Annotated in this window: 36 protein-coding genes and 1 tRNA gene (2 of these 37 running past the window's edge); 29 read left to right on the top strand and 8 right to left on the bottom strand. The window is 34.2% G+C overall.

All coding sequences use genetic code 11. The features are described 5' to 3' along the window. The 3 genes from nusB to P856_RS02410 all read left to right on the top strand — a co-directional run. Positions 1–172: the end of a transcription antitermination factor NusB gene (gene nusB / locus P856_RS02400; RefSeq protein WP_025300581.1), read on the top strand. It extends 320 nt beyond the left edge of the window; 172 of the gene's 492 nt are visible here — the last part of the coding sequence; its start codon lies off the left edge, out of view; its stop codon occupies positions 170–172. Between the two features lie 32 nt (positions 173–204). After that, the gene (gene thiL, locus P856_RS02405) at positions 205–1,206 is read left to right on the top strand and encodes a thiamine-phosphate kinase (protein ID WP_227028655.1); all 1,002 of its coding nucleotides are present in this window, start codon (positions 205–207) and stop codon (positions 1,204–1,206) included. Between the two features lie 538 nt (positions 1,207–1,744). Then, positions 1,745–2,923, top strand: a complete 1,179-nt coding sequence (locus P856_RS02410; protein WP_025300583.1) for an MFS transporter — start codon at positions 1,745–1,747, stop codon at positions 2,921–2,923. A 1,102-nt stretch (positions 2,924–4,025) separates the two neighbouring features. Here the strand turns inward: P856_RS02410 and P856_RS02415 are convergent. Beyond that, positions 4,026–4,457 carry an outer membrane protein assembly factor BamE gene (locus tag P856_RS02415; RefSeq protein WP_158380573.1) on the bottom strand — a complete coding sequence of 144 codons (432 nt, stop codon included), beginning with the start codon at positions 4,455–4,457 and terminating at the stop codon, positions 4,026–4,028. 684 nt (positions 4,458–5,141) lie between these two features. Between P856_RS02415 and P856_RS02420 the strand changes: the two genes are divergently transcribed. The 5 genes from P856_RS02420 (at position 5,142) to P856_RS02440 (ending at position 9,002) form a co-directional block, all read left to right on the top strand. Continuing rightward, positions 5,142–5,405: a hypothetical protein gene (locus tag P856_RS02420; protein ID WP_025300585.1), complete on the top strand. Its 264-nt coding sequence runs from the start codon at positions 5,142–5,144 to the stop codon at positions 5,403–5,405. A gap of 537 nt (positions 5,406–5,942) precedes the next feature. Further along, positions 5,943–7,004, top strand: coding sequence for a phosphate acyltransferase PlsX (plsX, locus tag P856_RS02425; RefSeq protein ID WP_025300586.1), 1,062 nt, complete (start codon positions 5,943–5,945; stop codon positions 7,002–7,004). Further along, positions 7,001–8,005: a beta-ketoacyl-ACP synthase III gene (locus P856_RS02430; protein WP_025300587.1), complete on the top strand. Its 1,005-nt coding sequence runs from the start codon at positions 7,001–7,003 to the stop codon at positions 8,003–8,005. The genes plsX and P856_RS02430 overlap by 4 nt, the downstream gene beginning before the upstream one ends. Positions 8,006–8,104: 99 nt before the next feature. Continuing rightward, on the top strand, positions 8,105–8,407 hold the full coding sequence (locus tag P856_RS02435) for an integration host factor subunit alpha (protein ID WP_025300588.1): 303 nt from the start codon (positions 8,105–8,107) through the stop codon (positions 8,405–8,407). A 521-nt stretch (positions 8,408–8,928) separates the two neighbouring features. Beyond that, positions 8,929–9,002 (top strand) — tRNA-Pro (locus P856_RS02440). A gap of 1,761 nt (positions 9,003–10,763) precedes the next feature. Here P856_RS02440 and P856_RS02445 read toward each other — a convergent pair. Continuing rightward, complete coding sequence (locus tag P856_RS02445) at positions 10,764–12,632, bottom strand: peptidyl-prolyl cis-trans isomerase (protein ID WP_025300589.1); 1,869 nt, start codon at positions 12,630–12,632, stop codon at positions 10,764–10,766. A gap of 3,127 nt (positions 12,633–15,759) precedes the next feature. Between P856_RS02445 and rfbB the strand changes: the two genes are divergently transcribed. The 5 genes from rfbB (at position 15,760) to P856_RS02470 (ending at position 22,231) form a co-directional block, all read left to right on the top strand. After that, positions 15,760–16,830, top strand: coding sequence for a dTDP-glucose 4,6-dehydratase (gene rfbB / locus P856_RS02450; protein ID WP_025300590.1), 1,071 nt, complete (start codon positions 15,760–15,762; stop codon positions 16,828–16,830). 35 nt (positions 16,831–16,865) lie between these two features. Beyond that, on the top strand, positions 16,866–17,768 hold the full coding sequence (rfbD, locus tag P856_RS02455) for a dTDP-4-dehydrorhamnose reductase (protein ID WP_025300591.1): 903 nt from the start codon (positions 16,866–16,868) through the stop codon (positions 17,766–17,768). After that, complete coding sequence (gene rfbA / locus P856_RS02460) at positions 17,769–18,659, top strand: glucose-1-phosphate thymidylyltransferase RfbA (RefSeq protein ID WP_025300592.1); 891 nt, start codon at positions 17,769–17,771, stop codon at positions 18,657–18,659. 683 nt (positions 18,660–19,342) lie between these two features. Then, on the top strand, positions 19,343–20,347 hold the full coding sequence (locus P856_RS02465) for an AAA family ATPase (RefSeq protein ID WP_025300593.1): 1,005 nt from the start codon (positions 19,343–19,345) through the stop codon (positions 20,345–20,347). Positions 20,348–20,359: 12 nt separating this feature from the next. Continuing rightward, positions 20,360–22,231: a cobaltochelatase CobT-related protein gene (locus tag P856_RS02470; protein ID WP_025300594.1), complete on the top strand. Its 1,872-nt coding sequence runs from the start codon at positions 20,360–20,362 to the stop codon at positions 22,229–22,231. A 1,286-nt stretch (positions 22,232–23,517) separates the two neighbouring features. Here P856_RS02470 and P856_RS02475 read toward each other — a convergent pair. Continuing rightward, positions 23,518–23,793, bottom strand: coding sequence for a BolA family protein (locus P856_RS02475; RefSeq protein ID WP_025300595.1), 276 nt, complete (start codon positions 23,791–23,793; stop codon positions 23,518–23,520). Positions 23,794–25,576: 1,783 nt separating this feature from the next. Here P856_RS02475 and P856_RS02480 point away from each other — a divergent pair. Beyond that, on the top strand, positions 25,577–26,257 hold the full coding sequence (locus P856_RS02480; RefSeq protein WP_025300596.1) for an SDR family oxidoreductase: 681 nt from the start codon (positions 25,577–25,579) through the stop codon (positions 26,255–26,257). 1,948 nt (positions 26,258–28,205) lie between these two features. Here P856_RS02480 and P856_RS02490 read toward each other — a convergent pair. Both P856_RS02490 and P856_RS02495 read right to left on the bottom strand, forming a co-directional pair. Next, positions 28,206–29,417, bottom strand: a complete 1,212-nt coding sequence (locus P856_RS02490) for an NADP-dependent isocitrate dehydrogenase (protein WP_025300598.1) — start codon at positions 29,415–29,417, stop codon at positions 28,206–28,208. A gap of 100 nt (positions 29,418–29,517) precedes the next feature. Then, positions 29,518–30,084 (bottom strand): LOG family protein, encoded by a 567-nt coding sequence (locus P856_RS02495; RefSeq protein WP_025300599.1) that lies wholly within the window; start codon positions 30,082–30,084, stop codon positions 29,518–29,520. A gap of 990 nt (positions 30,085–31,074) precedes the next feature. Here P856_RS02495 and P856_RS02500 point away from each other — a divergent pair. From P856_RS02500 to P856_RS02530, 7 genes are all read left to right on the top strand, one after another. Continuing rightward, positions 31,075–31,761, top strand: coding sequence for a phosphatidylserine decarboxylase (locus P856_RS02500; protein ID WP_025300600.1), 687 nt, complete (start codon positions 31,075–31,077; stop codon positions 31,759–31,761). After that, on the top strand, positions 31,758–32,603 hold the full coding sequence (locus P856_RS02505) for a CDP-alcohol phosphatidyltransferase family protein (RefSeq protein ID WP_025300601.1): 846 nt from the start codon (positions 31,758–31,760) through the stop codon (positions 32,601–32,603). The genes P856_RS02500 and P856_RS02505 overlap by 4 nt, the downstream gene beginning before the upstream one ends. A gap of 953 nt (positions 32,604–33,556) precedes the next feature. Continuing rightward, positions 33,557–34,852, top strand: a complete 1,296-nt coding sequence (locus tag P856_RS02510) for an ABC transporter substrate-binding protein (protein WP_144079725.1) — start codon at positions 33,557–33,559, stop codon at positions 34,850–34,852. 26 nt (positions 34,853–34,878) lie between these two features. Then, positions 34,879–35,823: a carbohydrate ABC transporter permease gene (locus P856_RS02515; protein ID WP_025300603.1), complete on the top strand. Its 945-nt coding sequence runs from the start codon at positions 34,879–34,881 to the stop codon at positions 35,821–35,823. Continuing rightward, complete coding sequence (locus tag P856_RS02520; protein WP_025300604.1) at positions 35,824–36,663, top strand: carbohydrate ABC transporter permease; 840 nt, start codon at positions 35,824–35,826, stop codon at positions 36,661–36,663. A 9-nt stretch (positions 36,664–36,672) separates the two neighbouring features. Beyond that, positions 36,673–37,734, top strand: coding sequence for an ABC transporter ATP-binding protein (locus P856_RS02525; protein WP_025300605.1), 1,062 nt, complete (start codon positions 36,673–36,675; stop codon positions 37,732–37,734). Between the two features lie 824 nt (positions 37,735–38,558). Beyond that, positions 38,559–39,179, top strand: coding sequence for a 4'-phosphopantetheinyl transferase family protein (locus P856_RS02530; protein ID WP_158380574.1), 621 nt, complete (start codon positions 38,559–38,561; stop codon positions 39,177–39,179). A 1,554-nt stretch (positions 39,180–40,733) separates the two neighbouring features. Here the strand turns inward: P856_RS02530 and P856_RS02535 are convergent. Then, the gene (locus P856_RS02535; RefSeq protein WP_025300607.1) at positions 40,734–41,108 is read right to left on the bottom strand and encodes an accessory factor UbiK family protein; all 375 of its coding nucleotides are present in this window, start codon (positions 41,106–41,108) and stop codon (positions 40,734–40,736) included. 913 nt (positions 41,109–42,021) lie between these two features. Between P856_RS02535 and P856_RS02540 the strand changes: the two genes are divergently transcribed. Further along, positions 42,022–42,846, top strand: a complete 825-nt coding sequence (locus tag P856_RS02540) for a metallophosphoesterase family protein (RefSeq protein ID WP_025300608.1) — start codon at positions 42,022–42,024, stop codon at positions 42,844–42,846. Between the two features lie 440 nt (positions 42,847–43,286). Here the strand turns inward: P856_RS02540 and P856_RS02545 are convergent, their stop codons facing one another. Further along, positions 43,287–44,780, bottom strand: a complete 1,494-nt coding sequence (locus P856_RS02545; protein ID WP_025300609.1) for a leucyl aminopeptidase — start codon at positions 44,778–44,780, stop codon at positions 43,287–43,289. 130 nt (positions 44,781–44,910) lie between these two features. On the opposite strand from P856_RS02545, the gene P856_RS02550 reads away from it, so the two are divergent. The 6 genes from P856_RS02550 (at position 44,911) to rsmA (ending at position 52,526) form a co-directional block, all read left to right on the top strand. After that, positions 44,911–46,026: an LptF/LptG family permease gene (locus P856_RS02550; protein ID WP_025300610.1), complete on the top strand. Its 1,116-nt coding sequence runs from the start codon at positions 44,911–44,913 to the stop codon at positions 46,024–46,026. A 3-nt stretch (positions 46,027–46,029) separates the two neighbouring features. Beyond that, complete coding sequence (gene lptG, locus P856_RS02555; RefSeq protein ID WP_025300611.1) at positions 46,030–47,127, top strand: LPS export ABC transporter permease LptG; 1,098 nt, start codon at positions 46,030–46,032, stop codon at positions 47,125–47,127. Further along, complete coding sequence (locus P856_RS02560) at positions 47,124–49,274, top strand: LPS-assembly protein LptD (RefSeq protein WP_025300612.1); 2,151 nt, start codon at positions 47,124–47,126, stop codon at positions 49,272–49,274. Before lptG ends, P856_RS02560 begins: the two co-directional genes overlap by 4 nt. Before the next feature lie 94 nt (positions 49,275–49,368). Next, positions 49,369–50,667, top strand: coding sequence for a peptidylprolyl isomerase (locus P856_RS02565; protein WP_081713431.1), 1,299 nt, complete (start codon positions 49,369–49,371; stop codon positions 50,665–50,667). Next, positions 50,660–51,679: a 4-hydroxythreonine-4-phosphate dehydrogenase PdxA gene (gene pdxA, locus P856_RS02570; RefSeq protein WP_025300614.1), complete on the top strand. Its 1,020-nt coding sequence runs from the start codon at positions 50,660–50,662 to the stop codon at positions 51,677–51,679. The genes P856_RS02565 and pdxA overlap by 8 nt, the downstream gene beginning before the upstream one ends. After that, the gene (rsmA, locus tag P856_RS02575; RefSeq protein WP_025300615.1) at positions 51,669–52,526 is read left to right on the top strand and encodes a 16S rRNA (adenine(1518)-N(6)/adenine(1519)-N(6))-dimethyltransferase RsmA; all 858 of its coding nucleotides are present in this window, start codon (positions 51,669–51,671) and stop codon (positions 52,524–52,526) included. Before pdxA ends, rsmA begins: the two co-directional genes overlap by 11 nt. Positions 52,527–54,777: 2,251 nt before the next feature. Here the strand turns inward: rsmA and msrA are convergent. Next, positions 54,778–55,248, bottom strand: a complete 471-nt coding sequence (msrA, locus tag P856_RS02580) for a peptide-methionine (S)-S-oxide reductase MsrA (protein ID WP_025300616.1) — start codon at positions 55,246–55,248, stop codon at positions 54,778–54,780. A 2,359-nt stretch (positions 55,249–57,607) separates the two neighbouring features. On the opposite strand from msrA, the gene P856_RS02585 reads away from it, so the two are divergent. Further along, on the top strand, positions 57,608–57,671 hold the beginning of the coding sequence (locus tag P856_RS02585) for a TldD/PmbA family protein (protein WP_025300617.1). Its footprint extends 1,286 nt past the window's final position; only the first 64 of its 1,350 coding nucleotides appear in the window; it begins with the start codon at positions 57,608–57,610; the stop codon falls past the right edge of the window.

The following is a 57,671-nucleotide window of genomic DNA, read 5'->3' on the forward strand; positions in this document are numbered from 1 at the left end:
TATTCTACGACTAGGTACTTGTGAACTGCTCTCATTTAGCGACATTCCAGCAAAGGTTATAATCACCCAATATGTAGAAATTGGTCGTGATTTTTTCTTTGCTCGCGAACCAGCGTTAGTGAATGCTGTACTAGACCAAATTGCACGATTAGTGCGTAAGAGCGAAATATAAAATATATCAAATAATAAAGTCGGAGGTCTGAATTGAACACTTTGAGTAAAAAAAATGATTTAATAGATGAATTCGATATAATCGCTAAATTCTTTACGCCCCTTGCCAAAGATGCGCCAGGTACATTCGGATTACTCGAAGATGCTGCTATCCTTCCTACGATTGACTCGCACCAAGAATGGGTGGTTACCGTTGAATCTATAGTATGCAACGTGCATTTTTTGCCAAATGATCCATTTGAACTGATTGCTCGTAAAGCATTACGAGTAACTTTATCAGATTTAGCTGCTATGGGAGCTAAACCATATGGGTACACACTTACCATAGCATTGAACAGGGATTTATCAGATTCGTGTTACTTACTAGAAAAAGTATCTCACGGACTAACGATTGATCAAGCAGAATTCGGGATACACCTTATTGGCGGAGATAGTGTATCTACGGATGGACCTATAACTTTGGCAATCACTGCTTTTGGAATCACAAATAAAGCTAAGGCGTTACGTCGCTCTGCAGCTATGCCAGGGCAAGATCTTTGGATCAGTGGCACTATCGGTGACGGTGCGCTTGGCCTACAAGTAGCCAAGGGAATACTATCTAAACAATACTCTGACCTTGCAGGTCGTTATCGTCTACCTCAACCGCGTATATCGCTTGGTTGCCGATTATCAGAAATTGCAGCTGCCGCTATTGACGTTTCAGACGGGTTAATACTAGATGCTAGCCATATAGCGAATCAGTCCAAGTGCCGGTTAGTTATTGATGGAGGCGCATTACCAATTTCAGAATCGGTTTCTCGCATAATAGCAGATCATTCAGAAATGTTTGAGTTAATTCTAACGGGTGGTGATGATTACGAATTGTTATTCACCGCCGAACCTGAAGCTATACAAAAAATAAAGCAGGCAGGATACGAATTAGATATACCGATCACTCGTATAGGCCGGGTAGATTCAGGCGAGGGTGTTGATGTTTTGGACCATAATGGTATTAAACTTAACTTGTTGATAGAACCAGGATGGACTCATTTTTGATTAATATTTAATAACTAGAAAATTATAACTATATTAAAGCAATCTCGATTTTCTGTCTGAGAAATTAATATTTTACTTTAAAAAAGTAATACTTAATTGTCTTTACCATTACAATTTTTTTTGAGTAAAAGCAAAATACTTACTCTATTTTCATCAAGCTAATCTTCAAGTTAAACCTAAGCACACAATACTATCCAACTAACAGCTTATTAATTTTAAAATTAAAAATTAGATCCACAACTATTCTTGGCTAATTGTCAATATTATGTATTTCTGACAAATAATTTTAAATTATTCAGCATTTTATGAATTAAACTCAGTCATCAATTTATCTACTACATAATTGTGAAATTGTAAAAAGGGTTATTGTCTAAGTAACATTTTTTATTACTAATAAAATTAGTGCAATTATAACAGTACTAAATTAGTATGCACGAAAGTAATTTTAGATGGCAAAAATTTATCTTTTCATTGCTATGTATTTTCATTGCTATGTATTAAATACCAACCAAAAATTTTAGCGTCCATAAAATCCTGAATGTTATTCGCTAATCCACTTATCAAAAATATAGCATTATTAACAATTTGCCAAGCACTGTCGATGTCCTCGATAACTATAACTATTGCTGTAACAGGGTTATGCGGCAGAAACATAGCATCTGATCCAATGTATGCTACACTTCCACTCACTCTTCAATCTGCTGCAGCAACCCTGACCACTATGCCAGCAGCTTTATATATGCGTTATGTTGGCCGACGTTTCGGCTTTATTACTGGTGTTTTTATCGGTATGACCGGGGCATTTATCGGGATTTCAGCGATATTCTCAGTAAATTTTTTATTATTCTGCATAGCTTCTACCCTAATTGGATCATTTCACGGCTTCACCGTGCTCTACAGATACGCTGCTGCTGATACTACTACTAGTAATTTTCGATCGCAGGCAATCTCATTAGTTTTGGCTGGAGGAGTGTTAGCTGCCATAATAGGGCCAGAAATTGCAAAAGCTTCGTACGACTGGTTTGCGCCGATTATGTTTGCCGGAAACTTTTTAGCTATCGCGGCTTTACAGGCAATAACTCTTCTCTTTCTTACTTTTTTACGTATACCAAGACCTAATGTAATAATCAAGTCTCAGTCTTGCCGTCCTTTAATGAAAATTGTCCGTCAACCTGTATTTTTTGTAGCTGTCATTAGTGCTATGGTAGGATATAGCAGTATGACTTTTATTATGACTTCTGCACCATTAGTTATGGAAAAATGTGGATTTTCCTTTCGTCAGTCAACATCTGTAATCCAGTGGCACTCAATTGGTATGTTCTTGCCATCATTTTTTACTGGCTCACTGATAAATAGATTAGGGGTAATTCGCATCATGCTAACTGGAGTAATTACCTATCTTATTTGTATTGCAATTAACTTCTCAGAAGTCAAATTACTCCAATTATTTTCCTCAATGATCTTGTTGGGTATCGCTTGGAATTTCTTATTTATAGGTGGTACTACTCTTCTTACTGAATCATATAAGATCAATGAACGTGAAAAAATTCAAGGTTTCGCTGATTTTTTGATATTTTCAGCTTCTACATTCGCTACATTCTCATCGGGCTACATCAGCCATACGTTTGGATGGCAGGCAGTTAATATTTGTATTCTGCCATTTATAGTTTTTGCAGGAATAGTTGTAATATGGTACAGTAGCTTCTCTAATAGTTAAATCAATAAGATAAATATATCTGTTATCGTTGAATAATATTTTCCTGAGACTTTATGATACATATTTAAATAAGAATTATTTTGCTGTCATATGAATTCTATTTACTAATTAGTAAAATTAAGCTTAACAACCTAATGCGAATAACTTACGCAGAATAATTATGAATTGCAAAGTCATGTGTAAAATGCATAAAAAATAAATGCTTTTCTGCGGAATATCTATTTGACTTATAGTATCAAATTACTAAAAATTAACCAATTTACGCTAGACATCTTTGTTATCATCTTTCGGAAGAAAGAATACTGTACGCTATCAATTAGTGATTCAAGAATTATAAAATGAGAACTAAATTTTAATCTCTGACATAATATGGTATTGCGATATATAAATTAGATATCTCTGATCTTGTTTAAAATAAAACTTAAGAAAAATATTGAATTATGTCATTTAATATTAAATTTTTTCTTAGGTAAATATCCTTGACCTGCTATTGGAAAGCCACAGTAAAATATTAAAACAGTGTATTTTAGATTTCTAGGAAAAATAGTGTAAAAGTACGCTAATTTCCTATAAAATTTAACATTTTATTGAACGTATTATCATGACCGCACTTTAAATTTAGTTCTTCTCTGAAGAGAGTAGTACTTGTCAAAAAAAGATACGAAAGCCTTTATAAAGTAACCTGAAATTAGGTTAGTTAATGTTTTTTAATTAAATACTAATATAATCATTAGAGAATTATCAAATATTGAGATAAATAGCAAGGCTAATAGCATTCTGAACAAGATTTAATTGTGTTAATTTATAACTAAAATCTAAAATTTATTGTAGTAATAAAAGTACTTTAATGAAGATAATTTTTAGTTAAATGCTATCTTCTAAAAAGGATTTTTTAATTTCTGCAATCCTTAAAATCAAGCTATGAAATGTTGAATCTACTTTTACAGTCTAAAAGTATAAATTGTTTACAAGGCATTTGTTACTTTAGATTCAAAATTAGCATAGCACACGCTTTAAGTTCTACGCAGTAATTTGCTAAAAACATCTAAAGATAAACCTTAGTTAGATTAAGTTACAGTTTAAAAAGCTATATTGACTTTATTCATCGGGGGGTAAAGCGTCCTATATTTCCGATAAGCTGCTTAAGCAAAGTAATGCTTTGTCCAGCAGTTGGAGTCTCGTGCTGCAGACTAATAATTTTTTTGCTATCATTCAAGTCTAGTACTTTAACCGACTTCACCAATCCATTAGATTCGAAATTAACACAAACTATTTGTCGTTCGATCGTTTCTGGCTTATAAAAAGCCTGACGTTCGGTACGTTGGCCAATGTAATACCACGAATTCTTACCAAAATTAGCATAGCTGGAAGGCGAACCTAATAAGTCAAAAACTTCCGATTGCCGCGTACGACCTAACTTAATGCTAGCTAGAGCTTTTATGTCTAGCATGTTACCGTGATTTTCAATTTGCGGGCTACATCCAGCAACTATAACAGCTAAAACAGCGCTAACAAGTGCAGCAATACGATACATTCGCATAATAAACAAATCGATTGAATTATTCAATTTAGTAAATATTACTTCTATAGCTTCAATCGAAATTAATAAGCTGCAAATCCAGTGTAGCATGAGGAAACATTAATCATTTTAAAATAAGAATAATCATAAATGCTATTAACAGCAACAATTCTGTATATTATGCTAAAATCTTATTTTGAAAAGACACATAAACAATCCAAGTAAAAATTGCTAAAGTTAACAATTAGTATTAAATTTTTATGAGTCTAATTCACTAATTTTCTCAAATAATGATTACAAGCTACTCAAACCTTGTACCTGATTCTTAACTATCTATCGGCTTATAGCACCTTAATACAAGGGCAGTAAACGCAAGGCTTACAGATAAATAGCCTATTTATAATCTGACTATCTAAACATAGATATGATTAAGCGATTAGATTAGCAATAGATGAGACCGTGCAGTTATCATGGAGAGGAGAGAAGTGATTTTAGAATTATAATAATAAAATTACTTATGACGTTATGTTCTTATTTAAGAGGTAATATCCATCTAACTATTATTCCGACCAGTAAAAAGAATGCCATGTGGAAAACTTTTTTACAAATATAGTTATTAAACAGTAGCTATTCGGAATCAAACATGCTTGCTAAAAGCATGATATATACCTTTCAGTATGCTAAGTACATGTAAATACCATGGCCTGTTTGTATATAAAAAGATCTGACGATATATCTTCTGTTAATAAACTACTAATGCCAGCTATTCTACTTATTCGAATCAATCAAGAGACTAGAAATATCGCTTTCGAAGCAAATGAATCAGGAGCTTTTTGTCCTAGCAAAGCATTTCAGATTACTAAAGCTTTTATCATCGATAACCATATCGAAAATATGCCGGCACAAGGATACAGGTTGGAAGGATACAGGTTGGATCGAAATGAAAAGCATGTTATTTGTTAACATTGTGCAGTAGTATATGATTATCCTAAAATCAATTGCTAGTGAATTAACAAATCAAATAAATAAGCTGTTTGATCAAATCAACCTCGATAAGTTATAAGTTGGACTTGAAGGAGTCGCTAAAAATCCAGAAATCTTAGAAGGAGAATTTCTCTACGTATGGTAAATTATAGCCGAAATTGTATGTATTTGATTAATTCATATTAACGTACAATTCCTGGTAATTGGAGAATCGAAGTTGAGAATATTAGTGCAAAAAATAAAGAAATAAAAATACATATTCTGTAACCTTACTCTGCGCATCTCTAGCTTTGCTAAAAAAACTGTGATATCTAAAACACCATATACTTACTTGTTAGCCGCATTTCATGTAACCTAAAAACATGACTGGTTCGCCAATTGCTAAAGTAGAATAGGGAATTATTTGCAAAAAAATATTGATGCACGACGCCGACAAAAATATCAAAGTTTATTCGATCGATGTTCATAGATCCGTAATGCTAGGAACTTTTAAAAAATGACAATGAGGATTGCCTAGTGTCAAACGGCTTAACAATTGCATTGGACGCTATGGGAGGTGACCAAGCACCTGAAATGATTGTTCAAGGTGTCGATATAGCGTTGGAACGAAGCCCAGATCTTAAGATCATTTTAGTAGGAGACGAAGCACTGATATTATCTCTCTTAAAAACCACTAAGCGTCTGAAAAAACATTTTCCAGAGATTATACACACAAAAAAAGTTATTGCTGATGAAGAAAAACCATCAGTGGCACTCCGCCAGGGACAAGGCTCTAGCATGAGTTTAGCAATTGATTTGGTCGGAAATGGTAAGGCAGATTGCGTTGTATCGGCTGGAAATACCGGCGCTTTGATGGCTATTTCCAAAAAAGTGCTAAGGTTAATGCCAGGAATCGATCGACCCGCGATCGCGGGGTTTTTTCCTACTAAGCACGGCGAAAGTGTAATGTTAGATCTCGGAGCTAATATTAGCTGCGATGCGAAGAACTTAGTTCAATTTTCTATTATGGGACAAATATTTGTACGAACCGTTTTAGGACTGAGGCGACCAGTTGTAGGCATTTTAAATGTAGGTATTGAGGGGCAAAAGGGTAACAATTGCGTTCGTGAGGCAGCAGCTACCTTACAAAGAATGACTAACATGCCATTCGAATTCTATGGATTCGTCGAAGGAGACGACATACCGGCTGGTACAGTAGATGTAATTGTCACTGATGGATTTTCTGGTAATATTGCCTTAAAAACTGCAGAAGGCACTTCGCAACTAATCAGTCAGTTTTTGCGCGACGCGTTTCATAATTCTTTGCTGTCAAAAATTGGCTACCTATTGGTACGTAGCGCTGTCAAGCAACTACGTCAACGTATAGATCCACGACGATACAACGGTGCAATGGTATTAGGCCTTAATGGCATTGCTGTAAAAAGCCACGGTAGTACTGATGCTCTTGGGTTCGCTAACGCTATTGGTGTAGCAGCCGATATGAAACGTTATAGATTTCTTGAGAAAGTTTGTGAAGAGTTGATCAATAACGATTTTGATTTACCAGAAGAGCAATCAAAATTGGCGACAACAGCATGATAAAACGGTCCATAATGATCGCGACCGGATCTTATCTTCCAGAGCGCGTGGTCACTAATGAGGAACTATGCGCATGGGTGAACACTTCTGACAACTGGATTCGTCAACGCACTGGTATTCGACAACGCCATTTTGCTGATGACAAAGAACTTACTAGTCACCTAGCTATCAAAGCAGCCAGACATGCTCTTGAGATGGCTAAAATTGATGCTAAGGTTATCGATTTAATAGTTGTAGCTACAACAACCCCAGACGATACCTTTCCAGCGACAGCAACTAAAGTGCAAAAAGAACTTGGTGCTTTTAATGGTGCTGCTTTTGATATACAGGCAGTATGTGCAGGATTTATTTATGCTATTGCGGTAGCAGATAACTTCCTGAAGGCAGGGCAAGGCAGCACAGCCTTAGTAATTGGCGCAGAAACTTTTTCACGTCTGCTTGACTGGAAAGACCGAACTACCTGCGTACTGTTTGGCGACGGAGCAGGAGCAGTACTACTACGAGTCATAGATGCTAATAGCAAGGATAGCTGGGGTGTGCTTTCTACTCACCTACATACTGATGGATGTAAACGCGATATTCTTTATGTCGATGGTGGTCCTTCAGCGACAAAGACCGTTGGTCATGTACGAATGAACGGGAAAGAAGTCTTTCGCCATGCAGTCTCTAAGCTATCTAGTGTAATAGATGAATCACTGGAAGCTAACGGTTTATCTCCCAACGATATTGATTGGCTGATACCACACCAAGCCAATCAACGGATCATTGATTCCATAATCAACCGTATGAAAATACCAACTGAAAAAGTACTCGTCTCTATCGCACGTCACGCTAATACCTCAGCAGCCTCGCTTCCATTAGCATTAGATGAAGCTGTACGTGACGGTCGGGTCTGCGCTGGACATTTGTTGTTGCTAAGTGCTATCGGTGGAGGACTTGCGTGGGGTGCAGGAGTTGTTCGTTTTGGTATCCCAGTACATTCTTGGTGTTATAGTAAATAAAATAATTCAGAGCTAACTTTCTATCAATCTCTTAAATCACCGAATTAATTGAGGCTTTATTTTGTTTGCGTTAAAATTTTTATTAAAATGAGGATATAAATGACAGGCGAAACTATCACTAGAGCTGATCTGAGCGAGGCCGTCTACCAAGAAGTAGCTCTTTCCAGAAATGAATCTGCAGATCTTGTCGAATCAGTTCTTGAGGCAATTATTGAAGCCTTGCTTCGCGAAGAAATAGTTAAAATATCTTCTTTTGGCAGCTTTTCAGTTCGCCAAAAAAGAAAAAGAATAGGCAGAAATCCGAAAACAGGTGAGGAAGTTACAATACTCCCTCGCCGCGTTCTAGTATTTCGTCCATCTCATGTCTTGAAAAACAAGATCAACCAAGATTCAGAAGAATAAATCCAAATTAATATAAAATATTACCTTAAGTATAAGAATTTATCTATAAAACATAGATAATAAATAACCGTTATATTGTTTATAATCGATGCGATTGCGTACAATCTTGCATTTATCAAGATTGTGATATAGATTTTTAAGGTAAAGTAAAACTTATCTGGTATAATACATGCAAAGCAATAGCTTATTATTTTATTGTATAGCTATTATAGCAGAAATGATTATAAAGCGTGGTTATTTTATATAATATTAAAAATCTTATGTACTCATGATTGTGTATTCGTAGTTGATATAACTAAGTATTGAGTTGATTAATAAATTTTTAAACATACAAAAAGTTATGTTAAAAAGAATAGAATAATATCGCAATATCAAATTAAATATCATTTTTACGGCTAAAGATTACGGTCAATAATAATTGACTACATGGAAAAATAAAAGTTTAAAAATAACTATTAATAAAAGTTTAAAAATAACTATTAATGTTCTGGCTATTTTAGATTACCTATATTCCAGTAGCTCGGAGCGTAGCGCAGCCAGGTAGCGCACCACGCTGGGGGTGTGGTGGTCGTGGGTTCGAATCCCACCGCTCCGATTTATTTTTAATTTATTTAAGTTTTATTTTATCATAGTTTTATTCAATTAATATTGAGGTTAGCCTGATATTACTCTTATCGAGCTAAATAATTGTATATTAGTATTATTTTCAACAAACTATTTCATTAAAATAGTTGATAAAAGTAAATTAAGTTACGCTTATTGGCATAAATGTTAGTATAATAACTTAATTTTTTACGTCACTTCTGTTTTTATTGGCCTAGAATATTTATTAATTAGCATATCTAGATTCACAAAGCGCTAATCCTTTAAAAAATTATTTTATCAAAAGCTTTAATTCTTTATTAATTTGCTATGATTTATATTGTAGAGAATCATAATTTTTATATCCTAACTGATATTTTATCATGTCTAATTAAAATGCTTTTAGTACACTTTAGGTAGTATCTAGTTTAATTTAAAAAATTAAAAGTTCTGTTATTATGTTATTTTCCATATTAAATTTGCTAGTTATTCTAATCTAATGGGTAATTAAACCAGATGATGGGATTTTTACATACTTGTAGTCGATGAGAATGGCAAGAGCAAAGCTGCTTGCCTGATTCTAAGTGTACCAATTAAAATCGTTTTATTGACTTATTGTTTTTATTAAACTAGTCAAGCATATCCTCATCATATTTACGCATAAAAAGAAGAGTATGCTCACAAATAGTTGTTTAAGCTAATAAATAATTCAAAAAATTAACTTAACTTAAATTTCCCGATAAGCATTAAACAAAAAATTGTAAAAAGATAACCTAAGTATCCTCATACCTAAATATTTAATCTATAGATTATGCAACATTTTTGTTGTTTATTGAATAAAATTATTTCAATATACAACTGCTTTATTCTACTGCTAAATAACCATTAGCAGTTAAGTAATTAACAAAATAATATGAAAAATTAAATTGAGTGATTTAGGTTATTGAAGTGGAGTCAGCAAAATTTATATGAGTAATAACTCTGATATTTAGTTTAAATAAAATATTATAATTTTTTTAAAAATATATTTAATTTTAATACTCAATTAATACAATAGCATATTACTTTTTTGATCTTATCAATGTAATTTGCTAAAAACTTATTATCTAAATAGGTTTGATTATTGTATTAATTTTTTATACTTAAACAAGTAAAAAGTATTCATCGTTGATGTGTGAAAATAAGATTAACTAGTAGTTAATCTTAAATTAATTATTATTAAAAATAAAAATTTTACTGTATTTTCAATATAACACTATGTGGCTAAGTTGTTAAACTTAGTATTGAACTTATCATACATGTAAATTTACTATTAATATCTGCATAATATCTCTATTTAGTCAGTAAATAAAATTATATCAGTTCTAATAGAAAAATAGACTTGACAGTACGTGTGTCGAATTTTAACGTGTAGAAAAGTCTAATCAGCAACAGAATTCATCATTTAAAATAAAATTGCTAATATAAGTTAATAAGCTTTAAAATATATCAAGCACACAATTACATCGTAATTATTAAATATATAATTTCAGAAGAACAATAATCCAATTCCTTAAGTTATATATAAAATCAAAAGCTTCGCTGTATTAATTAAGTATTAAATTATCTATAGTGGTGACCTTATAGTCATTTCAGACATTAGCCGGGCTATATCGAAAGCTCAAAAATGAAATCAACCATAGCAATAACTAAGAATGCGCTTGTTCATTAAACAATGAAGATATTTATGAAAATTCGACAGCCTACAGACGGGTGTTATTTTATCGCTTTAGCTTTAGTTAATTGATAATAATTGATAAACATTGCTAGAATTTACAACAACGTTGTTGTTTGATTTTAACTCAGCTAGCAAGAGCTCAAACAGGTCCTGAGCACTTGCGCTAATAAACTCATGCTGGATGTGCTTATTTACAAAAGCAACATCAGATCTATCTTTGATAACCTTTATCAAAGAAATTATCGCAGTTCCTTCCTTGCTGCTAACTGCTTTAGCTTCTCCAACTTTTTGCTCAAACAAAGCATCTACTATTGCATTAGGCCAAACCGAAGGAAGGCTATCGCCATTCCGGTTAATTGCTGGTAATCTCTCCACTTGTAATCCGTGCTTAGCCGTAGAATGCAATAATGACGTACCATTATTCACCTCGGAAACGATAGTATCAGCAATCTTCTTGCTTGTCTCTAAGCGCTGTTCCGCCATCCAATCTAAAACTATCCGCTCTCGTACATCCTTTAGTTCTGGAATTTGGGAAGGAGTAACTCCATTCACCTGCAAAACAAAGAATGCATCGCCGTTATTAGTCTTAGTTACCCCACTATAAGCACCATTTTCAGTTTTTAATGCAACATCTAAAAACGGATCCCCGGGTAAATCGTTATCCTGCATATTTCCCGATGGTAAACCGGCGCGCGATAAAAATGAAATCTGATGCAAAGGAATCTTCATTAACTGCGAAATTTCTTCAATGCTTAAGCCACCAGCCAAAGCGTCTTCCATAGCAGAAGAATATTTAAACAATTGTTCATAGGCTCGCTCTAATAAAAGATCGTGCTTTAAATCATCTCGCATTTCTTCAAAATTGGCTGAAACCCCAACCTCCACATCAAGTATATTAAACAATGTCCAACCCAATTCACTCTTTACCGGCTTACTTACAGTTCCTGGTTTACTGATATTAAACACAGCCTCAGCGGCAACATCATCAAGAACTTCATTACGAGTGACTTTGATAACATTAATATTACCAGCTTTCTTGCCAGTCATTTCCTCAACTACGGCAGAAAAAGATTCACCGGCCTGAATTCGATTATAGGCAATACGAGCATCTTCTTTAGTCTGGAAAATTGCCTGATCAATTGTGCGAGAATCTTTGGTAGTGAATAAATCTTTGCGTTCTTCAAAAATATCAATAAGTTCATCATTAGATATTTTAATGTTTTTCGCAAGATTGTCTACTGACAAAGCAATCCAGCTTACCTTACGATACTCTGGAGTTTCGTATTCATTTTTATGTTTCTCGTAATAAGCTGAAATAAGCGAGTAATCCGGCAATTTAGGGTAAGGTAAGCTAGCAGCGTCAATGCGCACAGCGGCTGCAATCCGGCGTTCGTTTCTATATTCATGCAAGGCTTTCACAAAAACTTCTGGTACAATGCTTGAATTGCTATTGATTATAGATGTAATTAGTTGATCGCGAAGTATATCATGGTTTATGCGTCGTATAAAATCTACTTCTTCCCAACCATTGCTAGACAAAAAGCTTCTATAAGCTTCACGATCAAACCGACCCATGCTATCGCAGAATTGTTTATGAATCATACGTACGACTTCTGTATTACTAACCGACAGGCCAAGACTATTGGCAGCAGTTAAAATCAGACTTTGCTCACTAAGTTTTCGCATAGTCTCTTCCAACAAGCCGATTTGTATTGCATGTTTTACTGTAATCGGATAGCGAAATTGTTGATATAAGCGCTCAAATTCTTTTTTTGCATCGATGGCAGTAACCAGTACTTCGCCATTAACGCTAATGGCTTCTCGGCGATTATTAAAGCTACTAAAAATCGCATCCCCTGTACTCCAGACCAAAAAACTAACAATCAAAACTATAAACAAGATCTTAATGAAGAATGATCTGACCATAGGAGATACGCTGAAAAAAAACAATCAGAAATTATAATGTATCAAGTCAGATATGATATTTCAAATCAATATCCCATATAAATTATAGCTTAATTTATAAAAATAAATTCTAGTCTATGTAGAGAAGAGTAAGTTATTTATTGGCAGTTTAGTGGAAATTAAAAAATTAATCTATAGTTAGATTGTTAATCAATTAATTTTTATTTAGCAAAACATCATTGCACCATAAAATTTTGCTAAGGCGGCGCTGATTTTAATTAGAGTTAAAGCCAGTATTTTATACTAAATTGTTTATAGTTAATTATTTTATGGTTATTATTATAATCAGTTGTGTAAGGATCCGTCGTTGAAATCTATGATAATGCGGAAGTGTTACCTTAGTCCGTAATATCTGTCTATCAACTATACAATTTCTTGTTTTAGGTAAATTAAAATCGATCCATTATGCCACCATCTAACACGTCGATCTATTAAACTCTTAAACAACGAAATTTGTAGTCATTTGGTAGGATATTTCACAAAAATATCGATCAAACAGAGACTTCTCGACTAAATAGCTTAGCAGCAATCGCTGTTTTTCTCTTATTTATCAAAATTTGATATTATGTGTCCAAAGTCAATAAAACAATACGTAATTAATTCAGATTTTCAATCACATCTCCTCAATAATAGCAAACAAAATATCTTTATAAATTAAATAATAGTGATACTTAAATCCATACATTAATATCGATAATTTATAGGTAATATTCCTTTAATCTATGAAAAATTATATTATAATTGAGGGCACGTTTGATGGTTAGTCAGCGTACACCCGGATAACATTAGGCAATTTTGATGTAACAACTGTTAACTTTACAGCGGAAAATCCTTTTTTACACAGGGAGTATTTACCTCAACGTAACGAGAATGAGGTATTTACAAAATATTTTAAAGTTGACGAGGTATACCGGCTATTGGCTCCTTATGAGATCGCTTTCTCAGACTAATGGCATAGCTTTTATATAATAAAGGATTTCTTCTTATTGAAGAGTGCGAAAAATGATAATTTGACAATATTCATTCTACTTTATGGAGTTAAATTCCAACAAATCGATCATAGATCAAGAAATAGTTGTATCCATAATAACAAACATTCCATAATTTAACTGGCTTCTTTACTATTGATTGCCAACTTAAATGATGAAGAATTAAAAATAGATTATTTTTATTGTTATTGTGTTGACTTATTGTTATTGTGTTGATCATTAAAAAGCACAATTAAAAGATTCAATCTTTTATGTCTTGTAGCAATTACTATAAAATCGACTTAACGTAGAAATCTCGTAATTGTCATGCCGCTGAACTAATCGATAACAACACTCAATAAACTAAATGTCTTTGTTATAATTAAGTTTTATCTGATACTACTCTCACAGATAGCCATTTTTGATTGCTGGAGATATACCACAAAAACTGGCAATGCTGCAACCATCAACATAGCAATAAATAAGCTACATTTATTACTTAAAATAGGTAGGTTGCTCTGTATAAATTTTATATTTAAAGTATACTTTGAATAGCTATACGTATCTTTACGCATAATACACATACAAAACTGTATTCGCTGAGGAGTATATTATCAAATACTATAAAAGCTATAACTAATTTCTTATTAATTTTTTGATCGATTTAACTGACAAATTATTAAAAGCAATCTGCAAAATTCTTACAGCTAGTACCTTAATTAAGTAAAATCCTAATTGTTTGAAATATAATATTTAAGGAAGCAGTAACTGACAATCTAGCTATTTGCATATAGCTCATGAAGCTCTACAACACCAGCAAGTAGGCATTTGTAAATATCCTAAATTACTTAATTAAATGAAGATCTCGACGCAAATACGAGCAAATTGAGCATAAAATAATCTTTCTACGTAATTTGCTAACGGCATAAATACCACATTTTATACTCACAAGTAACACAGAAAAATTCGTGCATTTAGTGAAAAATTGAATTATTTTTCCGAACCTCCGCATTAAGACCTAAAATAAATTGCTACTAATTCTAATTTAATCTAATTAACTTAACACTAACCAAAACATGTAATAGTTATTAGTAACTTACTATATTTGTTGTATAACATGATTATTTAGGATTTAAGATCTTTAGTTTAGATTTAAAATAATTTAGCTTATCTACGCAATTAAATTTAGCTTTACTTTCTTAGTAAAGCTAAAATAGGGTTATAATGACAAATAACTGTAATTTTTATCACAACAGATTGCTAATTAATATAGTAAAATATAACTGTATTATCAGTAATATTAAGTCTTAAGTAGAGTAAAGACTAAAACCAAATACTAAGTTGACTCAGCTGGCTTACCGAATATGACAGCATTGTCAAAACAAAATAGGAATTTCTATATAAATTAAGAAAAATATTTAAATCTTAAATGCATGCTGGAATAATTTAATTCTGTAAAACATATTGTCTCTGCACTATTAGTAGTAGATTACTAATGAACAATTACCAATCTAATGCTATTACGATAAATAGTTCTCAGAACCATCTCTGCCAACAAATGTATTGTTTTATTTTGTCTTGAAACAATACATTTGTTTCTTGCAGAAAAAAACTATCTGGTGCATTAGTAATTAAAAACAATTAAATATTAATCGTAATGATGGACATGGATTTTTGATGCTTAATTTTGCTAAAATGCCTGGCTATTTTTCGCAAATTTATAGCATTACAGCACGAATAAGTAGATTTGAATTTTATTTATTACAATTATTCATGTTCAGTTTTGGCAAGTGTTATTTTGCATACATTTCTAAACTTTATTCCTTACCAAAAAAAATCTTAATCCGGATTAAATTATAAAAACCTTCATTCAAATAATAGGGATCAAACCATATCATAAAAAACAAACTTTTATATTACGGTTTATCTTACGCGAAAAATATTTCATTCTAAGAGATGAGACTATGATAATGAACTTCTAGAGATGAAACAAGATTTCATATCAAATTTTTCGCTAAAACAAGCACTATCTAGTGTTTTTCATTCAAACATCTAAAATTTATTACTTCCTAACTCATAAGATTTTTTCTTAAAATTCGAACATAGCGCTAGAGAAAATCATGCTAAAACCGAAAACGATCTTTGTCACTGGGGGTGATGGGTTCATAGGGTCCGCAGTCATTCGGCTGTTAATCGCAGAAACGGATGCTCGAGTGATAAATTTAGACAAGCTGACCTACGCGGCTAGTGGCAGCGCTTTACGAGAGGTAGAATCCAGTAATCGTTATATCTTTGAACATGTTGATATTACAGACATTGAATCCTTAAAGCAAGCCTTTGATAATTACGATCCAGATGCAGTAATGCATTTAGCAGCGGAATCTCATGTAGACCGTTCTATTAGTATGCCTGAATCTTTTATTCAGACTAATGTAATTGGAACATTTCGTTTACTACAAGCAGCATACCGACATTTTTCAATTTTGAAAGAAGATAGAAAGAATAACTTTCGATTTCATCATATCTCCACTGATGAAGTATTCGGATCACTTGGAGTGGGTGGCATGTTCTCCGAGGAGAGCTGCTACAATCCAAGATCACCCTATTCCGCTTCCAAAGCATCGTCTGATCATTTAGTGCGAGCTTGGGGTACAACCTATGGTTTACCTATAGTGGTATCAAACTGCTCTAACAATTACGGGCAATTCCATTTTCCAGAGAAGCTTATACCGTTAATGATAATCAAAGGACTTCGTGGAGAATCAATGCCAATTTATGGAGACGGTAGCAACATTCGTGATTGGGTATTTGTAGAAGATCATGCTAGAGCTCTTTGGGTAGTTCTATCCAAGGGAATAGTGGGTAACAGCTATAATATTAGCGGCTATAATGAATTTTCTAATCTAGAGGTAGTTGAAAAGATCTGTGACTTGTTGGATTTATATGCACCTCCGCTTGCTTGTTGCAAGTCTAGACGTGAACTAATTACATTTGTTAGCAACCGTTTGGGCCACGATTTTCGCTACGCCGTTAATGCAAGCAAAATTAAACGCGATCTTGGCTGGAAACCACGCGAAACTTTTTCAACCGGAATCGAGAAAACAGTAAGGTGGTATATAAACAATGAAACTTGGTGGAGGCCATTATTAGATCGCAAAATACTAGGAATAAACCAGATTATAAATTGCTAGTGCTGATAAATCTATCTCTTTAAAAAGGTTTAAACATGCGAATTCTGATTACTGGAGCAGCTGGCCAGATTGGCGGAGCGCTAGTTGGTCTAAAAGACCAAAAAGTTTTTAAAGGGATTGAAATTGTTGGATTTAAGAAGGACAGTTTGGATATCACTCGAATCGAAATGATTGATAATGCGTTGAACATGATCCACCCCAACCTAATCGTTAATGCTGCTGCCTATACTTCGGTAGACACCGCCGAACAAGTGCCAGAGCAAGCTTTCCTAATTAACAGGGATGGACCTGCGTATTTAGCAGCCGCATGTGCTAAGCGACACATTTGGCTAGTTCATATCTCAACTAATTACGTTTTTAATGGTAAAGCAACTCAACCTTATTGCCCAAGCAATACAGTATCACCGTTAAGTGTATACGGAGCTTCCAAGGAGGCCGGTGAGAATGCGGTTCGCAATGCATTGGCTAACCACATAATTCTACGTACCGCATGGGTCTATGATGCTTACGGCGATAATTTTATGAATACCATGCTACGTATTGCTAAGGAAAGAACAGAGGTGCGTGTAATAGCAGACCAATACGGCACCCCAACCACAGCAATTGATGTAGCTTTTACTATCATGGCTATAGTTCACGCTCAAATAAACCATACTCATTTTGCACCTGGAACCTATCATTACACAAACGAAGGTAAAACCACATGGTACGGGTTTGCTCAGGCAATTTTTGATCGAGCGGAAAAATTTTGCTGGCGAAGACCAAAGATTCAGCCAATTACTACATTGGATTATCTGACACCAGCAAAACGTCCGCTTTATTCAGTGCTTAAAACTTCGCCGGAAATAGATGTTTTGCCAAACGTGCCTAATAGGAGCTGGCAGTTAGCTTTGGATGAAGTTTTTACTGAACGTATGGGCAATAAAGGAGACTTTTAAATGAAAGGAATTATTTTAGCTGGAGGATCAGGTACTAGGCTTTATCCTTTAACATTGGCGGCTAGTAAGCAGATTTTACCAGTTTATGATAAACCAATGATCTATTATCCATTAACTACTTTGATGTTAGCAGGTATACGCGAAATTATGCTGATTAGCAGACCACAAAACCAGAAAACATTTCAAAATCTGATTGGCGATGGAACTAAGTGGGGAATCGAAATTACTTACGCTACTCAATCAAAACAGAAAGGTTTAGCTGAAGCATTCATTATTGGACGTGAATTTGTATCTAATGATCCAGTTGCACTAGTACTCGGCGATAACATATTCTATGGTCATAGCTTGACTGCTACACTACAATGCGCACGTGAAGAAGCAGTAACAAACCCGGGTGCAACAATATTTACCTATTATGTCAACGATCCAAGAGACTACGGTGTTGTTGATTTTGACGCTAATGGTCAAGCCAAATCTCTCGTTGAGAAACCAACTAGCCCAATGTCTAACTGGGTTGTAACTGGATTGTATTTTTATGACAATAACGTGCTTGATATAGCAAGCATCATCAAGCCTTCGCCACGTGGAGAATTAGAAATTACTGACCTAAACAAAGTATATCTAAGTAATGGTACACTCAGAGTTAAACAAATGGGACGAGGATATGCTTGGCTTGATACAGGCACCCATAGCAGCCTGCTGCAGGCTTCAGAATTTGTACGTACAATAGAAGAACGCCAAGGACTTAAAATCGCCTGCGTCGAAGAAATAGCCTATCGCATGGGTTATATTGATATCGAGCAGGTTTTAAGACTAGCTGCACCTCTAGCACAATCGGGGTATGGCAAATATCTGCAAGAAATAGTTTCTACAGAGCAATTCAGTGGCTAATTTTAGGATTATCATAAAATATAAGAACTAATTGAACAGACAATCTATTATAGATATAATTATCTAACAATATATTGTACTGTACAAATTGAACAAATATATTATCATTTTAGCTAGATACTTACTTTATTTTTCGTCAGATAGCCATTCAACATTTTGCAGTAATATACAAAAAAAAATAATAAAATACTTTCCGTCGGAATGTTCATAAAGCAAAGAAAGTAATGCACATAAAAGCTATGCAAAAAATTTTTTTAGAGTATAATATCTGTTATTCTTCAATATGAAACTCTTTATCGTTATGATAATACCATGAAGTACAAAATACTTATCTTCAGAATTATTATTTATTTAACTTCAAATAAAAAAAACTCCACAACAACAATGAATAATATAACTAGCTAATCATTTTGATTCTAAAATATACCGGAAATCTTTTTGATTAAATTTAATCTAAAAATTAATAATTTAAGAGTCCTAAAGTCAAGTACTAAGAAATTAATCAGAACATTACTCACTCTCTAATAGTAAAATTAAGCAACCGAGAAACGATTTTTATTTTAAAACTATCGCTGTATCATATGCCCTAAATTAATTTTTAATCGAATATTAATAAAAAATTAATTTATTTCTAGTTTATAGAATAATAACAATCAGCTCGTCTGATAAACAGGAGTTCGTGAATGAGCAATGATAACGTTATTAAGCATAAGCTTGCCCATCCACTTCTCATTCCCGATATAAAAGTCCAAGCAAGAGATGTTTTTAACATGGATATAGACTTAGAATTGCCAGCATTTAGCAAGCCTAGCGAATATGTACCAATTAAAAACGACTCTTACATGTTTAATTATGATACTACTCTAGCAATTCTAGCTGGCTTTGCACGTAACCGAAGAGTCATGATCCAAGGCTATCACGGTACAGGCAAGTCAACCCATATTGAACAAGTAGCTTCGCGTCTTAACTGGCCGTGTATGCGAGTTAACTTAGACAGCCATGTCAGTCGTATAGACTTAATTGGTAAATACGCTATAGTTCTACGTGACGGTAAGCAAGTGACAGAGTTTCAAGATGGTATTCTTCCTTGGGCTTTAAATAATCCCGTAGCTTTAGTGTTTGACGAATATGATGCCGGCCGTGCCGACGTTATGTTTGTTATTCAACGTATATTAGAGATTAATGGTCGTATGACTCTACTTGATACTAATGAGGTAATTATTCCTAATCCTTATTTTCGTTTATTTTCAACTACTAATACTATCGGATTTGGTGATACTACGGGATTATATCATGGCACTCAGCAAATTAATCAGGGTCAAATGGATAGGTGGAATATAGTAGCTACTCTTAACTATCTACCAAACGATGCGGAAATTAGCATCGTTCTTGCCAATAATCCAAGTTATGCTAGCGCAAAGGGTAAAAGTTTAATATCTAAAATGGTAGCATGCGCTGATCTGACTCGTGCCGGCTTTCTCGCAGGAGATATATCCACGGTTATGTCCCCACGTACAGTCATCACTTGGGCGGAAAACACCGATATCTTTGGTGGTGATATTAATCTTGCTTTTCGCTTGACCTTTCTTAATAAATGTGAAGCAATTGAGCGAACAATCGTAGCGGAATACTATCAGCGCTGCTTCAACGATGAGCTAACCGAGCTTGGCGTTGAATTTCCTAATTGACAGCAGATAACGATGAATGTGAAAAAAAGCAGCATTCATTCAAATAATCAAGCACTTGAAGACATCAAAACTTCAATAGCAGCTTGCTTGCGAGCAATGTCCGCTAAGATTAACCTTACGGTTATCTACGGCGTACAACCTGCGCTGATTTCTAGCAGCAGTGCTTATTTACCTTTACCAACAAAGCAATTGAATTCAGATGCTCTTGCACATCTACGCGGAGAAGCTGATTCAATTGCTTTGCGTCTAAAGCATCATAATAAGGAAATTCATGCACGCTATGTACCTAAAAGACAAATAGAGCGTAAAATTTTTGAGGCAATGGAGCAAGCAAGAAGTGATGCAATTGGTGCACTTCGCATGGTTGGAGTGGCTCATAATCTATCCATCAAGCTTAATAATAACTTCAAGTCTAAGGATGGTCTAGATAGAGCTAAAAAAAAAGCATTATCCTTAGTAGATGTAATGTACCTTATGGCATGGGAATCGATTACTGGTGAATTACCTCCAAAATGCGTTCAAGAATTAATCGATATATGGCGCCCCTGGGTATACAATAAAGTTGGAAACAATTTAAAAAAACTAATTCTTAACATAGAAAATCAAAATGTTTTTGCCCAGTTGGTTTGTCAAATAATCACAGATCTTGACCTGGAGCCTGATATCTGTAAAGAAAAAACAATCGATGAATATCCAACTACTACCAGCAGCGAATATTGCAATCGGAGTAGCAAAAGCTATGATATAACAAATATTCAAGCACAAACCGCTGATAGTAACATCATAAAGTATATAGAGATTACTAGCCATCCTACTGGATATGATGAAATCAAAAAAGAAGAGAATATTAAGTTGCTCCCAGCAGCAAGCTATTCAGCCAGTTATAGCAAACTGAATAAAGCTCACATAGCAAAACATAAAAAACACTATAGCATTTACACCACAGCATATGATCAAGTAGTGCAAGCAAAAAATCTGTCTACCACTGAAGAGTTGACAAACTTGCGCGTAAGACTTGATCAACAGGTCAACCATTTGCAAAGATTTATCGGTAAGCTAGCTAATCGTCTTCAACGTTATTTGATGGCTCAGCAAAGTTGTTCCTGGGAAGTTGATTTGGATAATGGCATACTAGATACAAGTCGATTATCCAGAGTGATTGCATCTCCACTGTATCCACAATCTTACAAGAATGAAAAAAAAACAAGCTTTCGGGATACTGTCATCATTTTATTAATAGATAATTCGGGATCTATGCGTGGTAGGCCCATTACCATCTCAGCGATTACTGCCGATATACTAACTCGCACGCTAGAGCGATGCTACGTAAAAGTGGAAATTCTAGGCTTCACAACTATAGATTGGAATGGCGGATCGGCACGCAAACGCTGGATAGCCTCAGGCAGTCCTCAACAACCTGGTAGACTTAATGATCTACGACATATTATTTACAAGTCAGCTAACTTGCCTTGGCGACTATCTCGTAAATCCCTTGGGCTGATGCTCCGTGAAGATATATTGAAAGAGAACATCGACGGAGAGGCGTTGATATGGGCATATAATCGTATTATTAGTCGTCCAGAAGAGCGACGTATTCTTATAGTAATCTCCGACGGCACACCAGTGGATGATAGTACTTCATCGGTAAATCCCCCCAATTACTTGGAGGAGCACTTGCGTAAAATCATCAAATATATCGAGTCAAGCTCCTTCGTAGAGCTTGTAGCTATCGGAATTGGTTATGATGTTACACAATATTACCGATGTGCGACTACTATCGTCGATGCCGAGCAGCTTGGGGATGCAATCATGAAACATCTGATACTACTATTTAATCAAAACAATAAAGCTTATCGTTTAATGGATAGTATGCGAAAGAAATAATCGATCTTAGATTTGATTGCTTTTCTTAGCAAGAAGAATTTTACGCTTATTATGCTTATTAAAGACTTTGACAAATATTTATTATCGAGTATTTTTTATTAAACACTAATGCCCGTAAGCCACCAGTGAAGGCATTTGCAGCTCAAAAAATGCTTTAAAAAAACTTTAAATTAATCAACTATTATAATTTTACGCAAACTAGCCGCTATTTATCTAAAATTTAAGTGCTAAAGGATTGTAAGCACAATTCCAATACTCGATAAACTAAAATAGATTTTTGATCTCTATTATTCTAATAAATAATTATATATCAAAACAAAAATAATAAGTTGCTTATTATTATGGAGCATATTGTAAGCTGATATCTAATCTGAAGAATGCTATGAAGCGATAACTTAGTAAAATCACGTTTGCTTTAGTAAAGTCACGTTTGCTCCCATCTATAAAATATAGAATATAACTAGGTTGTTGTAAAAGGTAGTATATGCTTTTTATTTTTTGATAAAATAATCATGAACCTTATGAGCGATACGAAAATAATCCTTTTGCGAGTATTGTTACAATATTTTTGTGAATATCTTTATTAAATAATAGGTTACCTGAATTGATTGCTGATTATTTATAAATACGTAAAATTTTATGTATTGTTACTTTAAGCTTTCCGATTGATTAACAATCTTCTTAAGGTAACCAACGCCAATAGTTATTAGACTCTTTATTAAACCAAAATTTAAGTTAAGAATAGCTTTTTATTAGTTACTTGCAATAATAATTATATTATTTTAACGCTAAGCTAATATTTTTAGTTTTTAAGAATATTAACCCATTCATTCCTATTAACACTCTGTTTAATAAAAAATAGCTCAAAAACCAAATCGATAAATCCTTGTTATAATTAGATAAACTTTTCGCTTATTAATCATATTTTAAAACAATAAAAAAATATTTTATTTAATCCACAGTCAAATCACAAACAAAAACTTTCCTCCAATCTGAAATTAACTAATTAATATCTAAAAACGCTAATAAAATACCAAAACATAACATACTTTCAATTATTTTAAAGCAATTAATGAGAAAGTTTTTTTTTCTTAGTAACTACAAGATTCAATATTACATCAAGGACTACTTAGTAACGCACTTTTAATTATAAAAATTTTTAGAAAGCAAATGCTCAATTTTATATATAAACAATTAATAACTAGCTACTTTAGATTAAAAGTGCTATAGTAATATGCTAAGAAAATATTTTTTATTTATGGCTTACAAAAATTATTCTTTTAATGTTATTCTAAACATTCATTAGGCGAACGCAGCATCATAGAAACAGCATGAATACGATTGTCCAACTCTTCTGCAATAACATTATGGACCATCCGATAACGCTGTACTTTACTTACTTTATCAAAAGTACGCGATGTAATAATTATACGAAAATGAGTTTCTGATCCTGAACAGTTACCTAAATGACCAATGTGCATATAGGACTCATCTATGATTTCCATCACAGACGGAGTAAAAGCGTTTTGAAGCTTAATTCGCATAGTGTTAGCTATAGTCATCTGCAGAATCCTTTCTGCTAATTTAATAAAGTTGCTAGCAGCATTCATTATTTAATTTTTGTTTATTTAAAATATGATAGCCTTCATTATTTTAATTTTTATCTGTTGAATTTAATTTTATGCTGTAATAATATTCTTTATTAGAAGATGATAATGCGAAGTATCTACGATGATTATAGTAATATTATTCAAGTAATATTATTCTCAGAGAATGGCTTTATAGAAGCTTTCTTTGCTTGATCATTTGCTCTATGCTTGCTAACGATAAAATACCCAAGTTATCTACACAGCTATTCCATTAAATATAAAGAAAATAAATTAATTCTTATTTATTAGATTTCTTAGGATCTTAATTTATAATAAAATTAAGGCCAAAAAATATTCCTAAGATACTTAATAGATGACTAAACTTTACACAGAAAAGATGTATATCTAGTACCAGGCTATCGTTTAAACAAGAAGCTATTAACCCATTAGATATTTTTAGGTTTATGGTTGATAATTTAACCTATAAAATGCTTATTACTGAGCAGTCAATGATCATAAAAACAGCCTTTAAATACGCATTTTCGTCGAGTAAGGAAAAATTAGGATAATACTTAACACGTTTACATAAAAAAATTCAAAGATAAATGATAAGGTTTGTTCAGTGAGGCATATACTTAGCAATAATCATTGCTGCAGATTAGCTCATTTATAGCAACTTATATTAAATAATTTTAATAAAGCAGAATTACTCAAATAACCGCTTTATTGAGATATTATGCATATAAGTATTTCTTCCAAAGTTACTATAATTTTAAGCCTGAAGTATACTGCACAATCGTTAATTATTTAATTGATCACCGATCATAGATATATAAATTAGTATACATTCATCTAGCTAAGATGCAATGGAGTTTTCTTATCGTAAGATACAATCTTATCAATAAAGTATTTTAAATATTCATTTATGGTTATTCCTTAGTTAAACAATTATAAGCTAGTCTTATATAAACTAGCATATTTTGCTAAAGCAAAAACTAATTAAGACTTTGAATTAAAACAAAACTAAATAAATTTACAATATCATTTTTCCAGTCTAAAAATACTCCATTAGCTACTTGAGTTAAAAAAATAGATTAATGATTCTACTTACGGCTAAATATAAATTACTTTAAAAAGCATTAACTAATGGATTAGTCAATAACTTCTTCCTTAGTAGTAATGTTATAATTTTTAATAGTGAACAAAAAACAATTTCTATAAGCATCAAACAAGTCAACACAATTGTCTTTTCAAGAAAACTTTTTGAATCATTCAGAAATTTTATAGATTAAAATTATCAACAAAAATTTTTAAGATTAAGTTTAATTGTATTCATATTTAATTCATAAATGATTTTTTATTATCGATAAATAAAAGATCAGCGAATTTTAAATATTTTGATTACTTCTAATAAAGCTAATTATTATCTTGCTTTATACGAAAAGATACACATAAAATATGTGCTAGACAACTGAAACAATCTTTACAAAGCATAATACTAAAATTTAAAATAACCAAAACCAAATAAATTGACCATTATTAACGAGCTGTTCACGTAATAGTTGCTGTTTAATACATATCTAAATTATTCAAAACATAATAATATTAATATTATAATTCATTAATGTTTTTTTCATAAAATTTCTATACGCTATATAATTATGACTATGTATCTATAGATACACTTTCATTAGTATTCTGCTCAACATTCTTGTTGCACAGCAACAAAAACTCATAACTATTTTAAGGAACTTTCGTGCAAACAATTTTTATAACTGGAGCCAACCGAGGCATTGGACTTGAGCTTGCAAAACAATATGCTGCTGACAACTGGCGTGTTATCGCAACCTGTCGTAATCCTGCTACCGCCGATAGTCTTCGAATTGTGAAGGGAGACGTTGTAATTTACTCACTAGATGTAAATGACGTTACTGAAATTGATTTATTGGTTGATGAGCTAAAGAAGCAGCCAATTGACGTGCTATTCAACAATGCTGGGGTAAATATAAACAAAGTAACTTCGATCGGGGACATAGATTATGATGCTTGGCGTAGAACTATGGAAACTAATGTTTTTGCGCCAATTCGCCTAGCTTGGAAGTTTAAAAAGAACGTATTAAGCAGCTCTCATAAGGTGATGGCCTTCACTAGCTCATTAATGGGGTCTATTGAACTTAACCGTGGAGGAAATGCAGTTTATAGGTCATCGAAGACAGCTCTAAATATGGCAGCAAACTGTTTAGCAAAGGAGTTGGCTCGCCATGGAATAATTACAGCTATTTTACATCCTGGCCATGTCCAAACCGACATGGGAGGTAAGAACGCGCCAGTCACAGTGACTGATAGTGTGATAGGAATGCGTAATATTATTGCCAACTTAACGCCCGAAGACAACTCATGCTTCATGAACTACGACGCTAAACGGTATCCTTGGTAAGGTTGACAAATTTACAAATGAAACTATTGAGAATCACTTAATCATGTATTATGAGATAACCTAGAGTCGTAACTAAATCTTGGCTTTTACTTTTTGTTGATTAATTGTATACTATTATATAAAATAATAGTATACAATTAATCAGATAATAATATAACAATTATAAAACGCTTTAGAATTACTAGTGGTAGAATTTAATAGTTCAATATTGAATAGGACTATCGAAATTTGTTAGACGATAGTTTTTTTTGATAAATGAGGCTAGCGACGGAACAAAATATAAACAACGTATGGCAATTAACAGGAGTATTTTTATTATGAGAGTCTATTCTACAAATCAATTAGATTAAGCTTCCAGTACAAATGATCGTAGGCTGCTTAATTCAAGTCTAATAAAAGTTTGTTTAAACAAACCAGCTATAGGCAAGTCAACCAAAAAAAATAAATGATTATAAACCATAATTTTATGCCTAGATCATTAAAATTAGAGTTAAATTGTTCGCAAATGGTTGTTTGCGCCTAACTGAATAAATTTGATAGATATTTTAATCACTCGCTTAATGATAGACCTTGTTTATTTTAAGCTAAGGTTTTTTTGCTTGAAGCTTCACAATATTTAGTATAAAATAACCATTACCATTTATTTAAGATAACTCGTATTATACAGATTATAGAATCTATATAATACGAGTTATAGAATCTATATAATATGAAATTATGTTTAGATCAACACAGTAAATTAATATACAGTTAATGAATTCTTATTTGTTGTCAAATTAACTCTATCAAAAACCACAATCATCCCTAATTTATATTTCATGAGTAATTTATTATAGTAATAGTTTCATTCATTCTTTTTTTTGCAACTATTAATAATTTCTTAAGGAAATTTCCTGCTTTAGAAAATACAACATTGTTTAAGTTAAAAAAAAACTAAATGATACAAATCAAAATCATTTTTCAGAGTAATAGCTTTAGTATACATACGTTTTAGATTGATTGAGTAAAAGTAAATAAGGAATCACAATCAAGCTTAGAGATACTCAAACAGAATTCCTTGTAATAATATAGATGTATGAGTCATGCCAAAAACATCTTAAATTAATTACAATAACTAATCCATAAATTAATTAGTTAAGCGATATAAGCAAAATCAGCTTAACTATACAGTCTTAGTAATACTAATCAGAAGAACTCTCTAACAAAAATAAACAAACAATACTTTTAATTATTTTAGATAATACTCTGGTTTAAACACAAAGTAAGAAGCAGTACAAAAATGATCAGATGATGAATCAATTCATTAACGTAAATGCTGTATCCCTATCAAATAAGGGTTTAGCTAGGATGCCGCGTTACGGTTGTTATAAAAGAAGAGTAAAAAAGCTAAAAATTGCAGTGTCTATACAAATGCTGCTATTGCTGCATTTAGTAGCTGCTCGATGTCATAAAATATTAAACAAAAACATGCCAACAATTTTAGCATCTTGTGATGATGCAATCAAATATCCTTTATATAAAGATGAATTAGCGATAAAATTTGAATGTATAAGACGTTGAAATCAATAATAACTAGCAGGAATTTAACATAGACAGAGCTACTAACTATTAGTAGCTGATTTATTAAATCTATCGCTCAAAGACAAATTATTTTTCGCTAAAGTAGCCATTAAAATTGCTCCACTACTTATAACAATACAATGCACGGGGTGTGCTCATTGTTTGGTCAATAACAGTAATTCTAAGTGAAATTGCTTTGAAATGAGAAGAAGAAAAGCATTTTAGCATAAGTTATACGGGTTTGTATACATGTTATTGCAGCTATAATTCGCAATACAATAAACTAATTACATCAAAAATTCATCCTAGCCACCTCAATCAAGAATAGAATATTGTATGCAAATACAGTTTTAGCAATACTAAATAAAAATAGCTTATATTTGTTTTATTAGCTCATTGCCTTCTGCAGATTATCATTCAACTGAGTAATAAACTCCTGTGTTTCCAGCCAAGGCTGATTCGGACCAATCAGCGTAGCTAAATCCCTAGTCATCAAACCACTTTCTACAGTTTCCATACAAACCTTCTCTAAGGTATTAGCAAAATTAGCAACTTCAGGAGTATCGTCAAATTTAGCTCTAAAGTACAAACCACGGGTCCAGGCAAATATTGAAGCGATAGAATTAGTTGAAGTAAGATAACCTTGCTGGTACTGGCGATAATGACGAGTTATCGTACCGTGAGCAGCCTCAGTTTGAACAACTTTTCCATCTGACGTCATCAGTACTGAGGTCATCAAACCAAGCGACCCAAACCCCTGAGCTACTGCGTCAGACTGCACATCACCATCATAGTTTTTGCATGCCCAAACAAATTTTCCAGAGGATCTCAACACCCATGCAACCATGTCATCAATTAATCGATGTTCGTAGAAGATATCTTTAGAGTCAAAATCGGATTTAAACTCACATTCAAAAATTTCTTTAAATAGATCTTTAAAGCGACTATCATAGTTTTGAAGAATAGTATTTTTGGTAGATAAATATAGTGGCCAACCAAGGTCAGAAGCGTAATTGAAGCAAGCCCGCGCAAATTCGCGAATTGAATCATCTATGTTATACATGGCCAAGGCAATGCCGCTGGTTGGAAAATCGCAAACATCCCTAATGATAGGATCGCCATTTTCGGGTTGAAAAATAAGCGTCAGTTTGCCGGGGCCGTCAACTAAAAAATCGGTAGCGCTATACTGATCAGCGAAAGCGTGACGTGCTATAACAATTGGCTTGGACCAACCGGTCACAATACGAGGAATATTATTAAAAATAATCGGATGGCGAAACACCGTACCACCTAAAGTGTTACGTATTGTGGCATTCGGTGAACGCCATATTTTTTTCAGATGAAATTCATCTGCTCTATCGTAATTAGGAGTAATTGTTGCACACTTTACACCGACTCCATACTCTTTAATAGCATCAGCAGAAGCAATAGTAATCTGGTCTTTCGTTTTGTCACGAACCATAATGCCAAGATCATAATATTTTATGTCAACGCATAGATATGGTAAAATTAATTTCTCTTTGATCATTTGCCAAATGATCCTTGCCATCTCATCGCCATCAAGTTCTACTATTGGCCTGGCTACTTTAATTTTATCCATTTGTAAATCCCTTAATTATTTTTATAGCCCCTATACCTCAACAAACTAAGGCAGCATAACTTTAAATTTGAAAATATGTAGACTTAACTTTTTATTATAATTATTTTTCTTGAGCTGGCCAATTACTAATCACCTCAAATACTTCACTTGTTGTACTGACTGTTTTGTAGAGATCCCGATTTTTTTCTGGGGTAAAACCAGAAGCTATAGTATGATCAATCAGTGAAAACAATGGCTTCCAAAATCCATTAATATCAAGCATAACCAATGGCTTATCCAATAATTTAAGTTGTAACCATACTAGCACCTCAATAGTTTCATCTATAGTGCCTAGGCCGCCCGGTAGTACTACAAAAGCATCCGCAAGATCGTACATGAGACTTTTACGTTCATGAATGCTATCAGTCACCAATAACTCATCCTGTCTTACATGGCTAACTTCCGCATTCTGCAAGACTTTTGTGATGACGCCAATTACTTGACCACCAGCCGACAAAGTAGCATGTGCTGCTAGCCCCATCAGACCAACTGGGGTGCCTCCATAGATCAGCGTACCGCCACGTGTGCCAATTACCCAACCTATTTCACTCGCTGCTTTCTTATAAATCTTATCAACATTCGAAGATGATCCACAAAAGAGACAAATAGCCTGAGATAAATTACTCATACAAAATCTTTCACGGTGATTAACCAGACAAGGTCATATTCCAGAAGTGTATGATTAGGTAATACACATCAATTATAACTTTGACCTAAGTTAAGTAAACAACAAGTTGAAAATTTTAGCGCTAGCAAGGTATCGCATAACAATAAAAGAAATAATGCTTATAGCTCTCGCAAAGCATCGTTAGTGATAATTTTTATATATACAAAAACTGCTGAAAGCTAACAGATTAAAGTTAGCAAATTAGCTTATTATAATAAGATCTTATTACTATGGTTGTAGATAATCTTGGCTAGATATATTGCATGGTCGATTAGCGAAATGCTAGTAATTAAAGACTATTGACTTTGATTGATAGATAGTAAGTAAGAAAGCTAATATAATCTTTTAAAAATTCTTTTAGAAAATCTCAGTGCGTCGCAAGTAATTGTTAGCTTTTGCTAGCACTTGGCCAAACTTATTGCATGAATTTCTAGTATATTGGATAAACAAGAATTCCGATATTGGCCTTTCTATTTAAAATATATATTAAGATTATGGTGTAATATCATTGATAAATTATCGTTTTTAGTAAAAATTTCAAAAATAATAAGTAATTTTTACATCTTTAGTCTTAAAGTTAATTATGCAAAAGTTTAAATCAACTATAGATTCATTAGATATCCTGCATTAGACAATAAAAAATCTTTAAGGCGATGACTTTAAGATAACTTTAAGATATAAGTCCCTAATTAGACAATGGTCTTTGAATATCTAAAGCGCTATAAACAATACGATAAATTTTACAATTTATTCTATCGTAATTTTTTTGTAGAGCCCAATAATCATAATGATCCAATCCTTCATTAAGGATTAATGGCAATACTAATTGCTCTCATAACAGCAATATTTGTATTCACAAACTGACATTACGTAGCTAAAAATTTATCATCTATACAACCTCTCGTTAGCAGATTATTCTATAGCAATGGCAAACCGTAGATAAAGTTTATCATGCTAAACTTAATTATAGCACCGATCGCTCGAGAAGGATTGCCATTTATAGCAATTTTTGCTCTAGCAACAATTATTTTATCCATAATAACTAATTGGCTATTTTTACCTAGTTTAATATTGACAATGGGATGCGTGTACTTTTTCCGTGACCCAGATAGGATAACGCCGGTGCGTCATGGTCTAATTATCAGTCCCGCTGACGGTGTCGTTATTTCAATTAGCCAAGCCTCATGGCCAGAGGAACTTGGCCTTAATCCAGGGAAAGTGCAGCGGATCTGCATTTTCATGAATGTTTTCGACGTTCACGTAAATCGCATCCCTGTTGATTGCCGAATCGTTAAACTCACTTATATTCCTGGTAAATTTATTAATGCTTCGCTTGACAAAACGAGCAAGCAAAATGAACGACAACTTATAACAATGGAAACTCAAAACGGCCAGCTAATTGCTTTAGCACAAATCGCTGGACTATTGGCTCGTCGCATACGATGCAAAGTTAGCGAAGGCCAAACCATGCTGGCAGGCGAACGTTTTGGCATGATATGCTTTGGCAGCCGAGTGGACATTTACCTACCTCCTGATGTTGCACCGTTAATAGCACTTGGCCAGCGTTGTATCGCTGGTGAAACAGTGATCGCTGATCTTGATAGCACGGAGGCGCTACGGGAAGGGGCGATGCGATGAATCGCTTACGCCAACACCATAGTCAGCGCTTTAGTGTTTTGTCCTTCAATAAACTATTGCCAAACATCATCACGGTAATGGCGTTATGTTTTGGCCTATCTTGTTTACGTTTCGCTTTTGTCGAACGTTGGAAGTTTGCAGTTGGGATGATATTGTTGGCGGCAGTCTTTGACGCGCTCGACGGTCGCATGGCTCGTTTATTGCACGCGCAATCTAAATTCGGGGCAGAGCTAGACTCCTTATCTGATTTTTTATGCTTCGGCGTAGTTCCTGGCGTGTTAATTTTTTTGTGGTCTATGGTAAAGCTACAGAATATTGGGTGGATGGTAGTATTGTTTTTTGCTATCTGTTGCGTATTACGATTAGCCCGTTTTAACGTGCGTCCGGAAAATAACGAACCTACACTTGTTCATAATTATGTTATCGGAGTTCCAGCTCCAGCTGGAGCTGGTCTAGCATTGCTGCCGCTAATACTTGATTTTCAGTTCTATCTCGGTCTTAAAGATACTCCAATATTTGTAGCGATTTGGCTCACGGCTGTCGGATTACTGATGGTCAGTCGCATCCCAACTTATTCCTTCAAGCAAATAAAATTACCTCAGCGCTGGATGCTCCCAGTCTTAGTATTTTCTGGATTAGTTACAGCTACATTAGTTAGTGTACCATGGTTCGCGCTGGGTGTATTGTTAATCTTTTATCTCTCTACCATACCAGTTTCTCTAAACACCTACCGCAGACTACTGGCTGCCGCTGAAGAGATTTCTGAACAACTGCAGCAAGATTCAAATAGCTCCAAAGAAGCGATAGATTTCAAAGTTAATCACTCGAATATTATAGATTAACTATATTATAGATTAACTTAATATACATTCTATATGATGTGTTATTATTTATTAAATAAGTTAACTAAACTACTTCTTAAATATACCAAAGGAAACTGATCCACCAAAGCACAATATTAAGTATTCTAGTTGACATTGTGCCGCTTATTAGAGAAACTCTATTTTTTCTTAATGTTTATAGATCATAGTCTTATAGCGAAGAAGCAATGAAACATTATTTAAGAAGAAGCAATGAAACATTATTTAAGAAGAAGCAATGAAACATTATTTAATATTAACTTAAACTTATCATAATCTTAAGCTTACATACATCCATAATAATCGTCTTGATTAATGCTAACGCATGACTCAGACATATATGAGGATACAGGTTATTCAACAAACAATTTCAAATTTAATACAAGTTTACGCATCTAATACAAGTTTATATCTTAACTACAAAACACCGCAATATAGCAATCAAGTTTGCTATTATCATGTTTACTCATGCAGTGTATTAAGCGTATTAAGCAAATCAACCATTCATGGTTGTGAATGTTAAGCACTACCCAAACCTATTATTCTTCTCTCCGAGAAAGGCTAAACTAGCAAAAATTTAAGATTAGTAATTTAGATAGTTTATTTTAAAAAACACTTAATTTTTAGGTGTTAATCAGTTAAGTTCAGGTGTTAATCAGTTTTTTTAAATAAACTTTAATTAGATTAATAAATACTTTGAGTTATAGATTAAGTAGCTAGAATACTTTTACACAAATTACCAACACATTAAATAGAGCAATAAATAAATGCTTAACAGCACTATAATACTTTGTTATTTTTTGTTATATTAAAAAATGATTTTTCATAGAAAATGAAGTTGTAATTTTAACGATATTCTGTTATACTGTAATGTATTCATGCGGTAAATGTTTATAGAGAATGAGGTATTTTTAATTTTTAGAAAAGGACAGGTATTGCAAATAAAGATAGTGCATACTATAGCCATCTTGGTGATATTTACCAATAGTATGGTTATTCCGCAATCAATCGGATCGTATGCTAAAGAAAACAATAAGCTATCTATATCGTGTGGTGCCGTCGGAATAGAGCTTAAACTTTGCAATGCTGCTGTGGAAATATGGTCAAAAAATAATGGTGTAAAAGTTGAGATTATACCTACCCCAAATTCCTCCGCTGAGCGCATGGCTATGTATCAACAGATCCTAGCTAATCAAAGCAACGATATCGATATCATGCAGGTTGATGTAGTATGGCCAAGATTGCTTTCTGCACACACGATAGATCTGCATGAATACGATCCCGATGCTGGCAAGGGACATTTCAGAGAGATTATTCAGAATAACACCGTAGATGATAAGCTCCTTGCTCTTCCTTGGTGGACGGAATTAGGTCTTCTTTACTACCGTAAGGACCTGTTAAAAAAGTACCATTTTAGTCTACCGTCGACATGGGAAGAGATGAGAACTACTGCCAAAGCAATAATGGAAAAGGAGCGAGCGGCAGGTAACCGTAATATTTGGGGGTACGTTTGGCAAGGAAGAAATTATGAAGGCCTAACATGCAACGCACTTGAGTGGCTCGTAAGCTATGGAGGCGGTACTATTGTTGATAACGATGGCAAGAGTACAATTAATAATCAGCAGGCTGTGAAAGCTTTACAAATGGCCGCTTCTTGGATAGGTGATATCACTCCAAAGGGTGTACTAAATTACGATGAAGAAGAATCACGCGGCGTGTTTCAGTCTGGCAATGCTGTCTTTATGCGTAACTGGTCTTATGCCTGGGCTTTGCTGCAAAGCAAGGATAGCCCGGTTAGGGATAAAGTTGGAGTGGTAGTTCTACCCAAAGGTGGCGCTAACGGTAATCATACAAGTACACTTGGCGGATGGAATCTATCAGTCTCTAAATATTCTAAGAATCCTAGACTTGCAGTAGATCTAGTTAAATTTTTAACTAATCCAGCGCAGCAAAAGCTGCGTGCTATGTACGCATACAACCCAACTTATCCGCAACTGTATGAAGATACAGAGTTGCTGGAAATTAATCCATTTTTTTCTATTATAAAACAAGCTTTATCTAAAGCAGTTTTTCGTCCCTCAGCAAGGGTCGATGAATATTACAACCGGTTGTCTTATCAATTTTGGTCTGCTATTCACAATATTCTCTCTGGAGAGAAAGATCCCGGTTTTGCTTTATTGCGCCTTGAGAATAGCTTAAATCATATCAAACGACATCACGGTCGACTATGATAGCCAAAAATAACTGAAACAAAGCAATGGAGAAGAGGTTAAAATCTGAGGACAAAAAATTATCCTATCAAAAAAGAAAAGGTTACTGTGCTTGGCTGTTGCTGTTACCTATGTTGGTAGGATTGCTAATAGTGGCTGTTTGGCCACTGTCTTATACTTTTTTTTATGCTTTTACTGACGCCTCTTTATCTACCCTAAGTAACTATACTTTTATAGGTTTTGATAATTTTTGGGTTAATGATAAAGGATACTGGTACGGATTAGTCGCCGACCCACTTTGGTGGCATTCAGTTTGGAATACTATAGTATTTGCAATAGGATCGGTAGCTATAGAAATATTATTGGGGACGATAATTGCATTAGTAATGCACACAAAGTTTATCGGATGCTCCTTGTTTCGTGCAGCTATGTTAATCCCTTGGACGATCCCGACTGTAGTATCGGCAAAGATATGGACCTGGATGCTCCATGATCAATACGGCTTGATAAACTATCTCTTGATAAAATTACGACTAATTGCTAATCCAATTGCTTGGCTTGCTGATCATAATTTTACAATGCTAACAGTAATTCTTGTGGATTCATGGAAAACCTCTCCATTCGTCGCTATGCTAATATTGGCAGGACTACAAATGTTGCCTAATGATTGCTACGAGGCTGCTAAGGTTGACGGGATCCATCCAATAAAGGTTTTTTTTGGTATAACTTTGCCTTTAATTCGACCGGCTTTAACTGTAGCAGTGCTTTTCCGATTACTTGAAGCTTTGCGAGTATTTGACGTAGTTTACATTATGACGGGTAACGCAGAATCAACCATGACTATGTCGGTATACGCCCGCCAAAATCTTGTGGATTTTCAAGATCTGGGTTATGGCTCGGCGGCCTCAACTATGTTATTCATAGTGATTTTCTTCATAATCGTACTTTGCTTAGCAATGATGCGTGCAGACGTGATGAAAGAAGTTCGCTAGATGACAACCTACAATAATTCACTAACTATAAAAATTGGATTATTTGCGATAGTTAGCATGTTACTATTGATATTTTTGTTCCCGTTTTATTATGCTTTAATAACTTCTTTTAAATCTGGTTCATCTATTTTTGAGGTAAGCTTTTTCCCAAAGGAGCTTTCTTTAGACAATTATATTGCCATATTCGATGAACAACCTTTCGGAAGAAACTTTTTGAATTCACTAACTATATCGATTGCGGCAGGGGTAATATCATTATTATTTGGCATGATAGCTGCCATGCCACTTGGCAGATTTCGCTTTAATGGCCAACGCCTCATTCTTCTAACTGTTCTTATCGTATCTATGTTTCCGCAGGTTGCTGTTTTGTCAGGTATGTTTAGGCTAATACGTGCACTTGAGCTATTCAACAACCCGATGGGATTAGTTTTATGTTATTTAATCTTTACTTTGCCATTTACAGTGTGGGTTTTGACCAGCTTTATACGCAATCTACCTGTCGAGGTTGAAGAAGCAGCTATAATGGATGGAGCAAACCCATGGGTCTTACTAACCAAGATTTTTTTTCCGATGATGTGGCCAGCAATAATTACCACGGGCCTTCTAGTCTTTGTGGTCGCATGGAACGAGTTTTTGTTTGCAATGACATTCACTCTAAGCAGCCATCAGCGTACCATACCTGTAGCAATAGCGCTAATTAATGGTGGTAGCCAGTTTGAGGTTCCATGGGGAAGAATCATGGCTGCTTCTGTGACAGTCAGTGTACCAATGATTGCCCTGGTATTGATCTTTCAGCGTCAAATCGTCTCTGGGCTAACTGCTGGTGCTGTAAAAGGATAAGGAGTATGAATGGCTGACGTTACCATGCGTGATCTGCATAAGAACTTCGGTGATACCGAAGTGATTAATGGAATTGACTTAAGTATTAAAGATGGCACTTTCTGCGTTTTAGTTGGACCATCCGGTTGTGGAAAATCTACTCTATTGCGAATGATTGCTGGATTAGAAGATATAGATGCTGGTGAATTATCGATTGGAGGACAGGTTATGAATAACATTGATCCATCTAAGAGAGGTGTATCCATGGTATTTCAAAGCTACGCACTCTATCCGCATATGACAGTATATCAAAACATGAGCTTCGGGCTAAAGTTAGCAAAAACTGCCTCAGAAACTATAGAAAATCGAGTACGCAATGCGGCTGAAATTCTACAGCTTACAGATTTGCTTGACCGTAAACCTAAAGAGCTTTCTGGTGGACAAAGACAGCGCGTGGCTATAGGTAGGGCTATCGTGCGTAATCCTAAGGCGTTTTTGTTTGATGAACCGCTTTCTAATCTTGATGCTGCTTTACGTGTACAAATGCGCTTAGAAATTAGTCGTCTACATCGTCGCCTTGGTACTACAATGATCCACGTAACTCACGATCAGGTAGAGGCAATGACTCTTGCTGATCAGATTGTAGTGCTAAATCAAGGTATAATTGAACAGACTGGGAGTCCACGAGATCTTTATGACCGACCTGCAAATGTCTTCGTGGCAAGTTTTCTTGGTTCACCTGCAATGAATTTGCTGAAAGCTAGAGTTGATGGTGGATCGGTCGTTTTGGATGGAACTAATAGCAGAATTGATAGTGTTGACGGTACTGACCGAGTTAACGGTCCAGTAACTCTCGGCTTTCGACCCGAGCATGTGGAACTAAGCGAAGATGGAATTCCATTCGAAGTCGAGTTTGTGGAAGACCTAGGTGACGCTTGTGTGTTACACGGAGTGCTAGCTGGTGGTCCGCAAGCAACAGTACGTGTACCTGCGGAGGCGGTTCCTCTGTCGCAAGAAGACCGAATACTTAATGTAATTCCAATTGATGGGCGATGCCATTTATTCGATAGACAAAGTGGACGTCGGTGTTAGTTGTTGTTTTGGTGAATCAATGACGAGGTAATTGTATATCATTATGATAATGTAAGTATTAAATTTTCTATTTAAAAATAATTTTCATTCTCAATTTTAACTTTTATTATTGTCGATTAATATAAATTATCTCGCGCTAATACATTTTACTATTAGTAATATGTAGAAATTATTAATAATTAAAATGTATCAGTTATTACCTGATGACTGACGCATTTATTACTCTAGTTATTCTACCAGCATTCTACATAGCAGAAAACTTAATAAGTTTTAAATAAAAAACTTATATTTTCAAGTACTAGTTTTGTAATTGTTATTAGTTAAGTAAAGAAGAAAGTATTACTTTATTATTTTCTCTATACAATAAAACTAAAAATTATTCTCCAGCCGAATAGAGATAATCTATAAATTATCTGATTTAAGACTAAGTACAGGATTATTGCTACACAATTTATCATAAATATCCGCAGTAATACTACTTACTATAAAAATTTTTTTTACTTACTGAATTTACAAGCTACTCATGACAATAGTAGCTTTCTATAGTTAGCCCCCTGCTTATTAGCAATTTGCTCTGTGTTATCTAGAAAGAAGACTAATTTTAAATCCTTTTGGATAATCTAATAAGAACTATTTCTGTTATGTATTGAGTAAAAAAAATATTGCATTAAGTATATAATATTTGTTACTCTCTTCGGAGACCTATTTTATATGCTATTTAAAATTAAAATAATTACCCTAGGAATTATACAATATCGATAATTTCTCTTTATGCTCGATGTATCGAAGGCTTTAGCAAAAATGACGTTGCGGATGATATGGCCTTGCTCGATACTTTTGAGCTCCAGCAAGCGTCTCGTCGAATATTTGAAGCTGGACGTATCGAATATATTGTTGCCCATGCTATGGTGCGTAGTGTACTAGCAAATGAACTAGGTGTAGATCCTAGGGATTTTCGATTTGTAAGAGGTAGATACGGTAAGCCTACTGCTTTGCTTGGTGGGACAAAAGCTGCAATTTCTTTTAATCTATCGCACACCAAAGGAATGGTAGTAGTGGGTATAGCACCCAAGAACATAGATTTAGGTGTTGATGTAGAGAATAAACTACGTAAGATTGATTTATCAATAGCTAATCATTATTTTGCACCATCTGAGCTAGCCTGGATAATGGCTCAATCTGCATCAGATCAAGCAAGTGCCTTTATGGCTTTATGGACTTTAAAGGAAGCTTTTATAAAGGCTACAGGAAAGGGATTATCGCAAAAACTAAATCAATTTTGGTTTACGGATCCCTTCATTACCCCAATCCGAATTAATTTCGGAGCGACTATGCGAGAGAGTAGTTGTCTTTGGGGTTTTGAGCAGCGAATATTGTTAAACAAATATTACATTTCAATAGGTTGGCACGGTTTAGGGCATGTCAATTGGATTGAAATAGCATAATAAAAAATAAAATCTAATAAATTAATTTGTTGTGCTGGCAGTAGACAAATAAACTAAAAGCAAATGGAATACTGATGTTAACATAGTAGCTTAAAAAATAAAAACATAGATATATGTTTGTTACAAATTATATTGTCATTATGAACTAACATTAGATAACTTCTAAGAAGTAGAAGAATCTTACGTTATTATGGTAACTATTTTACCTTAACTTATGATTTTTTGTTAGTAATCAGATCACTTGTATTAAAATACATAATTTTGTGATATGTTTGCAATTTATATTGTAAAATGCTAAGTGAAATATATAGTTAATGTATTTCTATTCATTGAATGAAATTTCATTTATTATGATAACAACAACGATCTAAGAGTCATGTCAAACAGAATTTTGTAGAATAAGTGCTATTTTACTTCTAATTAAAACTTATTAAATATAATACCGATATCATCGTTCATTGATATTATGAATATCATCTTTTGATAAAGTCTAGAAACTTAAAAATTATTTAGTAACAACTGACAGTAGTAGAATAATTTTTAATAAAAAAGTTTTTTATCTTATGTTTTTCTGCGGCAAGATAACTTTTATTGGCATAATAACAAATGATCCTATGAAAATTATTATTCCTACAATCACCTTCAGCCACAATATTACTCAATTAATTTATCTTTATTGTTTGCCTGGCAGAGAAGTATAAAGTATTACTGATTTATACTTATTTACCAAGCATTAAAAACATGCTTAACTTTTACACGTTCAAAAATAATTCGTAGAGCATTTCTAGATTTTAACAAGTGAAGAAAACGTTAAGTAATTTTCTTATTTGCTAAACATACTCCAAGCTCTCTTGCGAAATATTGAAGAAATGCTAAGTTACATATAAACAATTATTAGTAAGTGCCCCCATAAATAACAATCGCTTATAATAAAAATGATTTAACGGGTATTTCTAGTTATTCCTAATGATAATATTTACCAACACATAAATTAAAACTAATTGTCTGCTTGTAAAATAAGCTTCTTTAGTTTTGCATAATAGAAACAGTACATTAGCGTAGGCTATTATTTTTCCTAAGTAAATTCGGTTAATAGATGGAAATACTTAAAAATTGTTTCTCTGTGTAGATGGCTAATAGAAGTAATGCCTTTTTAGAATTTGGCAGATAAAATCGTATAAAAGTCATGATCAAAAATATTTAACAATAAGTTAGGATGGAGAACCAGCTTTGTTTTGTAAAGTAAATGAATTTATAGTAGCCTTAAGGCTACACAATAAATTACATCATAATTACTAGATAAACAAAATAACCTTTTTTTCGTTTAGCTATATAAAAATTTTATTAATATAAACAGTCGACGAATTAAATAAAAAATAAATTAAATAAAAAAGCAGCTTACAAAGCTCTATCTTCTAGAGCTAACAAAAGCAAAAGCTTTACAAAAAAACTTTTTTAAAAAATACTATTTATAATAAACAGTATTAATACTGTTTATTATAAATAGTATCATCGCGTATATTTCTAAATTTTACATAAATTATCAAAAAATATTCATTCATCTTTCAGATCAGCATCGTTAGACTGAACCTTAAGTTCAACATTTCTTTCGCCAAAATTAAATCCCCATCTACGACGCAGTTCCTTAGGAACTGGTTTACGTTGCAGCGCAATCATTCTAAAGTTTCTCAGCTGAGATTCTAGTTCAGCTAAGCGATCTTTTAAAGCACTTTGTTCATTAAGTACTTTAGTAGCGATAGCTTCCATCGCATCAAATTCCTCACGCGTTACTAAATTGTGCCCTGCTAAAAACCTCTCAAAGTATTGATTAACAAGCTGCTCAATCTCTGTATGTACATCTGCAAAAGCATTAAAGGCTCCATTAGCCATACGAGCAAAATCATCAAACAAACGGTTACGAGCCCGCATTAATCACCTCCAATAAAGCATGGAATATATAATCAGCAGTTTGCAATATCAAGTATATTTGAATTAATGCTTTCGAACTATTTTTATCAAAAATACTTAAAGTTAATAACATAATTGATGCAATATAATCGAGTGCAATAGTGCACTACTGCTAGTCTAAACAATGCCTTTATTATCTAAACATAACAACTTCAGCCTAAAACAATTTGCTTGTACTCAATACAGATTAGCAATTGCTAGACAAGCAAATATGATTACCTACAACCTTAACAAAATAAATATTGCTTCGTGGGCTATGCAAGAATATAAAAAGATGATCTTCAGAATGTTTACGCTTTGAGTTATACGATGTATAAATTAAGAATACTAAAATTAAAATTTGCGTGTAGAGATTGCACAAAAAAAAATAACTACTCTTAAATAGTTAACTACTTGTATAATCAAGTATATAAAGAATTCCGTTATTGAATTTTAAATAAAAGTATAATGCATAATAAATAAAATTAAGAATTAAAATTGGCATCATTCTTAACTTAGATAGCAATAATTTATCAATCGTTAACATCCTAAAAGTAACAAGATGTATTCGTAATAATATAAATTAGAAGATTGAGTTGCTGATATGCTATAATTCTGAATCACTCAAGATGAATAGCTTTTTTAATCTTGGATAGTTATGCTTTGAACTGTGCTAATCTATTATGCTTATTCTTTAACAATTGAGTAATAAATCGAATTATAGATTATAGAATGATTAGTTATCACCTACATTACTTTACGTAAGCTAATTAGAGCTTATTCAGATCGAGCACTATACAAAATAATTAGTTATTTATGAATAATAAAAATGAGTGCTAAATGAAGAGATTATTTTTCTCCTAATACTCGTATTATCGCTAAAAGAGAGAAGTATATGCAGCTGCTAGCAATTTCTGATTTGCATTTAACCAGCAGGCTCAATCGCTTAGCACTAGAGGATCTACCTTCTTACCCTGAGGATTGGCTGATAATAGCTGGCGACGTTGCTGAACAAATGGATATAGTAGCAGACACGTTAGCTATACTAGCAAACCACTTTGCTAAAGTAATATGGGTTGCTGGCAATCATGAGCTATGGTCACGGCCAAATTCTGGCGAACCTATAGGCGCTAATCGCTACAATGCTTTGGTTGCTCGAGCTAGAGCTCTAGGTGTGATTACTCCAGAAGATCCTTTTCCAGTATGGCCTGGATCTTTACCTCCGGGCGTTAACAAACTAATTATCGTTCCAATGTTCTTACTTTACGATTACAGTTTCCGCCCAGATAACGTGCCACTTGACATTGTAGTTGAATGGGCTGAGGAAACATACAATGTATGTAGCGATGAGATCCTGCTTTCACCAGCAACATATAAAAGCCGCATAGATTGGTGTCACGCTCGTTTGGCCCAGACAGAAATACGACTTAAATTAGAAGTACCAGATAATGCACATACTATTCTAATAAACCACTGGCCTCTACGCCGAGATTTAATAAGCATCCCGCTTGTGCCTCGCTTTACTCCATGGTGCGGCACGCTGCTGACTGAAGATTGGCATATTCGCTTTAATGCATATGCGGTAGTAACTGGTCACCTACACACCAGACGCACAGACATGCTTGGTAGCACCCGATTCGAGGAAGTTTCTCTTGGTTATCCTCGGCAATGGAATTATAAAAAAGGAATATCCAAATACTTACGGTTAATTATAGCATAGGTTTCTAAAACAGATTAAATAAGTACTAGTAAACAAATAATATAATTTTTAGTATTTAACCTATTGCTAATTCAAATGAAAGAAGGCATTTCTTCGTTACTAAATGACAGTAGCTGAATTAAAAATTATGCCAGGTTATTAATAAATTCCAGATATCATCTTTGACTAAATATGCTTTGTTATCATTACTTAAGAGGTGTTAAGTCTAATCCTAGCCAAAATACATTCCTGTCAAAAATACCTCCGCTTACTATCATAATGTTTACAGGATGAAAAAACAACCCAACATTTGATAATTAAACATCTCCAAATAAAACAACAAACATATTTTAGCTATTTCACCGCGAAGTGCCTCCGTTTAGTGTCAACAAACAAAATTCAATATTTTTGATGACTTAATAATATTAACTCTTAACCGTTAACGCTAAAAAGTATGCAAATTATGATAAGTTATTTTTTTCATACTTTTTTTCGCAATGATTAAAGACAAGACGGTTAAGCGCGCGGACACCAAAGCCGGAAGCACCCTTTGGCGCAGTAGGCAGATTCTTGCGCAACCAAGTCACGCCTGCAATATCCATATGAATCCAAGGAAGATCGTTTACGAAACGCTCCAAAAAGCACGCTGCAGTAATTGCGCCAGCCCAACGTGAGCCAGCGTTCTTCATATCAGCTATATCGCTATCCATCTGTTTATTATATACCTCACCCATCGGCATACGCCAAATCGCCTCATCAACAGCATTGGCAGCAGCCTGTAGCTCGCGCGCTATTGCGTCATTATTGGCGAAATAACCACAAGTTTCTTCGCCAAGCGCCACAACAATTGAACCAGTAAGAGTAGCAATATCAATCATGAACTCTGGCTTATACTGATCTTGAGTATACCAAAGCAAATCTGCCAAAATAAGCCGACCTTCTGCATCGGTATTAATAATTTCAATGGTCTGTCCGGACATTGACCGAACAATATCACCTGGTCGCTGCGCCCTACCGTCTGGCATATTTTCAACCAAACCAATCACACCGATCACATTTGCCTTAGCCTTTCTCTTAGCTAATGCACGCATTAAACCGCAAACTACTCCTGCACCGCCCATGTCAAACTTCATCTCTTCCATGCCGGTAGAAGGCTTCAGAGAGATACCACCAGTATCAAAGCATACCCCTTTACCGATAAACGCAATAGATTTTTGGTTTTTGTCAGCACCTTCCCAGCGCATTGTTACTAGCTTCGATTCGTGTTCACTACCCTGACCAACAGCAAGCATCGCAGACATACCAAGTCTAGCTATTTCCTTTTCTTCTAATATATCAATTTGCAAACCCAAACTTGTCATCAAATCAACTCGCTTAGCGAATTCCGAAGGAAACAAGATATTTGCCGGCTCCGAAACAAGGTCTCGAGTAAAAAATACGCCTTCTGCTACAGCTTCTTCAGATTCATAAACTTTTTTTGCATAAGAATATTTTTCCACAGAGATAAATAAATTAACCAATGAAGGTTTTTCTTCTTTTGTTATTTTAGTCTTATAATAATCAAATCTATAAGAGCGCAATAGCGCTCCCAGTGCCAAATGAGCAGCTATTTCTACACTCTTAAAATCATCCAACTCCATCATAATAGTAGCTTCCTCTTCAGCACTATTAGCCAAAGTTTCATAAATAATGCCTCCAAATTTTTCCGCAAAAGCCAGATTTATTTGAGATGGCTTACCTATACCGATTAACAGTACACGATTGCTTGGCGTAAAAACAGTCAGTGTTTGCTGAGCTTTACCAACAAACTGTGAGCAAGAAATAGCTGCGCTGATAAGACCATTAGTTTCGTTATCTATGGTATAAGCAGTTGGTGATAATTGACCACCTTCCAGATAAGCGCAGACTATCACTCCTTTTTTAGGGCGGCTGAGTTTAATAAAGTTGATATTCATCAAATGTTTCCACAATTGCTAGAAAGTATGTCTTTTGCAATAGACGGTTCAGATATACAATAACCAATGCTCTGATTGAGTTATTATTCACTGTAATAAAATTTGACGCTATTAGCTATCTAACGTACTAATGTGCTTTAAACTTTACGTAATAAGACAAATTGTTACAACGATGTTATTTATAATAATATCGTTAACATTTGTTATCTGGCTATCACAATCCCTGCGCTTTGTCGATCTGGTCGTCAATCGCAACTTATCAATTAATACATTCATATATCTTACCTCTATGCTAATACCTACCTGGCTTTCGATTATACTCCCAATCGCTAGCTTCGCTAGCATGCTATTCGTTTATAATAAAATGACAGTTGATCAAGAAGTGCTCGTGATGGCTGCCGCCGGTCTCAGTCCAATACGTTTGTCACAACCAGCTTTCTTTGTAGCTATCGCTACTACAGCGCTTTGCTTTTTGTTAACCACCTACTTAATTCCAATGAGCTATAGAGTATTTAAGGACTTGCAATGGCAAGTAAGGCATAATATCGCAAATGTTATACCGCACGAAGGTGAATTTTCTTCCTTAGGCAATAATATAATTGTGTATTTCCGCGCTTTTCAAGCAAATGGCAACCTATTTGGCATCATGGTACATGATCAGAGAAATCCTGCTAAGGCGGTAACCTATGTGGCTGAAAAAGGTATAATTGTCGATACACCAAAAGGGCCACATATCGTCATGATCAACGGCAATAGACAAGAGCATGAAGCTGAAAATCAGAGTATTAATATTTTATACTTTGATTATTCTATCATTGATTTTGGTAACAATGAACAGGAAAAACGCAATTATCGTGATATAAGTGAATTATTCATACATCAACTGCTTAATCCCACTGATAGCCGAAACACAAGTAGTAGCACAGCAAGTGAACTAATAGCTGAAGGCTACCAACGCTTGACCAGCCCTTTGCTCTCCATCAGCCTCACTGCGATTGGCTTAGCGGTAATGTTATCAACCAAATTTTCCAGAAACAGGCAATCAACTAAGATTATAGCTGCAGTACTATTAGCCGGTACAACCGAATCTCTGGCTCTTGTAAGCAAGTATTTGGTAACAAAATCACCACTAATGATTCCACTCATGTGGCTGATAGCGATAGTGCCATTAATTTTATCAATTATTGCCCTGTCTTGCGTTAGTCTGCGTACAAGACGTGATCAACTTATCAGGATAGTATCCTAAAAAATGAGATTTTCTTGGATACTATCTTTTTATATTGGACGTCAATTAGCCATCTGGTTGTTTGGAACCTTCGCAGCACTCACAGCAACAGTCTTCTTACTCGACTTTATTGAGCTCTTACGTCGAGGAACAGACAAGGAGGGTGCATATTTCTTGGTTTTATTATACATGGCACTGCTAAAATTGCCAAGCATGGCATGTCAAATTATGCCTTTTGCAATACTATTTGGCTCTATGCTTGCATTTTCTCAACTAACTCGCAGCAACGAACTAGTAGTTGCTCGATCTGTTGGATTCTCCGTTTGGCAGTTTATGATGCCCCCTATTTTTATTGCATTAGCTATGGGAATTATTAACATTACCGTCTTAAACTCAATATCCTCTGTTATGCTCAAACGATTCCAGCAGTTAGAAGATTATATTCTACGTAACCGATCGGATGAATTCCTATCGATGCAATCTAGAGAGTTCTGGATGCGTGAACAGAACGAAAAGCATCACATAGTAATTCATGCACGAAATATGCATTATAAGAATAATGGTCTATTTGACGTAGTAATACTAATTTTTGATTGTGAAAACCATTTCCAGAAACGAATAGATGCTAACAAAGCAACATTATTCGAAGGCAAGTGGGTGCTGAAAGATGTAGTTATAACTGTTGACCAAAGCAGACCAAGGCCAATCGATGAGATTTCCTTTCCGACTAATCTTACCATGGACAATTTTCAGCATTTATACTTGACTCCCAAAACAATGTCACTATGGGAATTGCAGCGATTCATTAAATTGCTTGAAAATACTGGTTTTTTAGCAATTAAATATCGCCTTTATTGGCACGCAAAGTTAGCTTCTCCTCTATTAATGATCGACATGATTATGATTGCAGCAATATTCTCTCTAAGATTAACTAGAAACAATAATATATTGACTTGGGCTGCTGGTGGACTATGCTCTGGTTTTCTAATCTATTTCTTATCAGATATCATTTTCGCGCTAGGAATGGCAACAAAAATTCCAGCATACTTAGCAGCGTGGACTCCCGCAATTACTACAATGTTAGTCGGGATTGCTGGGAATTTACATCTTGAGGATGGATGAAATTTACAAAATTGTTTGCTGTTATCCTGATAGCTTTATCTGCTAATAACACTCTCAAGCAATCTAAAGCGCAAGAAGTCAACGCTGAAAAAAAATCAGCTCTCTTAATTGCGGATGAGATAGTTTATGATGAATCTTTTGGCATATTAACCGCACGTGGTAATGTGGAGCTCAGTCAAAATTCTCATATCCTACGCGCTGATCTAATAAGCTATAATCGAAAAGCTGATACTATTATTGCTATTGGCAATGTCTCTATTATGCAATCATCGGGCGACATAATATTCAGCGAATATATGGAATTAAACAACCAGCTAAAAACCGGTACAATTAATAATTTTCGTAGCTTGTTAGCTGACGGCTCTCGCCTCGCAGCAGTACGAGCTAGACGCACATCTGCTCATCGTACAGAGTTAGAAAAAGCAATATTTTCCCCCTGTAGTATATGCGATAAAGATGAAAGTAAAACACCACTATGGCAAATTAAAGCAGTGAAAGTAATTCATGATGAGATCAACAAAGATATAACTTACAATTTTGCTACAATTGAATTATACGGCTTCCCGATCGCTTTTACACCATATCTTCGACATCCTGATCCAAGTGTCAAGCGTAGTTCTGGTATGCTTGCGCCAACTATTGGTTTATCCGATGAGTTAGGAATTATCTACGGTCAACCATATTACTACGTAATAGATGATGCTAGCGACTTACTAATAGAGCCGAGAATACATTCAGTGGGAGGCCCAATACTTTTGGTCAATTATCGCAAGCAGTTCTCGAATGGAGAAATAGAATTAGACAACTCTATAGCTTATGTAAAGCAGAGTTACAAAGGCACTGCTTCGAAAGATTATGCACTCGAGTGGCATGCTGACTGGACAGGAAAAATTAAAATAAACGAGTCATGGCTTGGCGGTTTTGATTTTGAACAAGCAAGTCAAAGCAGCTATTTGTCTCACTACAACATCAGCGATTCAAGATTGCTGATCAGCAAATTATACGCCGAAAGATTTCATCAACGCAACTACACCTCTTTAGAAGCCTACCAATTCCATAACTTAGAATCTAGTATTCATCCGGACGATACAATGATAACCCCGCTCATCCGATATAGCTATATCGGACATCAAGACAAGTACGGAGGTCATACTAGTATAGATGCCAATCTGCTATCCATAAACAAAAAGTCTGGGAAGAATACTCACCGTGTTTCTGCAATCACTAGGTGGGAATTGCAGTCTATATCGAATGCTGGAGCAATCTATACTCTGAACGCCAACTTACAAACTGACGCTTATTACGTAACTAAGGCTAGTGAATGTTTAAATGACGATGAATATATCGTCGGTCGCATTTTTCCGCAACTCGGACTAAAATGGCAGTATCCGCTTATAAAGCGTAGTGATAGATCAACTACAGTCATTGAGCCAATTGCTAGCTTGGTTCTCGCCCCCTTGGAAGGCAATTCGAAGAAGATCCCAAATGAAGGAAGTCAGCAATTTGAATTTGATGAAACTAAACTATTTCGCTTAAATCGCTATGATGATACGGATAAAGTAACTACTGGTAGCTACTTGAATTATGCTTTGCGTGCTGGCATATACGGTGACGATGGTAGTTCGAGCGAGATTTTAATAGGACAAAGTTATCGATTTTATGGTAGGTGCTCATTTGACTGTGCTTCCGGTCTAGAAGAAGATTTATCAGACTTGGTTGGGGTACTATCGCTGCGTCCGACAAGCGGGCCATTAAAATTGACGTATCGTTTCCGATTGGATCCTGAAGAAGCAATCTTTAACCGTAACGAAGTTGGTTTTTATTTATCTCAAGCAAGATTTCATCTCGGCGGTAATTATGTCAGTATTAGTAGATACTCCGATAATCAATCACCGGTATCTCGTGAACAAATTGAGTTATACGGCCGATTAACAGTTAGTGATCATTGGAGCGTAGATGCTAACTTAAGCAATGACTTGTCGCATGCTCATGATCTTTTGCTTCGCGGTAAATTAGCTCTTACCTATACAAATGAATGCTTATTATTCGGTGTCAACTTTCAACGCTCGAACATAAGCGACGAAGATATCAAAGCTAACGATCGAGTCATGTTTCGTCTTACCTTAACCCATTTAGGCGAATCTTAAGCTACAGCAAATTGAAATATTCATTAAGAAGTTTTGTTGTGGTTAATACGATCATGACTAAAATATTATTGACAACAGTTACATTAACGTAAATATGCTTGGTTCAATTCTTAGGTATCATAACTTCCTGATATTATCACTTACTGTTTGTATAAGTACTTTTGGTATAGAGATAACGGCTTCGCTAGCAGACGACTTAGAGTATATGCAGCGAATTGCTGCAGTAGTAAACGACGAAGTTATTTCTTTTTGGGACCTACGTAATCGAATTGATATGGTGATTATAACCTCAAAGCTTCCGCGAAGCTATGAAACTGCTCTGAAAATTGCACCTAGAATACTGAATAAACTTATTGACGAGCAAATTCAGATCCAAGAAGCAAAAAAAATGAATATAAATATCCAAGATAGTGAAATGGATCGTGCGCTTAGTGACATCGAGAAAAGTAATGGTTTACGGGCAGGCCAGTTTCATAACTTTATTCTTCATCTTGGAATAAATCCTAGCACTGTGGAACATCAGCTTCGCAGCAATCTACTTTGGATTAAGTTGGTAAACCGCCATTTTGCAAATCAGGTCGAAGTTAGCACTGATGAGGTAAATGAGATAAGCTCACGTTTGGCTGATCAGAGTGGACATGAACAAAAATTAGTTTCTGAGATACTACTAACCGTCGATGATCGAGCTAAAGAAAATGAAGTACTCGAGCTTGCTAATCAGCTAGTAAAGTTACTCCGTTATGGTGCATCATTTAAGTTACTTGCGCAGCAATTCTCTCAAGCTTCAAATGCTAGTATCGGTGGCGATATAGGCTGGGTCTTACCTGAAGAGTTTACGCAAGAACTTTCTAAAGCGATACAAGAACTATCCGTAGGGGAAATCACAGAGCCAATACGCACTGTATTTGGCTATCACATTCTTCGAGTAAACAATACAAGAGTAATAGCCAGGCATGATCCTAGACTAATCAATATTAGTCTAGGTCAAATATTCCTATCAATGATAGATCCTGATGATGTCAAAGAGCGCAAGATGTATAATTCCAAGATTAAGAATGTAATAGACAAAGCTAAGAATTGCGAACATTTGGCAGTACTAGCTAAAGAAGCTGGTTCTTCTATAGCACTAAAGCTAGAAAAGTTAAGTATTGCTGAATTGCCAAAAATTTTGCGATCAAAGGTGGAAAATCTGCAGGTTGGAGAGAAAACAGCTCCAATTGATTTGCCAAACGGCGTTTTGGCAGCTATGCTCTGCGAGCGCAATGATCAGAATCCTCCTCTAGAAGATTTAACTCAGATTCGTCGCAATCTCGAAAATCAGCGTCTTAGGGTTCTTGCTCAAGGCTATTTGCGTGAATTACGCCAGGCTTCATTTATTGAAACTCGTGTCTAATACTCTACCACCTATCGCACTCACCCCTGGAGAACCAGCGGGTATTGGCATTGACCTTGTACTTGGTCTATGGGCAGCTCGCAACCAAGAAACGCCAGCATTTTTTCTTATTGATGATCCGCAACGCGTAGCAGAACGTGCACATTTACTTGGATTATCTATACCTTTTGAAATTATGGAAGATCCTTCTCATGCTAGCAATGCATTCTCAAAGGCCTTACCGGTATTGCGACATGATTTTCCAGCTTATACTACTCCTGGCATACCGAATGTAGCAAATACGCTAGCAACGCTGGAAGCAATTAATAGAGCAGTAACTTTAATACGCACAGGGATGGCTTCGGCTGTTGTAACCAATCCAATACAAAAGGAAACTTTATACCAAGCAGGATTTAAGCAGCCTGGCCATACCGAATATCTGGCTACACTATCCGATATTAATCTTACTCCTGTAATGTTAATCGCAGCGCCTGATCTAAAAGTAGTACCAGTAACAATTCATATTCCGTTAGCAGAAGTTTCGCGTCAACTCACAGTAGAAAAAATATTTACTACCGCAATGATTACTTATAACGCTTTGCGTACTGATTTTGGAATCATTTTCCCACGTTTGGCATTGACAGGTCTTAATCCGCATGCAGGAGAAAACGGAATGTTAGGAAGAGAAGATAATGAAGTGATCGCCACCGCTGTTGCAAAATTAACCGCTAAGGGGATTGATGCTTGTGGCCCACTTCCAGCAGATACACTATTTTATGAAGAGGCAAGGAGAAATTATGATGTTGTACTCGGCATGTACCATGATCAGGTTTTGGTGCCAATAAAAACTATTAATTTTTGGAAGGGAGTCAATGTAACTATAGGTCTTCCATTCATTCGTACTTCTCCGAATCACGGCACTGCGCTAAGATTAGCTGGTACCGGTACAGCGCGAATAGATAGTCTAAGAGCTGCTACTGATATGGCCTGGTCCATAGCGCACCGACGTGTAAAATCCAGTGATGGAAGATAGTAGTAATATTGCGGATGAAGTAGCAGTGCTATCTCCAGTGCGCGAAATACTAGCTGCTGCTAAAATTTCTGCTCGCAAGTCGCTTGGTCAACATTTTTTGTTTGATATTAACCTAACTCGTCGAATTGCACGATTAGCAGGCGACATGTCAACTGGTACAACGATAGAAATTGGTCCAGGGCCTGGTGGATTAACTCGTGGACTTTTGTTAGAGGGTGCTAGAGAAGTGGTGGCAATCGAGATTGACTCTAGAGCTGAGAATTTTCTCAAATCGTTAATTACAGCAGCTTCAGGTAGACTAACTCTAATTAAAGAAGACGCATTGAAAATTAATTTTACCGCCATTAGTCGAGTTCCTAGACGCGTCGTTGCCAATTTACCTTACAACATTGCTACATCAATTCTACTTATTTTGCTACGTAACCCACAGGACTTCGAGTCGCTTACCCTAATGTTCCAAAGTGAGGTGGCAGATCGACTAATAGCTACTCCTGGCAGTAAAATTTATGGTCGACTTAGCGTATTAGTCTCTTGGCTATGCACTACTCAAAAATTGATGAACGTACCGCCAAGCGCATTTGTTCCGCAGCCAAAAATTTATTCTAGCGTTGTACGCCTGGTACCGCGTGCTAGACCGCTTGCAGCAGCCAAGCGCACGATTTTGGAAAAAATCACTCAAGCAGCCTTCTCTCAACGCAGAAAAATGTTAAGAAAAAGCTTAAAAAAGTTAGGCGGTGTAACTCTAATCAAAGAAGCAAATCTAGATTATACACTACGTCCAGAAAGCTTAACGGTGCAAGATTTTTGCAGACTAGCTAATGCTTATTCTAAGCTAAGGCATATCTAATAAAAAAAGCAAGATTATATGCTATCTTCATGTTTCGGAATAACTTTTATATTAATAAGAGAAAACATATCTACAATATAATAATAGAGCTATATTGAGTAAGTATTAGATCGTATGTTGTTGTATTAGCACAATACATTGAAAGTTTATAATAATGTTACTTTGATTAGCACAATGCCATAACTGTAACTAAAAAAATTTCAAACGTATTGTTAAAAAATCTCACTCATAGATAGTCAAAAAGGGTGTACATCACATTTATTTTTTTAACATATTTTAACATCGGCATACGACCAATGTATTTTAGTTAAAAATAAAAACTACAAAACATTGTCCAATGCTTTTACTTTCAACTGCTGTGGAAAATATAATTACCAGTAAAATGCATCCAATTGAATCAGGCAGCCTCCAAGCTTGCAAATACAAGCTATAATTGCTAACATTTTTACTTAAAATAAAACTAATTAGAATCTTTAATAATTTAGTGTTAAAAATGCCCTAAGATTCAACTAGCTGTTCTAACTATATGATTTTGTGTACTTATATCAATATTTTTTGTGTACTTATATCAATATTAGAAAAAAGTTAAAATAATTCTTAATTACCTCCTAATATTCTATATTAAGATAATATTATCTCAACTTAATTATAAATTATTGATTTTATATGTAACATTTACTCTTAATATTTACCAATTTACCTTAGCCAATGTCAAAATATTTCATTGTTTCTCGAAGATCTTTATCACGAATAACTTAGTATGCATTATCTCAAAATAACAATCAATATACCAAATACTTAAGACAGTATTTGGTATATTGATTGTTATTTTCTACTACTCAAACTTAACTTTGTTAACTTGTGATCTAATAAATCTGAAGATTTTGCATAAAGATTGGTAGATCAAACACTTTCTTGAAGAAACATAATAATTGACGAAGCATAATAATATAATCTATTTTGTGTCAAAACCAAATATAAAACACAAACAATAAGAATAAATTTTTATTATCATCTAATAATCTACACCAAATAGCATTACCCGGAACTACAATTAATTATGGTAATTAATTTAGTGTCAATGCTAATTTTACTAAACGATCTAACGTATAATTGATTACTGCCGAGAGCTGTCCTCATATTAAAATTATCGCGACACTTATAAACTGTTATTAGGCAGCCTTTCAGGCAAAAAAATAATCTTTATTACTAGCTTAATGTTATAAAGTATGTGTTATTTGGGAATATTTAGAGCAAAACGTAGTATGTTTTGCTTATTCATGTCAATCTACTGGTATATTTCGTATTTTACTATAATGTACAATAACTCTTATTGAATTAATTATCAGACTTATTTGTGTACAAAAATTCTTTAGCATTATATGAAAAATTAATACATAAATGCCAATAAAAATACAATAACATTAATTTAGTTTCAGCTTCAAGAAAGCATTGCTTTAAAGTTAACGTTAAAGTTCCAAATACTATCTATCAGTAAATTTTTACAAGTTATTCACAAATATATGGCATAAACTTAATGTAAACTTGCTGTACAAATTTCTACCCAATGTAACAATAAACTGTTTATTCTGCTTATAGATATCGAGTCCAGTAAAAATAATTTATCAGACCCTACTAGACTTCCAACAAACTAGAAAAATAAAAAAATAATTTCAAGTTATAGATTAATACGATACTTTATCACTTCATAATATTATTTTAGAGCTAAGAGTTCCAAATTAATGCATGAATTGCATTGCTTAATCTGGCAATGCATTGTGCAAAGAATATTTGATAGAAAAAAATATATCCTCAAGAAGGCTGACAAAACAAATAATCATCTCATAAAATGGAAGATATTTTCTCTATTGTGCAACTATTGAAGTACTAAATCAGTAAAATAGCGCACTACCAAAATTCTACACCCTCTGATCTCGCGCAATGACGGTTAGTAATGGTTGAGCGTATTGAATTAGTAGAATTAAACTATTACTAGCTAAAGTTAAAGAATTGCTTGCCATTTTCTCGTAAAATAGGACAATTATCTTAATTTATTAATGTAACAATGAGTCACAAAAATGTGACAAGATCAACCCAGTTAATAAAACAGCAAATTACTGATATCAGTCGACTTATCATATTACGATTTAATAAGCTATTATCACAATGAATTTACATTGTACCATTTGCTTATAACATCAAACAAGTAATAATTCTCTTACAATCGATCCCATCATCTGCAAATTGCATACTATCTCGATAAATTTCTGAACAAATTCTTATAATGCTTGGATAGAAACTGTTGATGATATTCTTCAGCGCGCCAAAAAATATCAAATTTGACAATCTCGGTAGTTACTCTAACACCATTCGCGAGTAAAGCCGCCCTAGCTGCATAAGCAGAGCGTTGTTGCTCTGTATTATCAAAGAATATAACTGAGCGATACTGATTGCCAACATCTAAGCCTTGACGATTAATCAAAGTTGGGTCATGAAAATTAAAAAATATTCTTAGCAACTCTTTATACTGCACCTTGCTAGTGTCGTAGCTAATATTGGCTACTTCTGCATGCCCAGTCTTGCCAGTGCAAACTTCTTCATAAGTCGGATTATCCTTAGTTCCACCAGAATAACCCACGGATACGTCAACCACACCGAAAATACAGCGAAAATGCTCTTCTAATTTCCAAAAGCAGCCTGCTCCAAAGATCGCTTTGGGCATATCAATTCCTCTTAAGTTTACAAATGACAACAATCTATAAGCAATCCTGCTGGGTAGTATATGCTCAGGTATTGTGTAATCTTAGTCTTCCTGGCAATTAAATAGTTTGAGCTATTATAGCTTAAAAGCGTTTTTGACTCGCCTTATCTTCAATCTAATTTGGCAAAATTATAAACCTTTTCGCTAAGCAGCAATAAACTTCAAAGTTAGAACAGCGCCTAAGAGAATTTATTAATCTCGACTACAATATTGCTCTAAGTTTCACTTTTAAAGTAAAGATTCTGTGAATAAAGTTTTATTTATCTTGGACTACCTGCTTTAGTATCGCTTTTTACTATCGTAATAACGTTAGGCAAAAGCAAAAAAAACCAACCTAGGCTAACATTTCAGCAATCAGACAGAGAAAAACAAAAAATAATTAAATTTCATTTTTCTTTAATTAATGCAACAACTTTTAAAAGCAAAATTGTATATCCTTAAATGCCATATTTAACAAATGTATTGGTATACAATAATATCAATAATGCTAATCCTTACGCTAAAACTTAGCGTAACCTCCCAAAAATTTTTAACTAATTTCTCGAGAAAGTACCTTATCAATACCAAAACCGCTTCATTTTAGAAATAACTAGTTGATAAAATACTAAACAACTAATACTGCTCATTGTCCTTGCATATGATAATATTGACAACATAGTTCTAGAACGTTAGAAGCAAACGTAATAACTATATGATCAAGGAGTTAAAGATTTTTCTCTTCTTGCCCCTATTCACAAATATTATTGTAATAAATTTTCTCTGAAATTAGTTAACCACAACGTCAACTCATGCTGCACATGACTTACGTGTCTTGTTTTTGATATTTTATATTGCCCTTCATTAGCTAATAAAATGATTCAACTTTATTTGATAAAAGCATGTTTAGAAATCACTAAAGGTCAATATACGCAAAATAAAGTAACCTTAATGCATATTAAACAAAGCAGAAAGATTATTTACTACTCTATTCAAGTAATATCCTAATTATAATCTTTTTAAAGTCAACTATATTGCTAGTATTGGTTGATTTCCTATAATTATGAATTGGGTTACAGAATTCCACTTATTTATGTCTCTCATTAACAGATGGCTAGACGTAACCTAAAACAAAACCGTTTCAACATTAAGGAGCTATCTAACATTAAGGAGCTATCTAACATTAAGGAGCTATCTAAAATTCTTTTTTAAGAATTAAGAATATAGTAATATATATCATTGATACATAGACTGAATATTTCTAGTAATTTTACTAAGTAACCAATTTATATACGCGATCAATTATCAAAAAACAGCATGTAATCAAAGTTTTGTGATTATTTGATCTTAAAACAATTAAATAATATGTTATTGCTCTAGTAATTGTATTAAGTCTGTTCAAATTTTAAATTTACAATAACTTAAGACTTAGCTTTTGATAACGCATAAATTACACTGCTTAAAATATTATTAGCGTCTTTCCAATAGAAGAGAAAAGATTAATGTTGAGTAAGCAAAAGCTGCCAGTGATCTATTATTAGAATTTTTGTTATATCGGTAGTGAACTAAAAATCAATTTTGGATTGATAGCTCTTGCTGGCTATTACAAGTTTAAAAAATAAATCATAACACTATTGAAATAAACCCATAACACTATTGCTAAATAGCATGTTTACGCACTTAGACCTTAGAGTACATATACGTTAATACAAACGAGGTGTTATTTTACTATAGATTATAACATTTAACCTGCAGATTATAGCATTTAACCTGCTTGTCGTTAAGAACAATCGTGAATTTTAGAGTTGTTGCATTTAATTTGTTTATGGAGTAAAATTATCTTACAATATCAATTTTCAAGATCATTAAGCTAGGTATTTTCCGACGTCAAATCAAATTATTTAGCCTAAAAATTGTGGTTTTACTGGATTTTTGTACATAATGACTTTAAATTTTATTGTACACTAGGTCAGTTTTGAACTGTAGAGCAAATATTAAAAAGCGATTAAAATAATCGATTTATGCTAAGATTTATCGCACTGCTTACACAATAATAGAAAATCTTGAAATGTTTTTTTTTAGGTGAAATTAGACACAAACACTATACGATCTAGGCTAGGGATAGCATTAAAAATACAAACTAAATTTAGTACTTAAAAAGTACATTATGCTGTCTAAGATATATTTGCTGCGATATAGAATATCGCAGCAAATATATCTACTGTACGTGATATGTGCTGCAGTAAGATGCAATAATTGTACTTGGAATGGCTATTAACAGCTTTGGAATTTAAATTTGTGATTGCTTAGATAATCGAATGTTAGCCACGGATTAGGAAACTCCATGAATGATTTTTTGTCGCATGATTTGCTTGCAGATATTTTAACTCGAGCAAAAAAATTCGGAG

It is taken from the genome of Candidatus Endolissoclinum faulkneri L5 (assembly GCF_000510265.1).
In the GTDB taxonomy this organism is placed as follows: Bacteria; Pseudomonadota; Alphaproteobacteria; order Thalassobaculales; family Thalassobaculaceae; genus Thalassobaculum; species Thalassobaculum faulkneri_A.

Coding starts and splice junctions, on each gene's coding strand:
- P856_RS02410 (WP_025300583.1), top strand. CDS start 1,745: ATGTTATTCGCTAATCCACTTATCAAAAATATAGCATTATTAACAATT.
- P856_RS02415 (WP_158380573.1), bottom strand. CDS start 4,457: ATGTATCGTATTGCTGCACTTGTTAGCGCTGTTTTAGCTGTTATAGTT.
- P856_RS02420 (WP_025300585.1), top strand. CDS start 5,142: ATGGCCTGTTTGTATATAAAAAGATCTGACGATATATCTTCTGTTAAT.
- P856_RS02430 (WP_025300587.1), top strand. CDS start 7,001: ATGATAAAACGGTCCATAATGATCGCGACCGGATCTTATCTTCCAGAG.
- P856_RS02435 (WP_025300588.1), top strand. CDS start 8,105: ATGACAGGCGAAACTATCACTAGAGCTGATCTGAGCGAGGCCGTCTAC.
- P856_RS02445 (WP_025300589.1), bottom strand. CDS start 12,632: ATGGTCAGATCATTCTTCATTAAGATCTTGTTTATAGTTTTGATTGTT.
- rfbB (WP_025300590.1), top strand. CDS start 15,760: ATGCTAAAACCGAAAACGATCTTTGTCACTGGGGGTGATGGGTTCATA.
- rfbD (WP_025300591.1), top strand. CDS start 16,866: ATGCGAATTCTGATTACTGGAGCAGCTGGCCAGATTGGCGGAGCGCTA.
- rfbA (WP_025300592.1), top strand. CDS start 17,769: ATGAAAGGAATTATTTTAGCTGGAGGATCAGGTACTAGGCTTTATCCT.
- P856_RS02465 (WP_025300593.1), top strand. CDS start 19,343: ATGAGCAATGATAACGTTATTAAGCATAAGCTTGCCCATCCACTTCTC.
- P856_RS02470 (WP_025300594.1), top strand. CDS start 20,360: ATGAATGTGAAAAAAAGCAGCATTCATTCAAATAATCAAGCACTTGAA.
- P856_RS02475 (WP_025300595.1), bottom strand. CDS start 23,793: ATGACTATAGCTAACACTATGCGAATTAAGCTTCAAAACGCTTTTACT.
- P856_RS02490 (WP_025300598.1), bottom strand. CDS start 29,417: ATGGATAAAATTAAAGTAGCCAGGCCAATAGTAGAACTTGATGGCGAT.
- P856_RS02495 (WP_025300599.1), bottom strand. CDS start 30,084: ATGAGTAATTTATCTCAGGCTATTTGTCTCTTTTGTGGATCATCTTCG.
- P856_RS02500 (WP_025300600.1), top strand. CDS start 31,075: ATGCTAAACTTAATTATAGCACCGATCGCTCGAGAAGGATTGCCATTT.
- P856_RS02505 (WP_025300601.1), top strand. CDS start 31,758: ATGAATCGCTTACGCCAACACCATAGTCAGCGCTTTAGTGTTTTGTCC.
- P856_RS02515 (WP_025300603.1), top strand. CDS start 34,879: ATGGAGAAGAGGTTAAAATCTGAGGACAAAAAATTATCCTATCAAAAA.
- P856_RS02520 (WP_025300604.1), top strand. CDS start 35,824: ATGACAACCTACAATAATTCACTAACTATAAAAATTGGATTATTTGCG.
- P856_RS02525 (WP_025300605.1), top strand. CDS start 36,673: ATGGCTGACGTTACCATGCGTGATCTGCATAAGAACTTCGGTGATACC.
- P856_RS02535 (WP_025300607.1), bottom strand. CDS start 41,108: ATGCGGGCTCGTAACCGTTTGTTTGATGATTTTGCTCGTATGGCTAAT.
- P856_RS02540 (WP_025300608.1), top strand. CDS start 42,022: ATGCAGCTGCTAGCAATTTCTGATTTGCATTTAACCAGCAGGCTCAAT.
- P856_RS02545 (WP_025300609.1), bottom strand. CDS start 44,780: ATGAATATCAACTTTATTAAACTCAGCCGCCCTAAAAAAGGAGTGATA.
- P856_RS02550 (WP_025300610.1), top strand. CDS start 44,911: ATGTGCTTTAAACTTTACGTAATAAGACAAATTGTTACAACGATGTTA.
- lptG (WP_025300611.1), top strand. CDS start 46,030: ATGAGATTTTCTTGGATACTATCTTTTTATATTGGACGTCAATTAGCC.
- P856_RS02560 (WP_025300612.1), top strand. CDS start 47,124: ATGAAATTTACAAAATTGTTTGCTGTTATCCTGATAGCTTTATCTGCT.
- P856_RS02565 (WP_081713431.1), top strand. CDS start 49,369: ATGCTTGGTTCAATTCTTAGGTATCATAACTTCCTGATATTATCACTT.
- rsmA (WP_025300615.1), top strand. CDS start 51,669: ATGGAAGATAGTAGTAATATTGCGGATGAAGTAGCAGTGCTATCTCCA.
- msrA (WP_025300616.1), bottom strand. CDS start 55,248: ATGCCCAAAGCGATCTTTGGAGCAGGCTGCTTTTGGAAATTAGAAGAG.